Origin of the sequence: Brasilonema octagenarum UFV-OR1 (assembly GCF_963888615.1) — a bacterium.
GTDB lineage: Bacteria > Cyanobacteriota > Cyanobacteriia > Cyanobacteriales > Nostocaceae > Brasilonema > Brasilonema sennae.
In genome coordinates this window covers 1-57,671 of the sequence record NZ_CAWPKW010000032.1, presented here as the reverse complement: position 1 = coordinate 57,671, position 57,671 = coordinate 1, and the positions used below count along the sequence as shown (strand labels likewise).

Below are 57,671 nucleotides of genomic sequence, written 5' to 3'. Positions count from 1 at the left end.
GCTGTAGCAACAAACTCAGGAACAACCCAACATCTGTCACCACACCAACTGATTCTATAGAACCTCTGTCACTCAACTTTGTCACCACCGCTGGATTAATATCCACACAAACCATCTTCACACCAGCCGGAGTCATATTCCCCACACCTATTGAGTGCAGCATACTCGACAGCATCAAAATCATATCTGCACCTTTGAGCAGTCGGGCGTATTCGGTTTGGGCTTTGATCAAATTCATCTCGGTATCGGGCAAAGGACCATCATCGCGAATCGAGCCAGCCAGACTGAATGGAACTCCATTACTAACGCATTCATACATGACACCACTCTGAATGATCCCAGCTTCAACAGCTTTGGCAATGCTACCATAGCGGCGAATGGTATTAATGACTTTTAAGTGATGGCGGTGTCCACCGCGTACAGCCACACCCCGTTTCATATCCACACCGAGAGAAGTTCCCATCATCGCTTGCTCAATGTCGTGGATGGCGATCGCATTTCCACCCAGTAGCGCCTGCACGTATCCTTCTCTAATCAGTTGTGCCAGATGTTCACCGCCTCCAGTGTGAATCACCACAGGTCCAGCCGTCACAACTACTTTACCACCACCATCCCTGATTTTACGTAATTCCCAAGCCACTTGCTCAACGACGAGTTCCACGCGTCTCTCGCTGGAAACCCCCGACGACATGAAGCTGAATTCTTCTGCATTGCGTCTTTCCCGTGATTCTGTTTTGCGGACGGTGCGAATACCTAGCACATCCACAACGACTTCTTCGCCGACTTCAACGTCGCGTAGTAGTTTACACTGTGCTACTATGCCTTTGGGTGTTCGAGTGATGGCGATCGCCCCATCCATCCGCTGATTCTCTACCTTCACCCATTCACCGTTAATCCGCACTTCGGTGGGATAAATCGTGCTTACGTAAAAATCATCAGGAGCTACCCCTGCTTGGGTAACCGGCTCTAATTTGGCATCGCGCTCATCTTGAGGCAAGTCCACCGCACCCAAATCAATCAGATGCGATATGATGCTTTCCATCACCTCATGGGAAGGCGCTGATACTTTTACCTTAGCTGCCGATGTACTTTGCCGCTGTTCTCCCAGTGAGAAATTTAGCACTTGGAAACTACCGCCGTTATCGACAATCAAATCCAAAGCGCGGTTAATCAAGCCAGAGTCAAGCAAGTGTCCTTCTAGGTTAAAGACGCGACTCTCCACCGACACATTGGCGTGAAGTTCTTCCCGTACCGGTTCGGTTACTCGTAGCGTCAAGCATTTAGCCGCACCACCAGCTTTGCGAAATTCCGTCAGTGGTGTTTCAATCACTCGAAAACCAACTTCTGCAAGGCGTGCTTTCAGTGGTTCGCTCGCCTTATTCATCACAACAATGCTCTCGATATTCACCGCATTGCAGGCAAAGTTTACCGCATCAGCTTCTGTAATAGCTATCCGCTTTTCTTGCGATACCCGCATTTCAATTAAGCGATTGGAGTAGGAATCAAACGCAGGTGGATAGTATAGCAGATAACCATTAGCCAGCGGACAGAAGCAAGTATCTAGGTGGTAGAAACGCTCATCAATCAGTCGCAACGACAACACCTCAATATCCAGCCATTTTGCAAGGTAAGGGTGAGAATCTAATTCTGTACGGAAACCGTATCCAGCCCAAAGCCAGCGTCCTTCCCGATCCAGTAGTGCGTCTCCTGCACCTTCAAAAGGTAAGTCTTTTGGCAATTCGTGGACAGTGTAACCGTTTTCTTCAAACCACTGGTTAAAATAAGGCTCTTCACCCTGACGCTCTTTATGTAAAAAGCGACTCAGTACCACTGTTTTTCCTAGTACCAAACCGGCATTTGCCGTAAATACCATATCAGGCCAGCCTTTTTGGGGTGGTACTATGTCAACAATTGCGTGTTCTTTGAGGATGTGATGCAGTTTGTCCCACTGTTCTACGGCACGCTCTTGCGATGACTTGTGAATGTTCCCTTCCATCCAGGGGTTAATCACATAGTCTACATCGTAGTAGTGAGGAGGACAGATTAAAAAGCGAATCTGGGAAGTCATATGGCTAGATGCTGTTAACTTTTATTTGATACAAGTTTTTACTCTTTTATAATGTATACATTAATACATACTTGTTTTTTTTAGATTAAGTTTTTGTATTTTTATGAATAAGAGGTGACACCAAGACTATGCTCTATTCTATCTTGCACAGGTAAACAAGCGTGAAAAAAGTGGGATTCTCTCACAATTGTAAAATTTATGCATTGACATAATTGCAGTTATATAGTTTAAATTCACGCATATTAGACAATTTTAGTATTCTTGCCCCACGACAGAATACAAATTCTCGGCTACTGGTACTTCTTGCTTATTTGTAAATTTCTTTAAAACTTGGAAGAGGTTGTGCATAAATAACTCTGAAAGATGTGTATTAGCAACCTAAATATAATATTCAACGGTACATCTTATTAGTACGCATGTTCTAATAGCTCTTGATAGGACAAGAGCGATTTTTTGTTTATTATTTCAGTACTCCATCTTCCATATGCGCTACTCGGTCAGCTAAATCTAAAATCCGGGGGTCATGAGTCACAATGAGTACTGTGCAACCTTGTTCTTTTGCTAGTCCACGCAATAACTCCATAACCAGATGTCCGCTGTGAGAGTCTAAAGCAGCCGTTGGTTCATCCGCCATAATAATCTGTGGAGAACCAGTTAAGGCACGGGCGATCGCAACTCTTTGTTTTTGTCCTCCCGACAAATCACGCGGAAGCAGCTTTGCTTTATCAGCCAGTCCAACTTGTTCCAACAAAGCTTGTGCTTCCTTGCGTGCGGATCTTCCACGAATCCCTTTAACGTTCAAGGCTGTTTCTATATTCTCAATAGCCGTTAGTGCTGGAAACAAGTTAAAATCTTGAAAAATAAAGCCAATATTTTGTCTTCGGAACTTAGCTAGTTGAGTTCGAGACATTCTCGTAATTTCTTGCCCAAGTAAATAAACATTGCCAGCCGTCGGAGTCAAAAGTCCCGCTAAAATAGACAGCAAAGTTGTTTTCCCTGAACCAGAAGGTCCCATCAGAATTTCTATATCACCTTTTTGGATCTCCCAGTAAACTTTTTTCAAAATTTGAAGCTGCTGCTGCTTAGAATTGATAACCATTCCCACGTTTTTGGCAATTATTGCCCCTCTTGTGGTGAAATTCATTTGATATTTGCTCTGAGCAAACTTCTCAAATTTCTTTTTATAATCAGCCATCTCCTCAAATTCTTTTGTCATATATAGTTTTTAATTATTAGTTGATATTTGTTGAGTGATTTCGACTAGACTTTAAACTTATTTTTTTGATTTTGTCATAATTGACACTAATTTTTTGTAAACTTAATAAGTACCAATAAAACTATCCTTTAAAGACAATTGCTGGATCAACGCGTGTAACTTTTTGAATTGCAAAAACAGCAGAACCGACGCACATCAAGACTGTAATTCCGAAAACAACGAGTGCTGATACTGGTGTAATTAAAATGACAATTCCCTGTGTTGTTGATGTCCAAGCTGCTACTCCTACACAAAGAGCGATTCCTGGTAGATAGCCTAAAATTGCCATCCAGATTGCTTGCTCAATAATCACATTATAAATAAACCAGTCAGATGCCCCCATCGCTTTGAGGGTGCCAAATTCTTTTATATGATCTGTGACAGAAGCATAGAGAATTTGACTCACTACAACTGCCCCAACAACAACGCCTACTACCGCACCAAGACCGAGAATAAATCCAATTCCAGAGCGAACCTGCCAAAAATCTTGTGTGATTTTAGACATTTCTTGGCGAGTGTAAGCACGTGTATCTGGCAAAGCCTGTTCCAAATCCCGCTTCAGTTTCGCAATGCTTTGACCTCGTTTTGCCTTAACCAAAACGAAGCTAATTTGGTCTTTTGATACTGGTTTTTTCGCAGAGGAACCGACGTTATTTGGAGAAGCTGTTGTCTGAGTACCGTAATTTCTATAAGTATTGGCAGTCTCTAAAGACGTGAACATTAAAGTTCCGAAGACAATTGATTGAGTTCCTTGAGTGAAACCCACTAACTTTGCGGGAATGTTGTTAATTTCTCCGACTTCACCCAACCTTTTGAGATCAATAGAATTCAGGTTAGTTTTGTCAATCATAAAACGGAAAGATTGTTTCAAGTCATTGAAACGACCTTCAACAATATTTGACCTATCAAATAACATCCCTTGTGGATCTGCACCAACCAGCGTAATAGAATTAATCTTATCTGTTGCAAGTTCATGCCAAAGTCCACCATCAATAATCACAGCTTCAGCTTTGGCAACACCTTTAACTTTGCTCGCTTTGGTAACTCGTTCGTAAGGAATTGGTAGAGTTAGCCATAAATGCTGCATATTTTTTGAAGACACCCAAATATCAGCACGAGATTGATCAATTAATTGGGAAGAAGAACGAGCAAATCCATATTGCAAACCTGTTTGAATCGTAACTAAGCTAACAGCAAATAAAATTCCCGCCTGCGCCACCAAAAAGCGAGGAATGTCTTCCAGTAAATTCTTACGAGCAATTGAAGCCATAAAATGAATTTAGTCATTAGTCATTGGTCATTGGTCATTAGTTGTGCTACTAATTACTCACTGGGCTAACTAGTACCTTAAGTTTTAGAATATACTCTTCCTTTCCAAGTTCCTCCTCGCTTTTGCCAATGACGCACAGCCGAGTCTATAGTCATAAGCGTATATAGGAGCGCAATTCCTGGAAGACAGAGTGCAAACCAGGGTGAACACCTATAAAATCGGATGGTAGGCAAGTAAGCGCAACTCATAAGTAGCCAGCTTAATAAGCCAACACACGCGACAAGCCAAGTTCCGGTGAGCAAACCGAAGATTGCACTCACAGGTGGAACTATGTAAACAAGTATCATCCCGATGACTGCTAAAATTAACAGCCCTAAAGAATAATGTAACTGCGTAAAGGCAGTTCGGGCTACCATGTCCCAAACTGTTGACAGCGAGGGATAAGATCGCAAGCTGTGGGTTAAGTCGTCTAATCCTAGCCAAATTTTGTGAGACGAGGAGAGGGAGGGAAGGAGTGAAGGAGTGAGGGAGGGAATATTTTCTTCTGCTTCTGGTGCTTTCTCAATCGCCTCATGGGGAAGTTTGGTAAAACGGCTAGACTTTACTGCTTGCCCTAAGGCACAATCATCAATGAGTGCATTACGGACGACTTGAATACCACCAATCCGGGTTAAAGCTTGACTCGCAATTAAAATACAACCACCGGCGGCGGCGGCTGTTGGCTTTGTAGAATCATTCACCCAGGGAAAGGGGTAAAGCTTTTGAAAGAAAAAGACAAATGCTGGAATGAGAACTTTTTCCCAAAAACTTTCACACCTCAACAGCACCATGAGAGAAACAAGTTCTAAATTTTCTTGTTGCGCCTTTGTTACCAAGGAACGGAGATTTTGAGCATCATGTTCAATATCGGCATCTGTCAGAAGAATATAGTCAGGTGGCAGTGTCAGGGTTTCTACATATTCGATACCTTGGTGTAACGCCCATAATTTGCCCGTCCATTCAGCAGGCAAAGGTTGTCCAGAAAGGACGTGTAATTGCTGAGTCCTGTTTAATTCTTGGGCAACACTAGAGGCAATATTTGCTGTTCCATCAGTACTGTTATCGTCTACCAAAACGACAGTGAAAGAACCAGGATAGTTTTGGGTGAGAAGCGATCGCAAACTAACAGGTAGTAATTCAGCCTCATTTCTGGCAGGAACTACCGCACAAATGGCAGGGAACTTTTGTAAATTTGTTTCCTGTCTTGTTAATCGTTGGTCACAGCGCCAAAATTGACCCCAAAAACCTAGTAAAATCACCCAAATTACTAAAGATAGAACAGAAAGCCATAGTCCAATTTCACCGCTCATTGTGTTTTCTTTTTTTCACATAGAAAACACATTACAATGTCACGATTAGAGAAGCAAAGATTTTTCTTGTTACAGCTAACAAGAAGCAGATGTGGTTGAGGAGTAACGGAAACGGATGCAAATTCAAGATAAACAGACAGTTTCCCGTGTTAAGGATGCTATCGCCAAAAATCAGAACTATCTTCTTTCCATTCAATATCCTGATGGATACTGGTGGGCGGAGCTAGAATCTAATGTTACCATCACTGCTGAGGTTGTCCTCCTTCATAAAATTTGGGGAACAGACCGAGAAAGACCATTACACAAAGTTGAAGCATACCTACGTTCTCAACAACGGGATCACGGAGGATGGGAACTTTTCTACGGAGATGGAGGAGAACTGAGCACTTCGGTTGAAGCATACATGGCGTTGAAGTTGCTTGGTGTACCAGAAACAGATGCCGCAATGGTGAAGGCGCGGAAGTTTATTTTAGAACGTGGTGGTATCAGTAAAACTCGCATTTTCACCAAGTTACACCTAGCCCTGATTGGATGCTACAGCTGGCAAGGTATTCCTTCTTTGCCACCTTGGGTGATGTTGTTGCCCGATAATTTCGTGTTTAATATCTACGAAATGTCGAGCTGGGCAAGGTCAAGTACTGTTCCTCTGCTGATTGTTATTGACCGTAAACCTGTTTTTAAAATTAATCCAGCTATCACCCTGGACGAACTGTATGCTGAAGGTCTCGAGCAGGTCAAATACGAGTTGCCCAGCAATGGTGATTGGACAGATTTATTTATTACTCTTGATAAAACTTTTAAGTTAGCAGAAACTCTAAATCTGGTTCCTTTTCGTGAAGAAGGTATTCAAGCTGCAGAACGTTGGATTTTAGAACGGCAAGAAGCAACGGGCGATTGGGGTGGTATTATTCCTGCCATGCTGAATTCACTGCTAGCTTTGCGCGCTCTGGATTATAACCCAGCCGACCCCATTGTAGAGCGAGGACTACGAGCAGTTGACAATTTTGCCATTGAAACTGCGGATACCTACACAGTGCAGCCTTGTATTTCCCCAGTATGGGATACTGCGTGGGCAATGCGAGCTTTAATAGAGTCAGGTTTAACACCAGATCATCCAGCTGTCGTTCAGGCTGGAGAATGGTTGTTAAGCAAGCAGATTCTAGACTACGGTGATTGGGCGATTAAAAATAAAAAAGGAAAACCGGGGGCTTGGGCGTTTGAGTTTGACAACCGCTTTTATCCAGATGTAGACGACACAGCTGTTGTTGTCATGGCTTTGAATCAGGTGAAACTGCCGAATGAAAAATTGAAGCAAGCGGCGATCGCCCGTGCTGTCAACTGGACTGCATCTATGCAGTGTCAGCCCGGAGGTTGGGCAGCATTTGATTTGGACAATAATCAAGAGTGGCTCAACCTAGTTCCCTATGGTGATCTCAAAGCCATGATTGATCCAAACACCGCTGATGTCACCGCTAGAGTTTTAGAAATGTTAGGCAGTGGCAATTTGTCAATAGACACACGTAACCAAGAACGGGCAATTAGCTATCTCATACGCGAGCAAGAAACTGAGGGTTGCTGGTTTGGTCGCTGGGGAGTAAATTACATTTATGGAACCAGTGGAGTACTTTCGGCTTTATCGTTAATTGCGCCAGAAAAGACGCAAGTCAGTATCGAACGAGGTGCTGCTTGGTTAGTTGGGTGTCAAAACTCAGATGGTGGCTGGGGCGAAACTTGCCGCAGTTACAATGATCCAGCCCTCAAAGGACAAGGTCCCAGTACTGCTTCTCAAACAGCTTGGGCAATAATAGGCTTAATAGCAGCAGGTCAAGCAACTAGCAAGTTTGCAAAGCTTGCTATGGAGAAGGGAATTAACTACCTGTTGGAAACTCAGCAGTCTGATGGGACTTGGTACGAGGCAGATTTTACAGGGACAGGGTTTCCTTGTCATTTTTATCTGAAGTATCACCTCTATCAACAATATTTTCCTTTATTAGCTCTGGGTCGCTATCAAGCGATATCAGAATTGTGGTGAGAAGCTGGGTTACAGTTTAGGCGTCTGGTGAAAATAATGTAGAGACGTTACGTGTAACGTCTCTACAAAAGTTGTAGACAACGCACAACAAATTTCTGGAGATGTCTGGGGATATTCTGACTACTGTGTTCTGAGTTCTTCATGAACCTCCTTTGCACAAGCGTTCTGATTTTATCGGCACCGGATCTGTTTTGTGTGTGGCAAAATAAAAAAACCCCCTCGCTCGCGGGCAGGGGGAAAGGGCTGTAGTGAATCTAGGCACTAAACTGCCTAATGATTATATAAATACCAGTGAAATTAACTTATGCAGTTGGAAGTGTTCCCAAAACCTGAGACTAGACGTAATTAGTGCTCCGGACTTTAGACTAATTTTGAGCAGAAAACGTCAAATTCTTTACATATAACGAATTTTGGAGAATTACCTCATTTGATAGTTAAGTAAAGGTCGCGAAGCTCAAAAGCCTTACAGAGACTAGAATTCTGAGAAATTTTGCATTTTTTTCAACTTTAGTATGACTTGATCTACAAAGTTTGTTCATCAAAACTCGATTGCGAGTCCTCAGCAACGAAACGCCGCATTTCTTCTACACCCCTATACCCCTACACCCCTATAGCCTTACCCCCTTACACCCCTTTTTCCTGACTTTTCGTTTGTTTGCATCAGTCGTGTATTATTGACCAGTTGCATTAATTCTCAAATTTATGAGTATTCCATTTCATCAAAAACTCGGACTCACAGTCACTTTTGCTACCTCATTATTTATCGGTTTAGCCAATAGTAATCTGTCTGCTCAGTCAAAAACCAAACAGTGGGAAAATTCTGTCCCACCTCAACAGCAAAATCCCTTAGACTCAAGTCAAAAAAAGACTCTTTTGGTTCAACAAACCTCATCTCAGAATTTAGACAAACAAAACACTCGTCCCTCTGAGCAAAAGTCAGGAGCAACATCAACATATTATCAAGTTATAGACGAGTTAAAAAAATATAAATTTAGTGTTCACGGAAATCAGGTGTTCACTTCTGGAAAGTTACCAACGACGAAAGTTAATTTCAATCAATCAGACTTACTAACAGTTCTGGTTAACACTAGAAAGTATTATCAAAATTACGCTTCCGAAGACCAAAATGTTCTACGCACGGGAGTACTTGCGACTCAAGGAGTGACTGTAGAAGACATTCTTAAAACCTTAGACTTCATGATTAGTGTTTTGCAAGAAGATATTGCTAATAATCGAGCAACTCGTTTACAAGATTCTAATTTTATTAACACTAACTTTCGTGTTATTAAATGGTCTGCTTATCACTCTCCAAACTCTAGTAAAAAGCAATTAAGAATTACAAAATATGCTGTTTTTACTCATTCAGCTTCTCACAAAAAAACTTCTAAATATAACATACCACTTTATAGCTTAAAAGATAACTCAATATCTGAAAAGTTCTATACAAAATATACAAAGCAGGATGTGTTATCAGGTATTTATGAACAAGGTGGGAAAGAATATGGAAAAGTGGAACCTCTTGCTTACTTAACCCGAGAAGGTTTTGAAGAAGCGCTGATGGAGGGAACAATACTTCTTAATTTTACGGATGGTTCTAAAGCGCTTTTTAATGTAGATAGAAGTAATGAAATGCCTTATCTTCGAGGAGTCGCAGCTACATCACAAAAGCGCTATTGGTATTTTAGACAAGTGGATGATATCAAAGGTTATGGATATAAGATAGATGCAAAAATTTCTATCAAACCAGGAGTGACTTTTGCAGGAGATGTCTTAAATATTGGTTTAGGTAGAGTGATTGTTCTTGAGTATCCTAAAGGTGGACGCAAACAACTACAACTAGGAGTCCTTGCAGATACAGGTGGGGCATTTTTACCTAATCTCCATCAACTCGATTTTTTGGCAGGTATTTTTCAAGGTAGACAAGATTTTGGGCAGTATACTAGGCAACTACCTGAATATGCTACGGCATATATTTTAGTGAAAAAGTGAACAAAGAGTTTCAGGACTTACGCAAAAATAACGTAGTTACGTCATTGCGACGTAAGTCGTAACTACAGTCTTGTTCTTTCGTAACTCGTGCGTAAGTCCTGGGTTTTTTCAACCACAATCTAATACTCCTGTATTAGTGGATGAAGCATCAGTTCATCAATGACTACATGTGACGGTGCACTGAGCGTATAAATAATGGCATCAGCAACGTCGTATGCGCTCAGCCATCCTTGATGTGCGGAATCTCCCTGAGGTTGTGCATGGAATGATGTGTCAACCAAACCTGGAAAGATAGTGCTTACCTTAATGCCAAATCGTCGAACCTCTTTGCGTAAAGCCATCGAGAAGGCATCTTGAGCGAATTTTGTCGCACAGTAGGCAGTTCCTCCGTCAAACACCCGTTTTGATACATCGGATGCAACCATCACAATGTGTCCGTTTCCTTGCCGCTTCATATGCGGCACAACCTCACGCGAAAACAAAAAGGTACCTGTGACATTAGTATCAAAAAGCTGCTGCCATTCCCCAAGAGAATACTGTTCAACTTCGCCAAATTTTCCTATGCCTGCATTGTTCACAAGAATATCAATGGAACCGAAACGTTCAAGGCAGTGTTGAACGGTAGAGACAACAAAAGGTTCTGCGGCAACGTCCCCGGCAAAGACTTCACATTCATGTCCCTGCTTTTGTAGGTGTGCTTTGAGTTCACCTAAGAGTTCACTTGAGCGAGCAACTAACGCAAAGCGAACCGTATTATGTGTTTCAAGCCTCGACACCAGCGCTTTGCCGATGCCTTTTGTGGCTCCTGTGATGAGGATTGTTTTATCTTCTAGCATGAATACATTACTCTGCTATGGCAAACAAGTGCAAACCATTTTTTGGTCTGGCATTGTTATCCTTCTTTTCTACAACAAACATCTTAATATGCAATATTTCTACATTTAACGACACAATTTAACTATGAAGAGACAGTCATATGAAACGATTAATTATTATTATGCTGAAGCGAAACCTCCTCGTTGTCACGTTCATGTCTTTTTTGATACTTATAAGCATGACGATTGTGCAAACTCCTGCATCGTCGAGTAATTCCTTTCCTCAGAACTGGCAAGGCACATGGAGCGGCACAATGTTCAATAGCCCTGTACAAGGGCGGTCTCAAACTGTACCAATGACACTCCGAATTCAGCCAATCTCTAACAATCCCATGCGCTACAGTTGGCAAATCACTTACGGAACGGGGGCGAAAAAGCTGGTACGTAATTATGAGTTAGTTGCTAAGGATCAGGGTGCTAGTCATTTTGTGATTGACGAGAAAGATGGAACTCTCATTGATGCGTGGTGGGTTGGGGACAGACTCTACAGTCAATTCAGAGTCAAAAATAGATTACTCAATACACAATATGAGCGACAAAGTAATCGGCTTCACTATGAACTGGTGACCTATCAGTCGGTGAGTTCTGCCCAAGGGGAGAATGAGCAGCAAAAAGTTCCTTTCGAGAGTTACCAATTACAGGTTGTTCAGTCTGCTGAACTATCGCTCGCGAAGTAGTGATTGTCTCTGGTGTTGATGAAAGGATTTATTTTATTTTGCAGTACGAGTTGCACAGCCCGCTTCGGTAATCAAGTAAGGAGTTTTCCGGCTCCCAAAACCCGTCTTGCAAAATTGCGATGGTTCCAAATCAAGCTTTTTTGGCCCACATTTTATAATCTCCACACACTACATGATGACTCTTTTGTCAACCCTCTTAAGTGTCTTAACTGTCTTAAGTGTCTTAACTGTCTTATTTTCAATTTCTTATACCAATCCCATTTGATTTGTAAAAATTTCCAATACCACCAAACCCTGTTTCTCAAAGGAACTCGGTTCCTCTGTGCTCAGGAATTATTTAAGATTGCTATATCATTATTTCTTAACTGTCTTAACTGTCCTTGCATTTATAACCGGATACCTGCTATACGTTAATTGGGTAACAAAAAAGTCCCAAGGAGAAAATATCATGTCTAAAAATACAGTCGTCAAACCATCGGATGTGAAAGCGGTACCTTTCTTCGCCCGCTTTTTGGAGGAACAAGCATCTCAAGAGTCAAATACTGCTCCAGTCCAGACTTTAAAGTATCCTTCTGATTGGGAAGATTACTAAATAAGTGTGAGCTTAATCTAAAATTAAGGCAGTTGCAGTTGTTAAATAACTAAAAACTCCTGATTGCTATCAACCAAGTTCGAGAGAAAATCCCATGTCTGAAAATACGATCATAAAACCATCGGATGTAAAAGCGGCACCTTTCTTCGCCCGCTTTTTGGAAGAACAAGGAGTTCAACAGTCAGATGAGGATAAGCCACAGACTCCTCCTCCCTTCACTTTTAAGTATCCTTCCGATTGGGAAGATCGTTAAATAAGCGTGTTGTTCAACTAAAATGAAGGCAGTTGGAGTTATTAAATAACTGAAAACTCTTTATTAAGGCGTGCTCATTACCATATTAACGGTACCATTAAATGGTAATGAGCATGCTTTACCAATCAAAGAAAAGTAATAAGTTTTTCCCAAATACAAGTAGAATATTGTGGTGCGTTAGCGAGAAGGCATAACGCATCCTATTGGTGTAGCAAGACTAAATTAAGATTGGATCATTCATTTTTTGGTAGTCTTTAATATATTCGTCGTAAAACTCTTAAAGCAAATGTTTTATGCACTCGTCGCGTGACGTTATTTTATTAATCACTCACAGTGGTGATTTCTTCACAATAGATAGAGTGGCAGAAGCTTTGTCAAAAAAAGGGGCGCAACCATTCCGCCTTGACACTGATAAGTTTCCGCTAGAAGTTCAATTGACAGCACACTTTGAAAAATCCAAAAGCTATCACACGTTGAAGTATGGTACACGCTCTATCAGTACACAGCAGGTGCAAGCTGTTTGGATGCGACGCATTTGGGAACCAGAACTGAGTAAAGAATTGGCTCCACAGTTCCGAGATGCCTGTATTAGAGAATCACAAGCAACTTTGGATGGTTTTTGGGACAGCCTTAAAGAAGCCCGTTGGGTAGATGATTTGGAATGCATAAATGCTGGACAAAATAAACTGCGTCAACTGCGGGTTGCGTCTGAAGTAGGTTTTACTATCCCCCAGACTCTTGTCACCAACAAAGCTGAAGCCGCACGGGAGTTTTTCCAACAAGTCAACGGAAAAATGGTGAGTAAGCTATTAACTCCTCTTTCCTACGGTATGCAAGTTACCAACTCTTTCTTCCTTTACACCAGCACTGTAAAAGAGGAAGACTTGCTTGATGCTGAGTCACTGCGCTATTGCCCAATGGTTTTTCAAGAGCAAATTCCTAAGCAGTCGGAATTGCGGGTGGTGTATGTGAATGGCAATGTCTTTGTGGGGGCACTAGATGCAGATGTTTATTCAGCAGCTAAAGTTGATTGGCGTAAACCTGGTGTTGATGTTGGCGCATGGCAACACCATGAACTTCCTGATGAAGTCGTCAGCCGTCTCAAAACTTTTATGGGTAAATTTGGGCTTTTGTTTGGGGCGTTAGATTTCATTGTCACGCCATCAGGTGAATATGTGTTTTTGGAAGTTAACCCCGTAGGAGAGTGGGGAATGCTGGAACGAGATTTGGACTTGCCGATTTCGAGTGTGATCGCAGATGCCCTACTTCAAAAAAACGATGAAGGCTAAACAGTTACTGTAGGGTATGTTAGGCGCATCATTTGAAATGATTTGTCACGCAAAACATGAGCATAGCGCCCAACGTACCGCGATACAATATGGTGCGTTAGGCTGAAGCCACCCGACTAGTGGTATCAAGATAAAATCTAAAATAAAATGACAGTTTTAATCATTACTTTTAGCAAAGACAACGAGAGTATTCCTCTGGTGATCAAAGCGATTGAGGCTAAAGGAGAAAAAGCATTTCGTTTTGACACAGACAGATTTCCCACTGAAGTGCAGCTAGATATTTATCAGGGTGATTCTGAGCGAATCATTATTACTGATGGCGAACAGAAGCTTGATTTGAGTGAAGTGTCTTCAGTTTGGTACCGACGGATGCGCTACGGGCAAAAAATTCCTGACACGATGGACAAGCAATTTAGAGACGCTTCAATTGAGGAAACTCGCCGCACTGTTAGGGGTATGATTGCCAGCATCAAGGGATTCCACTTCGACAAAATGTCAAATGTTGATGTTACCAATAATAAGCAATTACAACTGCAAGTTGCACGAGAAGTTGGTCTTTTGACTCCGCGTACCCTGACTACAAACAATCCAGAAGCTGTGAAGCTATTTGCCCAAGAGTGTAAAGAGCAGGGTATCATCACAAAAATGCTTTCTTCTTTTGCCATCTATGGTGAGAAGGGAGAAGAAATGGTTGTTTTCACCAATCCAGTTACAGATGATGATCTGGAGAATCTGGAAGGACTGCGTTTCTGTCCGATGACATTTCAAGAAAATGTGCCAAAGGCGCTGGAGTTGCGAACAACTATTGTGGGACACCGTGTATTTACAGCTGCAGTAGACTCGCAAAGTTTGGAGGGATCTGCTTTTGATTGGCGCAAAGAGGGAAGGGCGTTGAGTAACGCTTGGAAACCCTACGATTTGCCGGAAGACGTTGAGAAAAAACTTCTCAAACTCATGGCTTCTTTTGGCTTAAACTATGGGGCAATAGATATTATTGTTACACCGGATGGTCGGCACGTATTCCTTGAGGTTAACCCAGTTGGGGAGTTTTTTTGGATGGAGGTGTTTTCACCACACTTCCCGATTTCCCAAGCAATTGCGGAAATTCTACTAACTACCAAAAAATAAATTATCGAATCTGAATTTGTATAGCCGTTGCCAGGTAGCTTAGGACATGAACTAATACCAGTTATCAGTTACCAGTTACCAGTTATCACTTTCCCTATTCCCTATTCCCTCTTAAGAGCGTCCTAATAGAGTTGGCTATAGCTATATCAGAATTTGTAGTGGTTGTCTTGAATGTTAAGCGATCGCAAGAGAGTAAGAGACGCGTTTCGGAGTGTAGCAAACAAAAAAACCCAACAACAGAGTGCAGAGTTGATTGAAAACTGGTATAAATAAAGCGAGAAATTTATTTCTTCAAGTGGCTCGTGGTTTTAAACCATAGAGTCAGCTTTCTGTAAATGCGTATTAATTCTCTCAAATGACTATATTTTGAAATATGCAAACTCAAGTTGTTCGTGATAAAACCATAACGAATCCTTTTTCGATTTTGACTCAGTTTTGGCAGGATGTCAAAATAGTTGCTCAACCTTACTGGTATCCAACAGAGGCAGGTTCAAGAGCATTTTCAGATGTTATTCGCTCATGGGGAATGCTAATTCTCCTAATATTATTAATAGCCGCGCTTGTAGGCGTAAATGCTTTAAGTAGTTACTGGAATCGCTACGTAATAGATATAGTTATTGAAGAGAGAGACCTTTCTAGGTATACAAGTACATTATGGGTTTCCACCCTTTTTATTGTGGTGCTAACGCTCTTGGTAGCGTTGTCTAGATATCTCAGAAAAAAAATTGCTATTGATTGGTATAAATGGCTAAATAATCACACTTTAGAAAAATATTTCAATCATCAAGCATATTATAAAATCAATTTTAAATCCGATATTGGTAATCCAGATCAACGCATATCTCAAGAAATTGAACCGATTACCAGCAGTGTTTTGAGATTTTCAGCTACTTTCCTAGAAAAAACGCTGGAAATGATAAGTTTTTTAATAATCCTCTGGACAATTTCTTCAGAGATTGCAATTTATCTGGTTATTTATACTATTATAGGTAATTTGATTGCTGTTTACTTAAATCAAAAACTGAACGAAATTAATCAAGAAGAACTTGAGTTTAAAGCTGACTTCGCTTATTGCCTGACTCATGTTCGCAATCACGCTGAATCGATAGCTTTTTTTCAGGGAGAAAACGAAGAATTAAACATCATTCAAAAGAGATTTAATAATGTTCTGAAAAGCGCTGAACGCAGGCTGAATTGGGAGAGAGGTCAGGATGTTTTTAACAGAGGATATCAGTCTGCCGTCACTGTATTTTCGATGTTCATACTTACACCTTTATTTCTTCAAGATCAAATTGATTACGGAGAAATTAATCAAGTTAGTTTAGCTTGCTTTCTATTTTCTAATGCTTTGGGAGAATTAATAGGTGAATTTGGGACTTCCGGGCGCTTTTCTAGTTATGTTGAGCGTTTAGCTGAGTTTTCAGATGCGTTAGAAGCTGTTATCAAACAACCAGAGAATGTTAGTACTATTAAAGCAATAGAAGATAAGCGTTTGGCTTTTGAGAATGTCACCTTGCAAACCCCTAACTATGAGCAGGTGATCGTCGAAGACTTGTCATTGTCTGTTCAACCAGGAGAAGGGTTATTAATAGTTGGTCCGAGTGGTAGGGGTAAAAGTTCTTTGTTGAGGGCGATCGCTGGTTTATGGAACGCAGGAAGTGGTCGTCTGGTTCGACCTCCCTTAGAAGAAATGTTGTTTTTGCCCCAACGCCCTTATATAATTTTAGGAACTTTGCGCGAACAGTTACTCTATCCTCATACGACTCGGCAAATGAGCGACAAAGAACTCGAAGGTGTGTTGCAACAAGTTAACCTCCAACACTTACTGAACCGGGTAGATGGCTTTGATACAGAAGTCCCTTGGGAAAATATATTGTCGTTAGGAGAACAACAACGTCTTGCTTTTGCGCGACTATTAATTACTCGTCCTAGCTTCACCATATTAGATGAAGCAACAAGTGCTTTAGATTTGAAAAACGAAGGTAATTTATATCAACAGTTACAACAAACAAAAACAACGTTTATCAGTGTTGGACATCGGGAGAGTCTGTTTAATTATCATCAATGGGTTCTGGAACTTTTACAAGATTCCACTTGGCAATTTATTTCTAGAGACGATTATTGGCAGCAAAAAGCAATTGTCATTAGTTCTCCCGAAGAAACTCAAATCACAATCGATGTTTCACAAAAAAATAATTTTAAAAAAGAAGGATAAATCTTGGCTGAAATAAAGACAATTGAAGGACTGTCTCATAAACAAATGCAGACATTAACAGACTCTTTTATTAACACCATCGGATGTTGAATTTGTATAATAGTTCACTTTTTGCTGTGCAACTCAGGGAAAGACAACCCTATTGTGTATTTCAAGCCTTGACACCAGTGTTCCAGTTACCAATTGTCAGAAGATAAAAAGCCGACTGTCAAGCTTAAATCTTTTGTTACGAAAAACTAACTTCTGTCACTCCAGATTATAATATCCACAACTGACCCTATGCCTGCCTCTCATGGCACTGCTAATCTCGCCCAACGGGTATGCAAGGGAGGATATGCTTGAAAAACGAACACCAGTTAAGGGGTGTGGGAAACCTCGGTATATAACTGGATTCACTGATCGCTTGGGCGTGGCAAACGCGCCTACACAGCACTGGATTCACTTTTTCGGGGAACGCCCGTCGCTGATCGGGGAAACCACGCCACATGCCTCTGCCGACGCCAGAGGCATGTGCTGTCTGCGCTACCTGACTAAAAACGGCTTACCTCATCTCGGCACTGTCCTCGATAACGTAATGACTTATGTACTTTTTTGCACTCTTTTTATTTTTTATCAAGAAATAGCGTGGTATCCATCTCCAAAATAACCAGTCTTCATATTTTGGTACTTTTTTGAATTTTTATCAGAAAATTTATCAATACAATATGATGTTATATGTAGATGAGTTGCACGCCTAGTTACAATAAAGTTAATGTTGATAGATAACTCAAATTATGCTAATCAATAAATATGCTGCTTATAGCTGAGCACGTGCCTATGTTGAAATCAAGAGTTAAAAGTATAAAATAAAAACATTTTTTGAGATTTGTACTTTTGAACATTAGGATAAGTTGAGTATATCTAACATTATTGACATTAGACTATTTTTTGTCAAGGTGATAATCTACTATAAGTTATCTTTTGTCAATTGACTCAAAAAGACTTGCCAAATTTGAAATTCAGAGGTATTAATGAATCTTGCTGGTTTTAACAAAGAAAAAAATCAATATAAATTAGTCAAAGAGCAATCACATTGGCAAGAAGAATGCCACACAGAGACTATTGACCAAGATAAAGACAGAAAAATGTCAGTGACTAAAATTGAGCAATCTATTTTCGGTAATTTGAATCGTGGTCGAGTAGCCATTTTCATAGATGGAGCTAATTTATTTCATGCCGGTTTACAACTCGGTCTTGAAATTGACTACGCCAAACTTCTTTGTTGTTTAACCGAGAAAGCAAAGCTTTTACGTGCTTTCTTTTACACTGGAGTAGATCGTACAAATGAAAAGCAACAGGGTTTTTTGCTGTGGATGCGTCGGAATGGCTATCGTGTTGTGAGCAAAGATTTAGTACAGTTTCCAGATGGCTCTAAAAAAGCCAATTTAGATGTAGAAATTGCTGTAGATATGATCAATTTAGCTCCTTACTACGATACTGCAGTGTTAGTAAGTGGTGATGGAGATTTAGCGTATGCAGTTAACGCTCTTTCCTATCAAGGAGTTCGAGTTGAAGTTGTCAGCATACGCTCAATGACGAGCGACAGTTTGATTGATGTTACTGATTATTTCGTTGATATAGAGACAATCAAACAATACATTCAAAAAGATTCGCATTCCTGCTACAACTACCGACCTTTGTCGAATTCTAGTTTATAGAAGACAAAGTTTTTAGGGACGGCTTATATTATTTCACCAACATCTTGATAAAATTCGTTTCCCCTATCCTTCTATCTCGTTAGAGGAAGAACTACTTACCGATATCTATCAACCTTAAAATCAAATGACCTTACTATAAACTTAGCTACCAATAAAAGAAACATAATAAATTGTAAAAAATTTGACTATGATTTCTCTGCCAACCCTGATATTGATCAGAAAATATCGGTTACAATAGCAACCATTCGAAATGACCTTGTGCATTTTGCTTGCCGATAATTTAGTATGGACATTCTCATCGTTGAAGATGAACCCGAAATTGCTCAGTTAATCCAAATGTCTCTAGAAAAAGAAGGTTTTTCCTGTCGCATTAGCAGCGACGGTTTGAACGCCTTACGAATGTTTCAGGAGCAATCACCAGATTTAATTATTTTAGATTTAATGATTCCTGGTTTAGATGGTTTGGAAGTCTGTGCAAGAATTCGGCACAAACCTGGTGCAAAAGACCCGTATATTTTGATGCTTACGGCTAAAGGTGAGGAAATTGATCGCGTTATTGGCTTATCTACAGGCGCTGACGATTACATGGTCAAACCCTTTAGCCCCAGAGAGTTGATTGCTAGAGTAAGAGCGCTATTGCGGCGTAGTCTCCGCCACGGTTCACAAAATCAGGTGTACCGTACTAAACACTTTATTGTGGATATAGAGCAGCGGACGATAAGTCGTCAAATGAATTCTCAGGAACCAGAAGTGCTAGATTTAACTACCCTAGAATTCAATTTGTTAAGCACCTTTATTAGCAATCCTGGTCGAGTTTGGGATCGCACCCAACTTATTGACAAACTTTGGGGAGATAACTTTTTTGGTGATGAGCGCGTGGTGGATACTCACATTGCTCGGTTGCGAAAAAAAATTGAGCCAGATCCTACTAATCCAACTTTTGTGAAAACTGTTGTTGGAGTTGGCTACAAGTTTGAAGATTCTTCTGTTATTTTATGACAAAAACGGGGTGGCGTTGGGCAAAGTCATTACCTTTGGCATCACGCCTATTTATTTCCCACTTACTGGTGATGATAGTAGGAGTCGTTAGTCTCGTCATTATCAGCAAAGTCTCTTCCCCTCGCTTTTTCGTTCTGCATTTAGAACGATTGGAACAAAGAGGATATGACTTATTTGATGTTCGTACTGAGTTGGTTAACAGCTTTGAATTTGCTTGGAGACGAAGCACTGTATGGTCGGTGTTCGCTGGTGCTACGGCGGCTGGAGGATTGAGTTACTGGGTGTCTAGACTAATCATGCAGCGGTTGATGGAGATGGAACAAATCACCCAAAAGTTCGCGACTGGTCAATTCGATGCAAGACTACCTTTATCAGATATTCCAGAATTGAATCGATTTGGTGCTAGTTTCAACCGTATGGCAATAAGTATAGAAGGGATAGAAGCGCGACGGCGGGAACTAATTGGAGACATGACCCATGAGCTACGAACGCCATTGACAGTCGTACGCGGTTACTTAGAAGAACTTGCTGATGGAAGTATTGAACCAACTCCCGAAATTTATTTACGACTCGCAAAAGAAACAAGGCGTTTAGAGCGGTTGGTTAACGATTTGCAAGAACTCTCTAAGGCAGAAGCGGGTTATCTTCCGATAAAGACACAGTCAGTCAATCTACGTCCTTTATTAGAGTCTTTAGTTGAGAAATTTGCTGACCAACTGCTAGATGATGGACCAGTTTTGCGCTTAGAATGTCCATCGAAACTCCCCTTGGTATTGGCTGATATTGACCGTACAGAACAGGTGCTAGTCAATCTGCTTGGTAATGCAGTGCGTCACACCACAAAAGGTTCAATTACTCTTCGTGCTTGGGCTGAAGCCTCTGAATTATGGATTGCAGTTACGGATACAGGGACGGGAATTGCCAAAGAAGATTTACCGTATGTTTTTGAGCGGTTCTGGCGCGCTGACAAATCTCGCGATCGCCATTCTGGAGGAACAGGTATTGGTTTAACCATCTCCCGTCGTTTAGTGGAACTACAAGGGGGTGAGATTTTAGTAGAAAGTCAGCTAGGATCGGGCAGCACGTTTCGTTTTTTCCTACCTTTGGCTTAAGTATTCTTCTAGTATCAGTTCGATTCTAAGTAAAGCGGGCATTGTGATTATTTCAATCATACGCCTTCTATATTTTGCGTTTTTCCAGTTGGGCTACTAGTAGTGTAGTGGTTATTTATTGGAGTTTAGACTAATTTTGGCTCTAAAACCGTCAAACTCTTATCCAAACTGCCTTTCTCAATTTCTAACCGGTTTATGATTCCTATCTCTAAAATGCTTGCTATACAAGAGTTGTAGCCTAAGAAATAGAATTTCGTCTAATACCAAGTAGCAATCAATAATTAAGTAGCTTGTTAAAATAACGTTTTCGGCGTTTTTATACTTCTTAAGTAGCTGGTGTTTATTTCTACTTGCCTACTTAAAAATACAATATTAATACAAAAAAGATTTACCTTCTAAATAATAGATGATTCGTAATTGTATTCATAATTACGAATCACTAATAATAAATTGTTAACTTGCATTAAACAGTTCTGCGAGCAAACGAATACCAAATGAAAATAGCAATTAGTGCGCCAATAACAGCTAAACCTAAACCAGGGATGCTAAAGGTAGGAGTCGCTAGGGCTAATTTTCCAGTAGTGAGTAGAACTCCTAAAGTTCCACCTATAAAAGCACCTACTATTCCCAACACGATAGTAGCAAGGATTCCACCACCTTGATAACCAGGATAGATAGCTTTAGCAATTGCACCTGCTAGAAGACCTAAGACCACCCACGCGATGATGTTCATTTGTTAAGTTTCTTCCATTTTTGTTGGAGCTAATATTAAGTCTAACACTGCAATATTTTTAGTCATCTTTCATAAGAAATAAGTTTAAAAACCTTAAGGAATAAGTCAGCCAGTACAAATAAAGTTAACTCGTTTTAGTTGTCATTAGTGTTCCGTAACAACTCATTATCTCTTCGTAGTTCTCTTGATTCCTACCTAGCTTGAAAATACTCCGCATAAATCTGTAAAAAAAGATGTTGTAATTATGGCTGAGATTATAAGTTTGTCAGAAATTGTTGAGTCAAAATAGTTCTCACTTGAAACATGGAGTATCTAAAAATACTCATGCTTCAGTGAGTGGAGATTGAAAAATCTAAAATAGAGTCCTCACGCACCCTACAAAACTTGCTGTTGATTAAATCTACATTCCTTACTGACTAGCTTTCCCTCGCGGCGGACATTTTACGTTTGAAAAAAGTTGCTCTGTTTATCAAAAGCAATGTAGAAATTTCAACACACTAAGTAGCAAAGTGAGCTTTTCAGGATGTATTCTAAGTCAGGTGTTGGTAATTTGGAATATGAACTTGCCAACATCCCACTCAAAATGGACAATCTCTCTATAAATCACCCCATTATTGAACAACTCTGGCAATCTCCTCCAGAACCGATTAACCAAATTCTGGATGCTCCATCGCCACCTGCTATTTTGCTCTCTCCCAACAGAGAATGGATGGTAGAGTTGGAAAGACCATTGTTGGTTCCCATTTCCTTGCTTGCAGAAACGGCAGTTCCTCTGGCAGGTCTTTTGATCAATCCCAAAACGAATGCACCTGCTCATCCTAACCCTTTTCAAACCATGAGAATTCGGGGGTTCCCTTTCTTAGAGATGAGCAAAACCGTGGCCCTTCCTGACAACGCCCAGATTGGTTACCTAAAGTGGTCACCTGACAGCCGAAAACTTGCTTTTACTCTGACTCAAGCAACAGGACTGGAATTATGGTTTGTGGATGTTGCAGATTTTATTCCCAAGCAGTTAACACAGCCAGTTCTCAACGCTGCGTATGGAAAACCGTATCGTTGGCTGTCAGATGAGACGCTTATTTGCAAGTTCATTTTAGGCGAACGCCCCAAGCCTCCCTCTGAACCAGCCGTTCCACCAGGACCGCTTATTCAAGAAAATCTTAAGGGTAAAAGCCCAACTCGCACCTACACAAATCTACTGCAAAATCCTCACGATGAGGCGCTACTTGAATACTACTTAACCTCGACCTTGGAGAAAGTAACGCTACATGGTCAACGTACTTTGTTAGTGTCTAGCAGTCTCATTCATGAAGCCATACCTTCGCCTGATAGCAAATTTATTCTACTCACCACGCTGCATCGACCGTTTTCTTATCAAGTTCCAATCTCGTATTTTCCCAAGAAAATTGAAGTTATTGAAGATACAGGAAAATGGGTTTATGAGGTTGCTGATGTACCTCTTGTTGTCCGTCGTACAACTAAATTTGATGAAGTCCGCACAGGGCGCAGGGGAATCTCTTGGCGCAGCGATGCAAAAGCAACATTATCTTGGTTAGAAGCTTTAGACGAAGGTGATCCAACACGTGACGTTCCCAAACGGGATGCTTTATTTGAATTGGATGCTCCTTTTACAGATACACCAAAGCAACTCTGGGAATCTGAGTACCGCTTTGCGAACCTTGCTTGGGGTAAAGAAGATGTCGCTTTGGTTTCGGAACGATGGTACGATACCCGTAAAGAACGAATCTGGCGCATATATCCCCAAGCGCCTCAAACACCGCCGCAATTACTCTTTGACCGCAGTTATGAAGATAAATACACAGATCCTGGTTCAGCCTTGATGACTGTGGGACCTTACAGGTATAGAGTTCTGCGCTTTGCACCACAAGGCAATATCATTTACCTTAGTGGGCAAGGAGCTTCACCCAATGGAGCGTATCCGTTTTTAGATTGGTTCGATTTGGAAACAGGACACAAGCAACGCTTATGGCAATGTCAAGATCCATATCTTGAGGAAATCGCTTGTGTGTTGGATGATGAAGCACAAACTGTGATTATTCGTCGCCAATCTCAAACTGAACCACCCAACTATTTTCTGTTAAACCGTCACGAGAACCAAAGTCCTATCGCCCTAACTCATTATCAAGATCCTGCTCCTCAGTTGGCTGGAGTTTATGGCGAATTGGTAAAATATCAGCGGGCTGATGGTGTGCAACTCTCAGCAAAACTGTATCTGCCTCCTGGTTATGATGCTAAGCGTGATGGTCCTCTGCCGATGTTATTTTGGGTTTATCCAGAAGAATTTAAAGATAAGGAATTCGCAGGACAGATTACGAAATCTGAAAACACTTTCAGCCGTCCCAGCCGTGCTTCTGTTTTATTTCTTCTCACTCAACGTTATGCAGTTCTTTCTGGTCCGACTTTACCGATTATTGGCGAAGGTGATCTAGAGCCAAATGATACTTATGTAGAGCAGTTGATTGCGGGAGCACAAGCAGCAGTAGACTATGTGGTAGAGCGTGGTATTGCCGACCCCAAACGTATTGGTATTAGTGGACATTCTTATGGTGCGTTTACAACAGTAAATTTACTAATACATACTGATTTATTCCGCATAGGTATTGCTAGGAGTGGGGCTTATAACCGAACTCTCACTCCTTTTGGTTTTCAAGGAGAGCAACGCAATTTCTGGGAGGCACAACAGACTTACATTCATATGTCTCCTTTTACTCATGCAGCTAAAATCAAAGCACCACTTTTACTGATTCATGGGGAAAAAGATACCAATCCTGGCACTTATCCACTACAAACGGAACGACTGTATGAAGCGCTTAAGGGGCTGGGAGCAACTGTTCGCTTGGTAGTATTACCTTTAGAAGACCACGGCTATCGCTCTCGTGAAGGAGTTGCTCATGCACTTTGGGAGATGGTGAACTGGTGCGATAAGTATCTCAGTTGACATCTTCCCAGCTTGATTAGGAGTACCGGTGCGATTATTTGTAGCATGAATAACGGCAAAAAACCGTATATAATGCTACTTCCTTTACTCGTTGAGCAATTTCTGGATCTTTGTCTGCTGCTGCTAGGATGGCGATCGCCCTTTGGGCGCCTCTCTCTGGGAGCATCGCCGTAGCCACAGCTGTCAAAGTGACTGGTTCCATAAATCATTTTATAGTAGATTCTTTTGTATTATTTATACCGTAGCATCTAGCCGTTTTTCGGAATAACATCTTGCACCGAGAGTGATGAGTACGCCTTGAACTTAAGTACTCTACGGGAAGCCCTAGCAAGGACGCGCTTACTCACCCTTCGGGTATCTCCTCCGGAGACGCTCTTGCAACGGCAGTTGCGCTACTGTCGGGAAACCCGCCCAACGCACTCCACTGCACCCAGCGCTTTGAGGGTTCCTTTTTGCGCATCTGTTAAACCTGTCACGCCCGCGATGTTCATGCTTTCGTAGGGTCTTGCTGCTCTGAGGGTTTTTAGACACTCACCTGTGTTAAAATCCCACAACTTGATTGTCTCATCATAGCTACCACTGGCAATGGTCGTACCTTGAGGGTTTACCCTGAGCGGAGTCGAAGGGCTGACCGCAACAGACAGCACTCCTCTAGTATGTCCCTGTAAAGTTTTCAAACACTCACCTGTACTAACATCCCATATCTTCACCGTCTGGTCAAAACCACAACTTACCAAGGTTTTTCCGTCAGAACCAAAAGCAACTGACCTTACTGCAAAGGAGTGTCCTTGTAAAGTGTTGATGCATTCTTCTGTTCTGAGTGACCAAAGCTTTATTGTCTTGTCATGACTAGCACTGGCGATAATTTCACCATTAGGACTAAAAACAACTGAATACACCAAAGCAGTGTCTCCCTGCAAAATTTTGATGCATTCACCTGTCCTGAGATCCCATAACCTCATCGTAAAATCATAACTTCCAGTAACAATGATTTCACCATTAGGACTAAAGGCAACTGACGATACTGCTTGAGCGTGCCCTTGGAGCGTTTGTACACAGTTTCCGTCAGTAATATTCCATAGCTTTACCATTCGATCAGAACCGACACTGGCAAGGATTTTGCCATTGGGACTGAAGCAAATAGACCGAACTCTAGCAGTATGTCCGATAAGAGTTTTAAGGCATTCACCTGTGTTAACATCCCATAGTTTAATTGTTCTGTCCTGACTGCCCGTAGCAAGAATTTTCCCATCAGGACTGAAAGTGACCGACCATACCCAATTACTATGTCCTTGGAAAGTTCTTAGGCAAGAACCTGTACTGAGATGCCATAAACTAGCGAAAAAATGATTTCCACTGGCAAGAATTTGGCTATCAGGACTGAATGCAACAGATGTTACCCAACTAGTATATCCCTGAAAAATTTTCAGGGATTCACCTCTGCTAACATCCCATAATCTTACCGTTTGATCATGACTAACGCTGACAAGGATTTTGTTATCTGGACTGAAGACAACTGATTCAACTGGATGGCTATGCCCTTGCAAAGTTGTCAGACATTCACTTGCATCAACATCCCATAACCTAATGGTTTTATCATAACCAGCACTTGCAAGAAGTTGACCATTAGGACTGAAGGTAACTGACTGTATTTGATTATTATGTTCCTGCAAAACTTTCAGACATTTACCTGTCCTAACATCCCATATGCGTATGGTTCCATCATAACTACCACTGGCAAGCGTCACACCAGAAGGACAAAAAGCAACTGACCGTACCCGATTAGTATGTCCCTGCAAAATTTTCAAGCATTCACCCGTCCTGACATTCCATAAGCGTACAGTTTGGTCAGTACTACCACTAGCAAGGGTTTGTCCATCTGGACTGAAGATGACTGACCTTACTACATTGCTATGTTCCTGCAAGGTTTTCAAGCATTCACCTGTTCTAACATCCCACAGACGAATAGTTTGATCCGCACTACCACTAGCAAGGGTTTGTCCATCTGGACTGAAGACGACTGACGTTACTACACTGCTATGTTCCTGCAAGATTTTCAAGCATTCACCTGTCCTGACGTCCCACAGACGAATAGTTCGGTCTTTGCTACCACTAACAAAAGTGACTCCATCACAACTGAAAGCAATTGACACTATCCAACTAGTATGTGCTTGAAAGTTGAAAATTTCTTTTCCATTTGCAACTTGCCATACGCGAATCTGACCATTTGTGTCACCCACAGCTAAAAGCTTTCCATTAGGACTAAATGCCACCGCCTCGATACTACCGAAGGTTTCAGTAAAAACTGACTTGGTTATTTCAGAATCAGCGAAATTTACTCCCTGCAAAGTGACATCCTGAAGATATGCCTGCTTTATGACTTGATGGCAAAAGTCATAACCGTTCAAATCAATCTTAAGGTGAACTAGCAGATTAATAATGTTTCCTGCTGTATACTCTGATAAAATTTCTGGTTGCTTTCGCAATATAGATACTAGATTTTGAGTCTGTTCACGATTTAATCTATCAGCAAGTGGTTTGAGGATAAGACGAATTTGAGATTCCCTAACATAATCTTTTGCTGTTGCTTTAATGAGAGCATGACTGTTAAAAAGTTCAAATTGTCCCTTTTTAATCTCCTCGCTAACTTGTTTTATCAATAGGTCTGTCATGTACTCCATGACGACGTTTTGTAATGTGAAGCTTTTCGCCACTTTGTCAATTAAAAAACGCCTGACCAAAGATTCCAGCGCTTCTATCAACTTATGCGGCGATTCCAGTAATACAATGTCCTCTCGTAATTCAGACAAGGAAACAGGTTCGCGGTTAATAGCCAGCCAGTACATGACTTCTCGCTCCAAATCCGACAAGCGATTAAACTGTTGGTCTAAAACATCACGAATCCTCCCAAAAACGATAGATTCTTGTGCTAAAAATTCCAAAATACTACCGTCAAATAATTCTTTAATCGTCGTAGAAATTATTTTCAATGCCAGGGGATTACCTTGATAAAAGTCAATGAGTCTTTCTTGCTCATCTTCTGTGCCAGAAAGCCCCTTTAAAAGAAAAATTTCTTCTCCATCTCGTGTTTTTAAACCAGTTAGCTGCAAAGACCGAACTGGGAGCGTTTCTCCTTCTGATGAAGCAATTTCTTGAGGTTTTTCTCGACTTGTGATTATCAAACAGCTTTGATGAGATACTCCACCAACGCGCCTGAATAATTCACCATATTCTTCATAGCCCTCTCGATATTCTCCAGCTTTGTCCCCTCCTTGTAAAATGGACTCAGCATTATCCAGAACCAAGAGACAACGTGAGGCGCGGAGATATTCAATTAGCAGCGAAATTCTAGGGCCTACTTCCTCTGGTAAATCTGTTGCTTGTTGGTTGGAGAGGAACTTAATAAAATCTGCTAGGATTTCTTGTATTGGTGGAGTGTTGCGAAGACTGCGCCAGATAACGTACTCAAATTTATCCTGAATTTGTTGTGCGAGTTTGATAGATAAGGAAGTCTTACCAATTCCTCCCATTCCTAACAGCGCCACCAAGCGACAGCCATCTTGTGTTATCCACTGTTCTAACTTGGCAAGTTCTTCAGTACGTCCATAGAAAACTGATACATCGACAGCTTCTCCCCAATCTTGACGGAGTTTATTTACTGGTGCAACTTGCAGTTGCGAAGATGTAGATAAAGGTTGTTGATTTGGTGTTTCTTTTTGTACTAGTTCAATTGGTGTTGGCTGCTCGCGTCGCTTCTTTTCTACATAGTCCAGCACTTGCACTGTGCCAGCAACAATACCGATTAAGCCCCCGAAAATTGTTATTAGAGTAACTAAATCCATAGGTATACTGGTCTACGTAGAGGAGTGCTGCCTTGAATCTAACATCTTCCATAATGAGCGATCGCCCCCTGAGATAGCAAAACTTAATAAAATTGGCGATTCAGACGTTTCAAGGGATTATATTAGATGATAACGGCTGAGCGACGCCTAACTATGATCTACTGCCTCAATCCCAGTTGCGAGAAGCCCCAAAATCCAGATGGTGCACATTTCTGCCAAAGTTGCGGTATGGAGTTGATACCTCAGTTGCGAAACCGCTATCGCATTATCCAACCATTGGGAGGTGGGGGATTTGGCAGAACTTTTTTGGCAGAAGATGAAGATAAGCTGAATGAAGATTGTGTTGTCAAACAACTTGCACCGCAAGTCCAAGGAACCAGCGCCCTGCATAAAGCAACCGAACTTTTTCAAGAAGAAGCGCGGCGTCTGCAACAACTTGGAGAACATCGGCAAATTCCAACTTTGTATGCCTATTTTAGGGATGATAACTACTTGTATTTGGTGCAGCAGTTTATTCAAGGGCAAACTTTGCGAGAGGAGTTGAGACAACAGGGACTGTTCGGTGAGCAAAAGATTTGGGAACTGTTGCATGAACTATTACCTGTGCTCAAATTTGTTCACGAACATCAAGTGATTCATCGGGATATAAAACCAGAAAATCTTATTCGTCGTTTCTCCGAAGATGGTAGAAAAGATTTAGTGCTAATTGATTTTGGTGTTGCCAAGCAGTTAACAGTAACTTCTCTAGAGCATACGGGTACAGTTATAGGTTCCTATGGCTATGCACCAATGGAACAAATGAAACATGGCAGCGCATATCCAGCGAGCGATTTGTTTAGTTTAGGTGTAACTTGCTTTCATCTATTAACAGGAATTCACCCATCTGGGCTTTACATGGAACATGGCTATGGTTGGGTGATGAATTGGCGGCAATTTCTCAAGTCTCCCATATCTCCAAAACTGGATCAGGTATTAGACAAGTTATTACAAAAAGATATCGAGCCTCGTTACCAGTCCGCTGATGAAGTTTTGCAAGACTTACATCAAAAACGACAACTAGAAGTCATTCCACCAGATATGAGTGCAACGCGATCGCCTTCACAACTTCCCTCCCTATCATCAGTTTTTCCTAGATTTCCAACCACTGTTATTCAACCAAGCTCTCAGTGGAAGAAATCTTTGCTGATTGGAGGTTTGATTACACTTTTCGGTTTAGGCGGGCTGGTTTCTTACTGGCAACTTTTTGGGAAAACTTCAGTCCTAACTGGACATTCAGGTGAAGTGAATTCTCTAGCATTCAACCTTAAAGGTACTACTCTTGCTAGTGGTAGTGATGACAAAACTATCAAAATTTGGAACTTCAACAGAAGAAAAGAAATTCGCACTCTTAAGGGACATAAAGGTATTATTTATTGTGTCGCCATTAGCCGAAATGGTCAAACTCTTGTCAGTGGTAGTCAGGATAACACAATCAAAGTCTGGAATTTGAAGACAGGGCAGGAAATTCGCACTCTTAAAGGACATTCCGGTCTAATTAATTCTGTTGCTATCAGCCCAGATGGTGAAAAAATTGCCAGTGGTAGTTATGATAATACAATCAAAGTCTGGAACTTGAAGACGGGACAGGAAATCCGCACTTTTGAAGGGCATACAGGAGCAGTTCTTTCTGTCGCGATGAGTCCAGATAATCACAAGCTTGCTAGCGCCAGTGCAGACAGAACTATCAAAGTGTGGAATCTGAATACAGGAAAAGTTATACTCAACCTCAAAGGTCATGAAGGTGATGTGAATGCCCTTGCCATTAGCCCGAATGGTCAATTGTTAGTGAGTGGCAGCGATGATAAAACTGTTCAAGTATGGGATTTGAATACAGGAAGAGAAATACGTACTTTTGAAGGGTATGCAGCTGATGTGAGTGCGATCGCTTTCAACCCAGATGGCGAAACAATTGCAAGTGGTAGCGATGACGGTATAGTTAAAATCTTGAACCTGAGTACAGGGCAGGAAATAACCTCCTTTAACGCACATACAAGCGAAGTTTTTGCTGTCGCTTTCAGTCCAGATGGTAAAACTTTGGTGAGTGGAAGTAAGGACAAGACTATCAAGATTTGGCCAGTTCCTTAACCCATAATAGCTATTGACCATTGATAATGGCGAGCGTTTTTTGCAAGGATAAACCGACACTAGCTGCTAGTTCTTCCAATGCTACTCGCTCGTTTGTACTCGTACTCAGCATTTGAGTGACGGCTGTGACATAGTCCGCATTTGCAAGATCATCAACGCTCCCAGGAGAGGTTGTTTGGGAATTGAGACGATTCGCACTCAGCTTTTGCATTCGGTAAGCGGCAATTTTCGAGGCTTGACGGGCTTGAAGATATGCAACATAGTTTTTTACGATCGCCACTCGTTTCTGGAGCTTGGCTTCATTCCAACGAGCCTGTATAACAGGTAGTTTTTTAATCGTGCTCACAAGCTTAATTGGATCGAATGTGACGGTGAGGGAAAAACTGTCCTCGCTGACAGATGAAACCTCAGGTAAGGTTAAATTTGTTGTGGTTTGAGACGGCGATAATTCTACGCTCACAATATCCGAAAAAGCACTTAGTCCCATTTCAGCTTTTGTCTCCTGTACTTGAGCGGAGTTGCGCTGGGCAATGAGAACTAACTGCTCAATAATGTTGAGATCCTTTTGTGTGATCTCAGTTTGAAGGGGTTCAGGTTCATTGCTGCCATTTAAGTCCTCTTTCGATGCAATTACAGGAAAAGGAATACCGACAAGTGTGATGGTAACGAGAATGATCAAACTCTGGATCCAAGATGTTGAGAGCCATTGTGCAATCACTCTGCGGGTTGATTTTATTTGATGCACCACCTATAATTAATAACTCGCCTCCCTTTTGACTATATCAATAGATGATAAAAGTTATTACTAAGGGCAAATATTTTTTTGGGCTGTAGCTTTAGAGTAAACTGCCAACATAAGGAATAGGTTCAGGACTACAGTAAATAAGCCGAATTTCACACGTAAGAGTAACAAGCTAGTCTTGAGGAAGGAATTATTAACAATCCGTGTGTATTTTCTTGTATTAAATAAAGTTAGTTCCTGTTTTCATATCCTAAACCTCGTAAGTCGATAAGAACTAAATCTGTGGCAAGCTTCACAGATTCAAGCTAAGCCCAATATTTTTGGTTTTGTGTATCTACTTTTTAGTCAAGCAATAAAAAATTATAAAACTCACTATAAATACAAAAAAAGCACGCTGATTTTTCGGTAAAATTGCGTACTCTTTTTTGTATTTCATGTATTTGTACGACAATATACATAACAGTATAGTCAATTACTGGGCTTCGTGTAATGCTTCTTTAATTAACTTTTGTCCTTCCTCTGTTTTCAATAGTTTAACGTAAGAATTTCCTATCTGTTCATCTTGTCTACTATCCTGCTTTGTAATTACAAATAGACGCCTAATAATAGGATATTTTTCTATTTCTTTATGACCGGTACCATTGATACGTAAAGACTTAACAAGACTCTTACTAATCTCGGACGAAGTAAGATAGTAAATGCCACCTAAATTTGATTCTCCAATTATTTTTTGAATACGGGAGGTAGTAGGCTGGAATTGAACATTTTTTCCAAAATTCTGACCTTGTAAAACGTTTTCTTTAAAGAATTCAGTAGTACCACTTGCTTCAAGTGGACGAGAGTAGGGTGTGATTGGGACATCTGGTCCACCAACATCTTTCCAGTTAAGAAATGTACCAGTGTAAATTCCTTTAAGTTGTTCTACAGTTAGATTGGAAATGCCCAAATTACGATTAACTACAATTGCAATGATATCATCCGCCACAGGATTTTGTTGTAGCTTGTTTCCAAGAAGATCCTGCTGCTCATCTGGCTTGAGATGTCGTGAAGACAGAGCAAACTAAATCTCACCATTCTTCAGCATATTAATTCCTATTTGTGAACCTCGTTGCGAGGTAGGATGGGGACGGAGGCTTAACGTAATTTGCCGTAATTCCTGTTGAATCTTGGGGTGTACTTTTTTAATAATCTCTTCCCAACTTGTACTTCCATTAAATAACCACTTTCCTTGAGGAATACCACTAACATCTATGAAGTTTATTTGCGATGTCCTAACTACCATTTGTGCTTGTTTTTGGTTGGTTACCCACCAGATAACTACCCCACCACTGAGAAATAGAAGTAGTAAGCTAACAGCAATCCAATTCTGTTTTAATTTGGATGTTGTCTGAGGTTTTTTGGGTGATTTTTTTAAAACATCATTTGGTGAGCAACTTTTAATAAGATCTTGCCAGGTAAGCGGCTTTTTGACACTATGACTTACACAAATAACAGGCAACCAATGGACACCAGGATAACGAGATTTGAAAACATCTTCTAGACGTTTGCGAGATCTGTGTACAGCAGCAAAGAGAGATTTACCATGAGTAAATTCTTTAAAAAAGTATTTCAAAAACTTCACAGCCACTTGATCTGGTACGGGTTCCCGCATCACTATGCTTTGTGGCAAGTGTAAGTGGGCAAGTTGGTTAGCTAATCCCAAGCCATCGCAAGAATTAAAAATCGCTAACTGTAATCCTTTGTTAATCGCTTCTTTTAAGGCATTCTTAACATCCTCAATACTTAAATCTTCTTGCTCATTCACTTTTATCCAACCAATTTGTCCATCTTCTTTACTAATGCTGTGTCCAATATAGACAAATATGTGATATCCCTGTTGATCCCACAAAGCATCACACAAAACGTCATGCTTTGGTTGCTCTAAATACTTAACTTCTGCCCCAAGTTCTTCTAAACCCTGAATTTCTTTTAAGTCCTGATCAGTATTGATGTCATTGTTCCAACCTACAACCACTAGAATTCTGATTTTGGAACTGCTGAGGGGATGAATACTAGGTTTGCCGTCTTTGCTCTTGGGAAGCCTGAAGGCTATTTCCGCTTGCGGACAATGGTTTTCAATAAAGTTCCACTCTTGTAAAGGAAGGCGGCACAAGTTAATATCTTTTACATCAAGAAGTATGCCAACTTCGTCACTTGCACTATTCAATCGCGAGCAAATCGCGACTAACGCATCCCGGATTCGCAACCATTCATTATCTCCAGAGTTGAGCCATTGATTGAGGTAGGTTTTGACGTCTTCAGCGTATTTAGCGTATTCTTCGGGAGAACTATGTTTGATACCTATAGGTGTAATGCGTGTATATGATGAGCGCACATCTTCTTCTTCTCGATAGCCTAATTGCCATCGACAGAAAGCTGATGTTTCTTGTGTTGGATCTATTTCTTGTGGAAGCGGCAGTAGATGGCCTTCTATCTCATCATCGCGATTTGTTTCTTTCAGAGTAACTTGGAATCCTTTTTTTGAGCCTTCTCTAAGTTTTAGTTTGACGATCGCCATTGTTGTCTCCTACTGTTTGATATTCAAATAACAAACTTTTCAGTCAGGCTGGTCTTTTTTAATATCACATTGACACTAAACTTTTCTCCTAGTTGGCAACCAAATTCCAATTGTATGCAGTCATTAGTACTTCTGGTTTGTGCTTCCATGCAGGCAGTCCCAGCTTGGTCGAAAAGAATGATTTGTAAATCTTGAGGTAGATAACTAACATTATTACCTGGATAAAGACGCAGGCGAATATTAATTTCTTCTGTATTTTTAGGAGTTAGTTGTACTATCAGTACAAGAGGATGACCTGCTAAAGTCATCACCTTCGCTCGACTCGTAGAGTTGTTTATTTGAATGCTTTTAAAGTTCAGAGTTCTTTTCGAGTTACCAGCCAGGACTAATTCCGGGACTTGCCAATTTTGCTTAAAGATTCCCTCAAGCCATTGGCGTAAGTTAACCATGTGAATAGTCTCAATGAGTGTTACCAGAGATTGTAATTGTTCCAGATCAGGTTCTTCAGGAGGCTCATCAGAAGTCATAGTTGGTGCAAATCCTAACAACTGTACTGAATTTAAGGAGTCATGAAACTCAACAGCTACATAACCTAGCCGATCTTGTGTCACCTCTAGAGGAATTTTTAAAGTCCTCTCACCAGGTAGTACCGGACGACATTCCAATTTGCCTACATTTGGTAAAACCAAATCAGCAACATTCAAAAGTGCTCTTAAGCCTGGATGCCAACTGTCGCTAGCAGTGAGGTCTGTTTCTATCCCCAAGCATTTCAAATAACTATGAACAGCGTAAACAGCTAGAGTGTTGAGATAAACTTGTTTGCCTTTTTCGGGTGTAGCTTGTTCAGCAGCAAATTCTTCAGCATAGCAATGGGCATTTTTGTCAAGAGGAACGCTAATATATTGGGATGTACTGCTCATTGTTCGTATCCGCTATTTCTGGCAATGTTTTGTAGTAGTGGAAGGCACTTTCTCTTCCAGTGTGCGTAAAGGCCTTGGTTATTGATGTTGAACTCCCTAGCAATGTCAGCAATTCTATCGGGAGGTTCCTGTAAAACTAAGCGCTGAGCCAATAGCTGACAATGGCATTCTGGATATTTTCGCGGATGACAAGCTCTGAGCTTTCTCTGTTTATCTTCGACCATTTGTTGTCTTACTTTTTGACCAATACGTTGGAGCTTTTTTTCCTGAAGTTGGGCAATCTTGCGCTCCAGCAAGTCTAAGTCCTTACTTTCAGAGTCAGGCAATAACTCACTCAAAGTGACTTGCGGCCCATCATTGTTACTCCAAGGTTGGTCTAAGCTGATGACATAATGATTGTCTGGAGATAATATATCTTTAATTCGGAATCTGAGGTAGCCATTAATCCAGCTAATCAAGCTCTCTTGTAGTGAAGGCGAACGTGGCTCAAACGTACAGATATTACGGCAAACCCATTCCCAAGTTTTATTTAAAGCCAGAAGATAGTCTTGATGGTTAGACCTCAGAATACCAGGTAATTTTTGAACGGCTATGAGCAACTGATGTAAAGCTTTCTGCCGCTCTGGAGTTTGCTCTGGGTACTGACAAACCTCATTTATGAGGCTTTGCAGTTCTTCATCCACACCAGTTCTCCTTAGTTGTTGTGTCGGCTCTTTGCATAAGTGAAAGGAACAAACACTGGAATAGCCTAAGTTTATCTGATTTTCGATGGATGAAACTTGTTTTTTGTAGCATAAACTACAATTCATCTGCCTCACCTTTCCCCCAAATTATGTGGTGCTGGCTCATGGAACATCGTCATTACTTTCGTATAAAGATGTCGTTTAATAATGAAACAGCCCTAATCAAAATTTTTATACTTTGGGAGATGATAAGGAATTATTTTTTCTTTATATTTTGGCTGTTTTTTAACATAATCGTGTCATGAAAGGTAGTGTTAACCCTATTAGGTAACGAGGAGACGATAGAATAAACCTAATTTTCCAAGCTTCAAAAGACGAAATATGACAATGCATCCTACTATCCAACGTGCATTTGCCAACCGCAGCGCTCTCAAAGTTATCAGCGGCTTGAATAACTTCGATCGCGATACAGTGCAAGCAATCGTCAAAGCAGCCCATCACGGTGGTGCTACTTTTGTTGATATCGCAGCTGATCCTGCTTTGGTACAAATGGCAAAAGAGTTGACAAATGTACCAGTTTGTGTTTCAACCGTAGAACCAGAGAAATTTGTCCAAGCTGTTGCAGCAGGTGCAGATTTAATTGAAATTGGTAATTTTGATTCTTTTTATGCTCAAGGACGCAAATTCGAGGCTGAGGAAGTTTTAGCACTAACTCACCAAACCCGCGTTCTCCTTCCTGAAATCACGCTTTCTGTGACTGTTCCCCATATTTTGACACTAGATCAACAGGTACAGTTGGCAGAGGATCTGGTAAAAGCTGGCGCAGATATCATCCAAACCGAAGGTGGAACCAGTAGCAACCCAACTCACCCTGGAACTTTGGGACTCGTTGAAAAAGCTGCTCCTACTTTAGCAGCAGCTTATGAAATTTCTCGTGCGGTGTCAGTTCCTGTGTTGTGTGCTTCTGGTATTTCCAGCGTTACAGCACCTCTTGCTGTTGCTGCTGGTGCAGCGGGTGTTGGTGTCGGTTCTGCTATTAACCAACTCAATAGCGAAGTCGCCATGATTGCTGCTGTACGTGGTTTGGTGGAAGCGTTGGGAACTGTCAGTTTTGGTGCGATTGCGCTCCGCGCAGACGCCTAAAACAGAACAAGGCGACACTGTGAGGGGGAAACACGGAGAAAAATCTTCCCCTTTTCCCCTCGTTTCCTTGTCCTTTATCCCTCTACGCCAAACAATCCTTGAGGCTATAAATCACGTGATTTTGCTGTTCTTCTGATAATTCTGGGAACATAGGCAAGGATAAAACTTCCTGGCTAGCTTGCTGTGCTACTGGTAATTGTCCGTCTTTGTATCCCAGATTTTCATAAACTGGCTGTAAGTGTAAAGGGCGGGGATAGTAAATCATTGTGTTTACACCCCGCTGTTGTAATAAACTCTGAATCGAGTCCCTTTTGTTGTCTTGTACGCGAATGGTGTACTGATTCCAAACTCCCATACCTCCAGCCAATTCTTGGGGTACAATCAGACCAGGAATTTGATTCAGGTACTGGTGATAACGAACGGCAACTTGCCGCCGCTGATTATTCCAAAAATCTAAATATCGCAGCTTAATTTGAAGAATAGCGGCTTGCATCGCATCCAAACGGCTGTTGACACCAATTTCCTCACAAAGGTATCGATTTTTTTGACCGTGCTCTTTTAAGAATCGTAACCGGGCTGCGATTTCGGGATCGTTAGTTGTTATTGCTCCACCGTCACCGCATGCACCGAGATTTTTGGTAGGGTAAAAACTAAAGCAACCGATGTGTCCAATACTTCCTACCTTTTGCCCGACCCAGTTTGCCCCTGTAGACTGAGCACAATCTTCTATCACGACTAAATTGTGTGCTTTTGCTACATTCATCAATGCAGCCATATCCACAGGTTGACCAAACAAGTGAACTGGGATAACTGCTTTGGTTTGGCGCGTTATTGCAGCTGCGACTTGGTTTACATCTAGATTAAACGTAGTCTCATCGATATCAACAAACACTGGTTTCGCACCCACAGCACTGATAACCTCAGCAGTGGCGATAAAAGTAAATGGTGTCGTAATCACTTCATCGCCTGCACCAATGTTTAAAGCTTTAAGTGCTAAAAAAAGAGCATCAGTACCTGAGTTGCATGTTACACATTCAGTGACGCCAATATATGCAGCGAACTGTTGCTCAAAGCCTGCTACTATAGGACCGCCAATATAACGACCAGAAGCAAGAACCTCTAAGACAGCTGCGCTGACTTCTGCTTCTATAATGGTGTATTGTTGCTTAATATCAAAAGCTGGTACGGAATGATTTAGACTTTGAACCATGAGATTTTATCTTAAATTCAAGATAGATACTGACGTTAGATTTGGTGCCCCTGATCGTTTTGAATCAAAAAGCTCGTGAAAGTCTTCTTCCTCAAATTCACAAAATTCCAAGAGTTTTCACGGAGGTTTTTTTCAAAAAGGTTACTATCTTCTAGGGTGCAAGGAATTGTATATCCACCAAGAACCAATACCGAATATGAAAGTTCCCGGTGAGTACTTTTAGAGGAACAGGGAATAAAGGACAGAGCACGCATAGTGCAAGCTATTACCTGTTACCTGTAATCTATAGCTTATAACGTATATGTACAAGAGGTAGAAAACCAATGCAGGAGCTGATCAAGCTAGATTTCGTCGATTTGGCTTTTGCTGTTGGATTAATGGGCGCAGCCATAGCTTTATCCGCGTGGGAACGAATAGGATTAGAGTTCAATTTAGCCCTCGCAACAGGCAGAACTTTCCTACAATTAGCCGTATTGGGATATGTTTTGGAGTTCATCTTTGCTTTAGATAATCCTTGGGCAGTTTTGGCGATATTAGCAGTTATGCTGACAATTTCAGCAATTGTCGCACGAAATCGTATTACTCAAAAAATACCGCAGATGTTGCCCTTGGTGTGGGGATCAATTTTGATCAGTACAACCATAACACTGGTTTATACTAATATACTGATTCTTCAACCAGACCGATGGTTTGAGCCACAGTATGTGATTTCTCTAGGAGGAATAGTATTAGGTAATGCCATGAACGCCGCTGCGCTGGCTGGAGAACGTCTTGTTAGTATTATGAATGCAACTCACTTAGAAATAGAAACTCATTTAAGCTTGGGTGCAACTCCACAACAGGCGATCGCACAATACCGTAAAGATGCTGTTCGCGCTGGATTGATTCCTACTCTTAATCAGATGATGATTATTGCTATGGTGACGCTACCAGGAATTATCACTGGTCAGTTGCTCAGTGGCATTAATGCTCGCGAAGCTGCATCTTACCAAATTTTGATTATGTTTATGGTTGCTTTTGCCAATTTGCTGACAATATTGTTAGTCACACGGGGAATATGTCGTCAATATTTTACTTCCACCGCCCAGCTGGTGAGATAAAGGCGTAGGCTGTTTGATATCAATGCACCGTAACTTATACCAAATTGTATTCTCACTTGGATGTTTGGGCAGTACTTTCGAGCTTAGTTGACTTACTTGTGTGTACCTAGCGATATATATTCTAATCAGTCATAAGAAAGAGACCTTTATTTATTTTTTCTCGCTAGGATAAATTTAATCTTGTATTCACACACCTTGGGTCATCTACATATAATCGCTAAAAGCTATGCAACCTCAGATTGTTGAAAAAGAGATTGATTCTCAACCCGATCCCAAAAATCACCAGCATATCGCTAAAACTGCCGTAGCATTAACGGTGGTACTAGCATTAGTATTACAAGTAATAACGCAAGAAATTAGTTTGGGAATCACGCAATGGCTAGCCGAGGAACTTGCGGTATCCTCTTTACTCGTGCAACAGTACTCAATAGCTACTTTGCGCAAGATTTTGTTTTTCGGAATAGATTTATTTCTGGCTATTTAGTTGATCTCATGCATACTATTCAAAATAACAAAAAACCCCGTTTAGCACGTCCTAGATGGGGTCTATTTTTGTCTTCACCTATATGAGATAACCAAAGCTACAGCTTTGGAATTAAACCGAGTTGCTGAAGAACACCCAAAGCATCTTCTTGCCCTCGCTCTTCGGTGATTTTGCCTTCGACAATGCGGTAAATTATAATTCCTGTCCACGATACTGACTTTTTTGTTGGAGGGAGGTTTAGAAACTTTATATCTCCCTTATGAGTGCGTTGAGCAGTCCAGCTAATCGCAACTTTGTCCCCTTCAGCAATTGCATCTGTAATTGTAAACTGTAGATTGGGGAAACCTGTGTGAATGTCAGCGACCCATGATTTAAAACCCTCACAATCAAGTGTTCCAGGAAGTATAGGGTAGTAAACCTTGAAGTCATGGCTAGCAAGTTCCTCTACTACTGCCAAATTTCCCTTTCCCCATGTTTGTTCACAGAATTGTCGGGCGATTTCTTTGTTTTGTTGTGCTGACATGACTAGTTATGTGACTATTGTTAGTTTCCTTTCGGGATTTAACTAATTTTATAGCTAACATAACCGATTTTTCTGCTTGCACAGACTTTACCTTGTACATTTGTATCAAATTATTAACAAATATATTTGTTATCATACGTACTATAGCAATCCTAAATCATTGATCAACAACAAGATTACTGACTTATGAGAAATGCCAACAATTTAAATGTTTCTATTGTTACAGAAGATATTGAAAAAATATAGCAAAATTACAGAGGTAAGTAATGATATTATATTTTAGTAAAAAACTAATTTATGATAAAAATCAATAAATGTATCTTATCGATTTAAGAAACTAAATAAAATTGATAAAAAAACAGAAAGATTTCTAGTCAAAAAAAGCTTTATCCTGCAATAAGGGGGCAGCGTGAATGTTTTCGTGATTCACTCTAGCCACCCTTATAATGTGGCAAAAAGGTGTGTGTCAATGGATTTATTAGAATACCAAGTCAAAGAATGGTTTGCGAACATAGGCATTCCTGTATTGCCTTCGCAACGAATTGACCATCCCACGGATTTAAAACGTTTAAAAATTCGCTACCCAATTGTTCTGAAATCTCAAGTCAATGCGGTGGAACGAGCAAAAGTAGGTGGAGTCAGGTTTGTAGGAACGACAATTGATGCGATCGCCGCAGCACGAAGTATCTTTAATTTGCCAATTTTAGGACAATTGCCAGAAGTGTTACTGGCAGAAACTAAGTACGAAACTGATCAAGAATTTTATCTTGCTGTGGTATTGGATACAGCTGTCTGCCGTCCTATACTTTTAGGTTGTACTGAAGCAGAGGACATAGATTGGGAATCCGCAGACGAAAAAATGCACTACGTGGTTGTTGAACAAGAGTTTTCCCCATTTTATGCTCGACAACTGGCGTTGAAAATGGGCTTGCAAGGTGCATTGATACAGTCAGTGAGCACTGTTGTTGAGAAGATGTACCACTTATTTGTAGAAAAAGACTTGGACTTGGTGGAAATCAATCCTTTAGGTGTAAGTGCCTCTGGTCAAGTTATGGCGCTTAATGGTAACGTCAGCGTTAACGAACGAGCAATTGGTCGCCATCCAAATATCGCTGATATGGCACAAGCCATGGAAAATAATGATACCAGTAGCGATACAATCAGGAATTTGGGCAACTGGGATGTAGTAGAAATGAACGGTAAAATTGCCATTTTGGGCAATGGTGCTGGATTGGTAATGGCAACTTTAGACTTGGTGATTAATAGTGGTGGGAAACCTGGGGTATGTTTGAACCTCCGCCATGCGTCTGTTACTGATGCTTCACCAACTACCTTTAAGAGTCGCTTGGAAAAAGCTTTAAAAAATATAGCTACTGATAAAAGTATTCAGGTAATACTCATTAATTTCCTAGGTAGCATTTCTCAAGGTAGCGAAGTTTCTCAAGTCATTGGTGAGTTCGTAGAAAATAGTATGAATGAAACTCAATTATTTATGGCTAAGTCAAATGGCGGTAAACGTCGAGAGAACAGTTTTCCCCGCTTAGTCGTGCGTCTTGCTGGTTCTGAATTCGATACAGCAAGAGCTGATATAGCAGCACTGAAAACTCCAACTGACACGTCAATAACGGTAGTGGAAAATTTAGATAAGGGCGTAGCAGAAGCAATCCGTTTGGCTAAATCAACAGCATATAGAAGGTTTTAATTAATTCACCTATAAGACTACTATTTGATTTTTGCGAAGCTTGGTACAGTTATCAGTTATCAGTTACCAAGTTAAGGGGAGTCAACAAATCGCTGACTCTGTTCACTGTTCACTGTTCACTGTTCACTGTTCCCTGTTCCCTGTTCCCTGTGCCTACACAAATAATTTCACAAATTCTATAGTATGAATTTAACACCATATAGCAAAGTGTTAATCCAAGGCTTTTCTGAGTACATTACAGCAAATCATGTTGCTCAAATGAAAGCCAATGGTACAAATTTGGTCGCTGGGGTTAATCCTGGATGGGGTGGACAACAGATCTACAGTCTGCCAGTCTTCGACCTTGTAGAGGAAGTCGTGGATAAATTTGGAGTTATTGATACTACAATTATCTGCGTACATCCTTACCAAGTTCTAGATGCAGCACTAGAAGCGATCGCATCTAATATCCGCCAAATCATTATCATCTCTCCTGGTGTACCACCGTTGGATATGGTACAACTACTTCGTAAAGCCGAAGCAAAAGAAACCCTGATAGTAGGACCAAATAGTCCTGGGATCATCATACCAGGAAAAATCCTTTTAGGAACTCAACCTAGTGAATTTTATACTGAAGGAAAAGTAGGAATACTAAGTCGAAGCACGACTCTCACCTACGAAATAGCTAGGGAATTAACTGATGCTGGCTTGGGACAGTCGATGAGTGTCAGCATTGGAAGTGATGCGATCGTTGGTTCGTCTTTTCTGCAATGGTTGCAAATATTGGATGAAGATGAAGCCACAAAGGCAATAGTTTTAGTTGGACAACCCGGTGGCGATCGCGAAGAAGCCGCAGCACGATATATTGCCGAAGCAATTGATAAACCAGTTGTTGCTTATGTTGCAGGTAGAGAAGCACCACCTGCAAAACATTGGCGTCAAACTGGAACTTTGGCGGCTGTCATCGGACGCGATCCCGATTTTGGCACAGCAAAAAATAAGTTAGCTGCCTTTTCCTTTGCCAGAGTTCCAGTTGCAGAACGTCCTTCTGAGATACCAGAATTGGTAAAGAAGGCGATGAGGGTGTAGGGGTGTAGGAGTGTAGGGGAGCCACTGCCCTATGGCTTACGCCATAGGGCGAACCCGAAGGGCGTATGTAAGGGGAAAGAAAATTGTTTTTTTGTACACCCTACAAGATTAGGCGATCGCGTAAGCGCTGCAGGCAAAGGCGATAAGCCGGAGGGTTGACGCTACAGGTGTCGCTACTTATGGATATACGTAAAATTTACATTTTCCTGTTGGAATTTAAGTAATTTTTGTATACATTTTTTTATAAAGCTGTTAAAATCAAGCTACAAACAAATTAAGACTATAATCTCAATAGAATTACTAAGATAATTTGACAGCACAATCTAATACAAAATTGAAAAAAGAATGCGACGGATTGAACCTTAAAAAGGATTACCAATGATTCTTTCACAATCACTAAATCTAAAATCTAAAAATTAAGTTAGTATAACTTTAACACAGTAATATAACGTAGTGACAACCAATTGCCCTACTGTCTTATTTGTTGAATGTTAAGGCAGAGATTCAGTGATAGAGGAAATCAGTAAATCACAAAATATTGGACAATATATATGCGCGACATAAAGCCTTGGACTATTTGGCTGGTAACTCTAATATCAGTCATCGCTACTGTAATAGGGATTCATAATCTCGAATGGTTTTTAAATGTAAATTGCTTTGCAAATACAATGCCCCAAACCAGCAAATTTTGCAAACATTAACTAGCCAGAGAAATAAAAATCTACTAGCTATGCTCTGCCAGATGGTGCAGAATCTCTTTCGATGACTTATTCGCGTAACAAGATAGAAATTTTTGCAGATCTTTCCTGACTGAAGTAATTACCAAAAATCTGCAAAAACCTTCCCCTTAACGGGAATGGAAAAAAGGATTCAAAATGATCTAGTTTTTAGGCTGAAGCGGTTAACGCTCCTCTGACTAAAATGACTGTACTATCAACACCAGAAGCGATCGCCTCTGGAATATTACCTGTAATTGCGTGTTGCAACATCCCTTCGCGCGAAGCGCCTAAAATCACAACATCGTATTGTTCTTCTTTGACCAAATTAATCACACCTTGAGCAACTGAGTCGGATTTAATGGCTGAGGCGAATACAGTACTACTCAATTTGCGGCGACGAATCAGTTGGCGAATAGCTTCTTCCAAAATTCTCATATCTGGCTCTATTTCTGATGGCTTGAATATTCTAGTCAGGCGAACTTTTGGATCATTTCCCAATGTGACTAAAGCAGGTAACAATTTAATCGCTACCGACGCATTAGGACCACCAGCCATTGGAACAAGCCAACGGTTAAAGGAGTACTGAGGAGTTTGGGGCGTGGGGAGATTTTCTTGGTGATTAGGGTTGCTGAGTGCTGAGTTGGGAGTCAGTAGTTTGGAATTTTGAATCAGATCCTTTGGTTGGTTAAGTGTTTTTCGCGATTTAGAATTGTCTTGTCCCAACTTCACTAGTACCACATCGCAACTGGCACGACGAATGATAGTGTCTACAATATCCCCAAAAATACGACCAGGAGTAGAAGTGCTACCTTTCCACCCCATCAAAAGCAAATCGATGTGTCTTTCTTTTATTGTCTCTAAAATTGCCTGGGCTGGATCATGAGCAACCCGAATTTGCGTATGCACGGGGATTTTGCGCTTTTTGCCTAAAGCTTCTGCCAATCTTAACAAGCGACGACTTTTCGTTGTTCTGACTGGTGTTTCTGTTGGGGAACTGTGGCGGGAGATAGGCATAATTTGTATGCACTCTATTTCATAATGGCGATCGCGAGCAATCGCAGCAGCCATCTCCAATAGTGTCACTGCTGTTTCCGGATTCGCTATCGGTACTAATATTCTTCCTCTACCAGTACTCGGAGAACGCGTTTGATAAACAACATAAGAAGGTTCTGATCGCGACTTAGATTGCTTGTTTTCACAGTTGATATGGTTTGCTTCTGCGCGAATAATATCTGCACGGGTAATGATCCCAATCAGTCTACGCCCCTCGACTACTGGTAAGCGACTAATTTGATAGCGATCTAATAAATACAGTACATCGCTGAGGCTATGCACGGGAGTGACCGTTAAAGGATTGCTAGTCATTATTTCCGTGAGACTCGCATCTTTCGGGAGGTTGCGATCGCGTATTTTCCGCAAATCACTTTGTGTCACTATTCCTACTAATTTACCATCTAATACTATCGGAAAACCCCGATGGTCAGAACGTGAAAAAGCCTCTACTGTTTCATCCAGAGACGTTTCTACCTCTAGAGTATCTACCCGTCTTTGCATCACATCTGTTGCTGTTAACTTTGTCAGTAGTCCTTCAATAGGAGCTTGTTTTTGGATAGTGATGCCACTTAATTGTAGAAGTTTGTCATACAATGACCCAGGGACTATCTTTTCGGCAACTAAGTACGATGTGACAGAGCCAATCATCAAAGGTAGCACCAAATTGAAATCTGTGGTGATCTCAAACACAATCACAATTGCCGTAAATGGGACTTTAGAAACACCACTAAAAAAGGCACCCATTCCTGCCAGTGCATAAGTTGTGGGATTTCCCAGTCCCAAGGCATGTTCCTGGAAGACACCGATAATATATCCTAAACAAGAACCTAAGATTAGACTGGGAGCAAATAATCCTCCTGGCGCTCCTGAGCCAAATGCGACCAAGGTAAGGATAAACTGAGCGACAAAGGCAAGCGCTGCGATGGAAGGATCAACTTCACCAGTGATTACAAACTCCCGTAACTCACTATTATTGCGGAAAGAAGGTGGTAGCAAAGCAACCATAACACCAGAAATAAATCCAGCCAATGCCACTCGTAACGGCAAGCTAATGTGTAAATTACGGTAAATTCTTTGACTAGCGATCAATCCACGATTGAATAATGCCGCCAGTAACCCCGCGAGGACTCCTAAAATTAGGTAAAAGGGAATTTCTGTGATTGAAAAGCTGCTGGAATAATGAGTTGCTGCCAAGTCAAGTTGTAGACTACGACCACCTAACAGTCGTGAGACAACACCACCAATAAATGAAGCAATAATAGCAGTTCCTAAAGTTAATCCTGATAAATCTTGAAGTAATTCCTCGACAACAAAAATCATGCCCGCAATCGGGGCGTTGAAAGCTGCTGACAACCCAGCACCTGCACCAGCAGCGATCATCTGACGTCGATGATCTGGGGAGGTAGGAACCCAACGACTCATCCCCGCCGCCAAAGCCGCCCCAATATGAACAGTAGGACCTTGCCGCCCTAATGTCAAACCCGACCCCAAAGCGATAATAGAACTTAATAACTTTACAGCTGCCACACGCCACGACAGTCTGACTGGCACATTCCCAAGAGAGGCTTTGACTTGTGGAATTCCTCCACCAGACGCCTCAGGTGCCAACCTCTGCACAAGTAACCCAGCTAAAAATCCAAAGCAAACACCAATTACTGGTAAGACAAGCCACGCAGGAAATAAGTAGGAACAATGAACTCGCCATGATCCTAACCATCCAACACTAAATTTAAAGAATACAGCTGATAGAGCAGCGACGACCCCGATAACCGATGCTTCTGCGATCGCTAAACCTCTTCTAGGCTGCCACAAAGTGCGAAAGCTCTGAGTGATCACAAGAGGTAACATATTAATTCAAAATTCAAAGTTCAAAATTCAAAAATAAATATGAAACCGCAGATGCACAAGCTTTGGACGCAGATAAATTATCTATGTACATCTGTGTCCATCTGTGGTTCTAAATCTCCTAAAACCAGATTTTTGCAACAAACCTATCAAGGTTATCACTTGAACAAAGAAAAAGTCACTAAATTATTTTTTAACGAAGTTCGCCGGAATTCAAGAGTCCGGCGTGCGGTGGGGATGGATAGCCGGGGAATGACGATTGCAGCCACAATCAATGTTGTTCTTGATCAACGGGATTGTTGGCTGCGTGAGGAGTTCCCACACTCCTAGTGGGTAACGAGTCAATGAAGTCCTCAAGTACGCGAGTCATAGTCTTATCTTCAATTGCTGAGTACTCGCGTAATTTGCTCATTCGACGATCACTGAGTCTTATTTGTAAGAAATTGTTTTTCATAATCATGTCGTTGTCACTACATTCATGCTAACATAGATGACAAGGAGGGCAAAGCAAATGAGAACTTCATACCAGTTTCGACTACGACCAACCAAACAACAAGCTGCTGACATTGATAGATGGCTATCTATGTTGAGAGCGCAATACAAGTATCTGTTGGCTGATAGATTCAATTGGTATGAAGAGATACGTAACCTTATCGCTGGAAGATCCTACAGTCCCGACTACCAAACCAGATATCAATCCTGATTTGATTGTTGGTATTGATGTGGGATTGAAGCACTTTCTTACTACTTCAGAAGGATTCCAAGCACCCATCCCGCAATATTACCGGAAAGCGGAAAAGCGATTGAAGCGTCTACAAAAACGTATTTCGCGTCGCAAGAAAGGTAGTAACCGCAGGAATAAAGCAGTCAAGCAACTTGCCAGACAGCACAAAAAAGTAACTGACAAGCGTAAAGACTTTCACTTCAAGACTGCTAAACGCTTATTCAATCGGCATGATGTGGTAGCTCACGAGGACTTGAACGTAAAGGGATTGGGAAAGTCCAATCTAGCTAAATCAATTCACGATGCTGGCTGGTCAAGTTTTCTTTCAATACTGGCAAACAGAGCCGAAAAAGCTGGTTTGTTGGTAGTGCCAGTCAATCCGCACAACACATCTCAGATATGTTCAAGTTGTGGCGTCAAGGTTCCGAAGAAACTGCATGAGCGTTGGCACAAGTGTCAATGTGGTTGTCAAATGGATCGTGATTGGAATGCAGCAATCAACATAAAAAACAGAGCGGAGGGGCATCCCGTTCTGTCTAAACAAAGCTCAACGCCTCCGTTCGCGTAGCGTCTCCAAAGGAGATAGCAATAGCTGGATTGGTTGAGAAGCCCCATCCGCCATGCGGTGGGGAGTATGTCACTCATTTCAATTTTGCTTGCCAGTGCTAGATAACCCTTCTACTAATAAAGATGGAGTGTAACAAGAACCGTTCCAGTCAGCATCGTCACCCAGTTTAACTAATTGTTTAAGAACTGTATAGACGTTTCCAGCCACCATCGTATCTTTGACGCGCCCAATAATGTGACCATTTTGGACACGATATCCCAAATCAACGTTGATGGAAAAGTCACCAGAAATGCCGCCGTTACTTCCCAGGATTTGATCCACAATTAACCCATCATCCAGATATTGAATCAATTGTTGTAGCGATTCACCTCCAGGCTGGATGAGGAAATTAAATAAACCAGGAGTAGGATAACTGCCTAAACCGGGGCGAAAACCGTTACCTGTGGAAGCCATGTTTAACTGGCGTCCGGTGGTGCGATCGCAGTAAAAATGCTGCAATACACCATTTTGGATAAATACTAAAGATTGGGTTGGGATACCTTCATCATCAAACGGACAACTGTAAGGTCCTGCTTTGGGATCTTGGTAGAGGGTGAGAATTGGTGACATCACTGGTGTACCAATACGTTCTACCCAGGGAGAAGCTTTTTCTAAAACTCGCTTGGCATTTAAAGCTGCTTGTACAGTTCCCCAAAGCATATCAGCAGCTTTAGAAGTAAACAAAACTGGAACGCGACCGTTGGGAGGTGTAACGTTTTCTTTTGCCCAAGCCAACCGTTGTAAAATTTGGTGAGCAACTCTGTCTGGCTGAAGGTTACCTCTTTTGGTTTGACCATCAGAAACGCTCAAAAAGTCGTCACCTCGTACCCACTCTGCTTCTACATAGCAACTTAGGGTGGTGTCGCTGTAATGGCAATCTAAACCTTTGGTGTTAACAAGTCTTGTGGTTTCAACATCGCATTCCCACTCACTTGTACAAATAACATCTGGATATGCGTCGCGGATGATAGCGATCGCTTCTTTCCCCCACTCCACCAACTTTTCTATGGGTACATCTTCACCCAGGTTTGGGTAAGAAGGCTTAGAATCACCATTTAATTCCACTGCTTCAGGTTGATTGAGTTGACTTAGGGCTAAAGCACGTTCCACCAATGCTTGTGGTTCGACTGGACCGTAAGCCACGACTAATCCGGGACATCCATTGCGCCACAGCCGCAGTGCTGTGCCTTCTGATTGGCTACTTTCGAGCTGCTTGAGGCGATTTGCCTCAAAAAACACAGGTCGAGACAGTGATTTTGACTGATAGACTTCAGCTGCTTCCGCACCCGATTTTATCGAGAGTTCCAGCAGTTCTTCCACCAGAAAATTATTTGGTAATTCTTTATACACCATGTTGTTTTGGCTGTGGACTTAGAAATTGGCAATAGGAAATGGATGGTTGTTAGTTGTTAGTTATCAATTGTTGATGACTAACAATGAACCACTCCCCACCAACCTTTATCCATCTAATTAGTTTATGAGTTGATTCCCGCTACAGCTAAAGGCGTGGCAGTACCTCTATCAAATTTACGGCACATTGACCTCTTGCAACAGCCAAAACCCCGCAAAAGATTCTTCTTGAGGATTGGACTGTACTGCGATAAAATGCACCCCATTAGCTTTTTGCTTTGCTTCTTCAAAGCTTTTGGCTTCTGCTAAGGTTTGAGAGTTTTTGAGATTTGCCAAAATCCAGCTTTCAGTTGCACCGGTTTCTAAAACCAATCTCGGCTCTTCCTTATCATCTAATTTCAACCGAGCTAACTCTAAACCGGATATCCAGCCTGCGATCGGCAATGCTCTTGGTGAGAAAATCAGAATACCAGGAATAGGGGTTTCAGGGGAAATTTGTGCCAATTCAAAGGGGAAAGCTTCACCAAAACCTATTTCCCAGTCGTGCATTTGGGTGAATTCCGATTGTTGTAAAGTCACAAATATCCACTGCTTTCCTTCTAAAGCGTCTGGTAAGCGTAGGGGTGGAGGATTCTCTAGACGTACAGATGGATTTGTTCCTGCTTGATACCCAGGTTCTTGAGGATAAACTTCCTCCATCCGCTGTTCCAGCCATTGGTTAAGCAGCAAAGTGCGGCGACTTGGCTGGGCGGAAATACCCAAATCTCTGGAAGCTTTGGTAATCATGTTGCTCATTTGGCGGCGGAAAAAGCGTATTCTGATTGGTGCTTTTCCTGCTTCGCTGATTGCTTCTTCCAGCGCAGTCCGCAGCCACACTGAATTCACCTCAGTACTGGGGCAATATTTCGCAAAGCGAAAGACAGAATCAATTTTAGTTCGGGTTTCCAAAGGAGTTTCGCATACCAAAACTTCCCAAACCTTTTTCTGATTTTCGTCCAGAATCGGACGCGAGTAAAAATCAAGTTCCCAAATACTGCCCATGTGATGCCGTTATGATTTGGCTACTTTCTTATATTTTCATCATACGAGGGTACAGGTAACCTTGGAGCAAGTCAAAGGGGAGATGAGCAAGTTTTTGGACTGGGAGGTTTTCGATGGAAATACGCTTAACACTTAACAAAGTTCGTCCTAAGTCGTCAAGAAACTAAACAACTAGTAGTCCACCAAAGCAACTTTGCCAGGTAATGCCAATAATTTGATAAGCTACTCCAAGATTGCGAGTGGGTGGCATTATGACAAAGAAATACATTGTGGATTTGAGTGAGGTTGAGGAATCTCAACTGCGGTCGCTAATAAAAACAGGTAAGCGTAAGGCGCGAACAATCACCCGCGCCTATATTCTCCTGATGGCAAGTGAAGCTAAAACAGATGAGGCGATTCCTTCGCAGAGCTTCGCTTAACGCCTCAGCGCTTAAAGTCAACGTCTCAACTGTCGAACGCACTCGTCAGAAATTTGTAACTGGAAGCATAGACTTTGCCCTTGAGGATAGACCGCATCCACCCAAGCCTCGCAAACTCGATGGTAAGCAAGAAGCATTTCTGATAGCTACTGCTTGTTCATCTCCTCCAGAGGGGCGTACTCGTTGGACAATGCAGCTTTTGGCAGACGAGTTAGTAGGTATTGGCGTTGTGGATTCGATTTGTGATCAAACAGTTCGCTGCTACTTAAAAAAAACGTTCGCGTAGCGTGTCCCGAAGGGACTCAGTAAAACCGTGGTTGAAGGAACAATGGTGCATACCAGAGGTAAATGCTGAGTATGTTTTACGGATGGAAGATTTATTGGATTTATACAATGAACCTTATGATCCCAAGCGCCCAGTAGTCTGTTTTGATGAAACCCCGTATCAACTAGTAGAAGAGGTTAGACAACCATTGCCTCCTGAACCTGACCAACCAGAGCGTTATGACTACGAGTATAAACGCAACGGCACTGTTAATTTATTTGCGTATTTTCAACCTTTGGCAGGATGGCGACACATAGAAGTCACACAGCAGCGTACCAAAATAGATTTTGCAAAACAAATGAAAGATTTGGTAGACATTTATTGCCGAGAAGCGGAAGTTATTCGCCTAGTTGTCGATAACCTAAATATCCACAATCCCGCAGCTTTATATGAAGCCTTTAACCCACAAGAAGCCCGGAGAATCATACAAAAACTCGAGTTTCACTATACGCCCAAACACGCTAGTTGGTTGAACCAGGTGGAGATTGAATTGTCCGTTTTATCTCGTCAATGTTTAGAGACACGGATTGGCGATCGCTCAACTTTGGAGGTAGAAATTGCCGCTTGGGAGAAACAGCGTAATTCTCAACGAGCAAGTGTGAATTGGCGATTTCAAACCACGGATGCACGCAGAAAGATGGAGCGCTTATACCCGACTGTCTGACCCGGCAAAGTTGCTTTGGTGGACTACTAGTGCGATTCGTTGTTAGCCAAACCTTGGCAATCAGTCCAAGTATAAGCTAACCAGCCTTGAGAGCGATCAAAAGGTTGAACTTCGGAAGGAATGAAGGTGAAAACCCTTCCCCTCAAACTCAGAGGTGACTCCTTATCTGCCCACGGCAAGTAGGCTCGCAATCCTAGAGACCAAAGCTGGGCACAGGGCGTAATCAGACGGCTGTTATGGGCTGGCACTGGCGCAAAGTCTGCCGGGGGGATACTCCTCCCGGCGAGCTTTGCGCTAAAAGGGAGTGTACAAGGTGAAACAGAATCTAAAAAAGCAACTTATTAGCTAGCAGGGCATAACAAAAAAAACCCTGACCTTGGCTAGAGATAAAACCCCGCCGATGGTTAATTGACAAGCGGTAAGAGTAAGGGGTTCTAGGGCGTGGGTCAAGTCATAGTGATTGACAAAAAAGAGATAATATGTGTCTGGAAAAGCAGGAAGAATAAGGATGCGATTGCCCAAAGGGCAGACGCCAAGGGCGTATCATTAACTAGGGGATTTAAAAGACTTGTTGGTTTGAAGCGCCAGATAGCAACCGTGCAATTACATGGAGATTATGTACAACTGCTACACGCCGCAAGTCAAATAAGTTCTTGCGCAAGCCAGTATAACGGGCACGGTCGCCTTGCCATTGCCCGAGATGAGCCAAGGTATGCTCCACAATAGAACGTTCTGGGAGTTTAGCTGTTGCGGATTCAGTGTCTTGGCGCTCACGCAATTCCTGCATAAAAGCTTCATCCGGACGGCAGTTGCTACAACGCGGGGAACCCGCGCAACGCACTGCCTCATGAATTGAGACATTGCGACCTCTAATAGAAGTAGTACAATGTTCACGTAAAGGACAAACACTACACTCAGAGGCGGGAAAGTGAACAGTTTTTCCAGACTCAAAGGGGATGCTGACATGATTAGGACAACGAATTAGACCTTGGTTCCAGTCAAGTACAAAGTCCGTCTTGATCAAGCGTTAAGCTAGCTGCGCCTCCGGCAATCGCCATTACGTACAGGCCAAGCTTTACAGAAAATAGTTAAGTCTTGGGAACGTTGTTTAACCCAATGACTACTTAAGTAGGCTCGATCAATGTGCAGCTCTACCATCTTAACTTTGTGATGTTTCAAATCTGCATCCATTGCTTCAGTAACTTGAGCTTCTGGAACGTTAGCACTCGTCAAACCGACGGAACGCACCACCCCGATATCCAAATCCCGTAGCAGATGACGTTTATAACCATCAAAACGTTGTGAGCGGCTTTTACGTAAAGCTCGCCGCTTGGGTTGCTTCCCCCGGCAGACTTTACGTCCATGACGCATATCTGAATCTTCAATAGAAATTCGGCGGTCTTTGGCTACACCCTTAACCAGTGTTGGTTTCCCACTAGAATCAATAGTTACATCTTGGGATTGAATCTGTCGTGCCACGGACAGTGCTTGTTGGGCATCCTTTAGCTCCTGATATTCATTTTTTTTTGTAACTCAGACTCTACTTGATCTAGAGCGTTGAGAATGGTTTCTAGGGCTATTGAACGCTCAGTTGGGTTATCCCAGTTCATATCTAAGACGGCTTTGAGCGAAGTTCGTGTGAGTAGATCATCTAGTTGTGTTTGGTGTGCAAGCTCTGCAACTGACTGCCCCGACGTTTGCGCCATTAACCTTACAGCTTTACGCAGCGCGTGACCTAACAGATTATAAGTATCTTCTACTTTTGCCGCCCCCCATAACGGTGAGGAGTCCAATGCAGCTCTCAAGTTACTGGAACCAAATCCACCTTGCTCCTTTGATATTTCTACTGTACGCTCAATTAATCTCCGGTCAACTTCAAAGTCGATCATCGCTTGTCGAAAATTTACCAAAGTTCCTTTACTAAAAGGGGCGTTTTGGCAATCGTGACACTCGAGTACTAACTGCCAACGTCTATCCATTACCAATGCTTCAATCACTTGATCATCACTAACTCCAGTGTAGGCTTGTAGAATTAATGCTAACGCTAGTTGTGCAGGCGGCACAGGACAATGACCAACCGTGCTGTCTTTAAACATAGTAGTCAGTTCTGCTTGAAACTGTGCCTTAAACAGAAGATGACGGTTGTGGCGTAAAAAGATAAATAGTTTAGCTCTGTTAATCCCAGAGATGATGCTTCGCTCTGACGGGCGATAATTCGATGGGAGGATTCCACTAGGAAGGACGCATAAATTACACCACCCTCTAATCCGAACTGATTTTGGTCAATACCCACCCATATTACATCTATTTTGTCAACCATTATTACTTGACCGACGCCCTAGGTGGGGAAAGCCGTCATTCGCGCCCTTATTCACCGCACGGCGCTGGATTCACCGCAAAAATACACCCAGATTTTGGGTTTTACGAGTAGACATTGTATAGGGTTGTCCATCCAAGGCTCATGGAAAATGAAGCGGAACAAGCTAAAAATCAACTTTGGTTGGAGTAAGGGGACGTTAAGCTACGCTTAACGGTGAATCCAGCGCTGCAGGCTGTGCACTGAGCGCGGTCGTTGTGAGGGTTTCCGCTCTCACGGCGACTGGTGTTCGTGTAGCGTCTTTGCAGGAGATACCCGAAGGGGAGTGAGGTCAAACCAACGTGGAATAGAGGGTTGAACGTTAAGTTGACACCAATGAGGCTACCCGTGCCCCTACCCGTGTACCTCATGCTTTGCGCAAAACGCCTATAAATTATTCTATTACAAATAGTTACACATTATGTCATATTATTTTAACTGATAGCCCATGCTAACGGGCTGCATGCGTAGAGCATAGGCTTTGCTTTAAAAAAATGTTTAATCATACCATGAGTCAAATTGTTTGGATCGCAAGACACGCCAACCGTCTCGACTTTGTTAACCCTGATTGGTTTCTCACAGCAGAACGACGCTACGATCCACCACTTTCTGAAGATGGTATGGTGCAAGCGCAGCAATTAGCCAATCGGCTCAAGCGAGAACATATTACTCATATTTTTGCTTCCCCCTTCCTGCGGACAGTACAAACAGCAAACGCCGTGGCAGAAGTTCTTGATTTGCCGATAAAACTAGAAACAGGCTTAAGCGAATGGCTGAATCCCGTCTGGATGAAAGAAGAACCACTGCGACTCTTAACCCGAGCATTAGCAGAATTATTCCCCAGAATAGACATCAGCTACACTCCGCGCATTGCAGTAAATTACCCAGAAACTTACGAAAAAATGCAGGAACGTTCGGGACAAACTGCTAGATGCCTAACGACAGAATTCTCTCCAGAAAATATTCTTTTAGTGGGACATGGTGCGTCCGTATTGGGGGCGGCAATAGGTTTAGTAGGTGAAATTGCCAGAACGGAAGTGAAGGCTTCTCTATGTTCTTTAGTAAAAGTTGTGCGTCAACACCCAGAGTGGTTGCTAGAACTAAAGGGAGATACCTCGCATTTAACTCAGGTAGAAGAAGTCATTCGCTTTAACTAAGAACAACTCACATGACATTACTATTGGCAGGAGACATCGGCGGCACGAAAACCATCTTACGATTGGTTGAAGCATCACAAAAAGCTTCATTACACACTATCTGTGAGGAACGGTACCCCAGTGGAGACTTTCCCGATTTGGTGCCGATGGTACAAAAGTTCTTGCTTAAGGCTAACACACAAACTCCAGAAAAAGCGTGTTTTGCCATTGCAGGACCGGTGGTGCAAAATACCGCTAAGTTGACTAATTTAGTTTGGTTCCTTGATAGCGAACGTTTACAACAAGAACTCGGTATATCCCATGTTTCTCTCATCAACGACTTTGCAGCTGTTGGCTATGGTGTTTTAGGTTTAGACAACCAAGATCTGCTAACTTTACAGGCTGGCAAACCCAACCCCGAAGCCCCTATTGCTATTATTGGTGCTGGTACTGGTTTGGGACAAGGATTTTTGATTAAGCAGGGACAGAACTATCAAGTTTTTGCTTCTGAAGGTGGACACGTTGACTTTGCCCCCCGTACCGAATTAGAGTTTCAACTTTTGAAATACCTGCTCTCGAAGCATGATATCCAACGGGTTTCTGTAGAACGAGTCGTTTCTGGGATGGGAATTCTAGCAATTTACCAATTTCTACGAGATCGCAAAATTGCTACTGAATCACCAGAAATTGCCCAAATAATAAGAAAGTGCGAACAAGAAGTGGGAGGGCAAGAAAAAAGCGTTGATCCGGGTGCTGTCATTGGTAACGCTGCATTAGAGAAAAGCGATCGCCTTTGTGAACAAACCATGCAGTTATTTGTAGAAGCCTACGCTGCAGAAGCAGGTAATATTGCACTTAAACTTCTACCTTATGGTGGTTTGTACGTTGCTGGTGGAATTGCTCCGAAAATACTGCCTTTAATCCAACAAGACAGGTTCATCCGCAATTTCACTCAAAAAGGTAGGATGCGTCCTCTGCTTGAAGATATACCCGTTTATGTTGTCCTAAATCAACAAGTAGGACTCATTGGTGCTGCCATCTGTGCTACTAGGTTATAACTACTAGTAGCTACAGTTGAAAGTAAGGTAGTAACGGGCTATGTTTCTACCCTACTTTGAATTGATGAAAAAGCACCTGCAAATGCGTCAATCAATTTTGGATTTAGGATTTTAGATTTTGGATTAACTCCACCCTAAAAGTGCTCTGCTTGGAGCGAAACAGAACTCATCTCTAAATTTTTAGATTTACGATTTTGGATTAATTCCGTCCGTCAAGGACGGGGCTTGTACCGAAAGTCAACGCCAAGTACCTCTGTCGGGAAACCCTCCTATGGCACAAAGTGCCACGCTGCGCGAACAGTATTGGCTCCCCAATCTAAAATTGTTTCGGTTAGAGTCACTGCATCGCTAATCAACTATTAGAATTTGGTTAAGTCGTATGCACCTCCACGTTCAAGGGCGCGTTTATAAGCAGGTCGCGCATGGATGCGTTCGACAAATTCCTTGATCTTTGGTCGGTTCTCGACCTGTTCGGGAAGCTGGACGAGCATTTCCAGCGGAAAACTCATTTGGATATCGGCGGCAGTGAATTCTTCGCCTACAAACCATGTACTCTTACGAAGCTCGCCTTCTACGTAGTCATAATGAAGCTTGATCTGGGGGGCGATGAACGCATCTTGAGCGCCGCTGTCCCCTTTCCCAAAATGTTTGAAAACTACCTTCATCACCAGCGGTGGCATTGCAGAACCTTCGCCGTAATGCAGCCAATACGTGTAGCGCAGACGCTCCGGCGTACCCAATGCTGGGATTAACCGACCATTGCCGTAGCGATCCACTATGTATTCGATAATGGCACCCGACTCAGCGATCGTCAGATCTGCATCTGTGATCACGGGTGACTTGCCGAGGGGATGGATTTGGTACAGCGATGCTGGTGCCAGCATCGTCTGAGCATCGCGTTCATAGTACTTGATTTCGTATTCGATACCTAATTCTTCGAGCAGCCATAGTACGCGCAGCGATCGCGAGTTGTTGAGATGATGGACAACGATCATAAAACCCTCCTCCTAGTGGCTGATTGCTGTTCGATTTCGGCTAATCTGTCACTATTTATTAAAAACAGTTTTTTAGCCTGAATCCCCCAATTGGGTGCTTCGCCAGACAGTTTCCAGCCTAATTTTTTGATTGCATTATGTCACCCTCAGCTTAGCTTGAGACTCTTCTGAAAAATTCATTCTTTAGAGGTCATTTCTAGAAAAAAATTGAAGAAAAGTTCGTAACGGTTGACTTTGTGGACATTGAAATTTTCAGAAAAAGTGCTTTTTGTCAATCATTGCGTTAATAGTCATTGTCAGCCACACACATCCCTTTACATTTAATACCGTTCGTAGCAGTGCGCCGACAATGAGGACATAGAACTTTTTCGTTTTCTGTTTCTTTATTAGTCTTGATACTAGTGCTTGGCGTAAGAAAGTCTTTTTCGGTCTGGATTTTTATAGTCATAAAGTAGTTCTTTTAAGAGGATGTTTTCAAAGTATAGTTTTTGTCATGTTTTTAGCGTAGCGTGCGTTCTTGACGCTTAGGATTTCAGCCTCAACGAAAAATTGAGATTTTGAGTCCAGAAGACACGCTACCTTTGTGGATTCCTCGCAAATCCAACGAATAGTACGAGCAGACTGTGAACGCAAAAGGCAGAGAAGATTCTTCCCGCCTTATTGCTGTCCTAGGATCGCAGCTACCTGTGCTACAGCCTTCCTAAATAGGATATGAACATCATCCTCTTCTTCTGTTTCTTTTCTTTGCGTCCAAAGACAGCGGGAAGCCACTGAGTCCCAAGGGGACAC

43 protein-coding genes and 3 pseudogenes (1 of these 46 running past the window's edge) are annotated in these 57,671 nt (G+C 41.9%); 24 read left to right on the top strand and 22 right to left on the bottom strand.

The features are described from left to right. The 4 genes from argZ to AC5590_RS01890 all read right to left on the bottom strand — a co-directional run. Positions 1-2,068, bottom strand: partial view of a bifunctional arginine dihydrolase/ornithine cyclodeaminase gene (argZ, locus tag AC5590_RS01905; protein WP_169262886.1) — the 5' portion only. 44 nt of this gene lie to the left of the window's left edge; the window shows 2,068 of its 2,112 coding nt (coding positions 1-2,068); its start codon is at positions 2,066-2,068; its stop codon lies off the left edge, out of view. A 460-nt stretch (positions 2,069-2,528) separates the two neighbouring features. Then, positions 2,529-3,284, bottom strand: coding sequence for an ABC transporter ATP-binding protein (locus AC5590_RS01900; protein WP_169262885.1), 756 nt, complete (start codon positions 3,282-3,284; stop codon positions 2,529-2,531). 121 nt (positions 3,285-3,405) lie between these two features. Next, positions 3,406-4,593: an FtsX-like permease family protein gene (locus AC5590_RS01895; protein ID WP_169262884.1), complete on the bottom strand. Its 1,188-nt coding sequence runs from the start codon at positions 4,591-4,593 to the stop codon at positions 3,406-3,408. A gap of 77 nt (positions 4,594-4,670) precedes the next feature. Further along, positions 4,671-5,942: a glycosyltransferase gene (locus AC5590_RS01890; protein ID WP_169262883.1), complete on the bottom strand. Its 1,272-nt coding sequence runs from the start codon at positions 5,940-5,942 to the stop codon at positions 4,671-4,673. 115 nt (positions 5,943-6,057) lie between these two features. On the opposite strand from AC5590_RS01890, the gene shc reads away from it, so the two are divergent. Further along, positions 6,058-7,974 (top strand): squalene--hopene cyclase, encoded by a 1,917-nt coding sequence (gene shc / locus AC5590_RS01885; protein WP_169262882.1) that lies wholly within the window; start codon positions 6,058-6,060, stop codon positions 7,972-7,974. A gap of 702 nt (positions 7,975-8,676) precedes the next feature. Continuing rightward, positions 8,677-9,963 (top strand): hypothetical protein, encoded by a 1,287-nt coding sequence (locus AC5590_RS01880; protein ID WP_169262881.1) that lies wholly within the window; start codon positions 8,677-8,679, stop codon positions 9,961-9,963. 119 nt (positions 9,964-10,082) lie between these two features. Here the strand turns inward: AC5590_RS01880 and AC5590_RS01875 are convergent, their stop codons facing one another. Further along, positions 10,083-10,799, bottom strand: a complete 717-nt coding sequence (locus tag AC5590_RS01875) for an SDR family oxidoreductase (protein ID WP_169262880.1) — start codon at positions 10,797-10,799, stop codon at positions 10,083-10,085. A gap of 140 nt (positions 10,800-10,939) precedes the next feature. Here AC5590_RS01875 and AC5590_RS01870 point away from each other — a divergent pair, with 140 nt between their 5' ends. The 9 genes and pseudogenes from AC5590_RS01870 (at position 10,940) to AC5590_RS01830 (ending at position 20,800) form a co-directional block, all read left to right on the top strand. Beyond that, positions 10,940-11,515, top strand: a complete 576-nt coding sequence (locus AC5590_RS01870) for a hypothetical protein (protein ID WP_169262879.1) — start codon at positions 10,940-10,942, stop codon at positions 11,513-11,515. Positions 11,516-11,963: 448 nt separating this feature from the next. Further along, positions 11,964-12,107 carry a microviridin/marinostatin family tricyclic proteinase inhibitor gene (locus AC5590_RS01865; RefSeq protein WP_169262878.1) on the top strand — a complete coding sequence of 48 codons (144 nt, stop codon included), beginning with the start codon at positions 11,964-11,966 and terminating at the stop codon, positions 12,105-12,107. A 94-nt stretch (positions 12,108-12,201) separates the two neighbouring features. After that, on the top strand, positions 12,202-12,360 hold the full coding sequence (locus AC5590_RS01860; protein WP_169262877.1) for a microviridin/marinostatin family tricyclic proteinase inhibitor: 159 nt from the start codon (positions 12,202-12,204) through the stop codon (positions 12,358-12,360). A 293-nt stretch (positions 12,361-12,653) separates the two neighbouring features. Beyond that, positions 12,654-13,649: an MvdC family ATP-grasp ribosomal peptide maturase gene (locus tag AC5590_RS01855; RefSeq protein ID WP_169262876.1), complete on the top strand. Its 996-nt coding sequence runs from the start codon at positions 12,654-12,656 to the stop codon at positions 13,647-13,649. Between the two features lie 147 nt (positions 13,650-13,796). After that, on the top strand, positions 13,797-14,777 hold the full coding sequence (locus AC5590_RS01850) for an MvdD family ATP-grasp ribosomal peptide maturase (protein ID WP_169262875.1): 981 nt from the start codon (positions 13,797-13,799) through the stop codon (positions 14,775-14,777). A gap of 373 nt (positions 14,778-15,150) precedes the next feature. Continuing rightward, a pseudogene (locus AC5590_RS01845) lies at positions 15,151-17,082 on the top strand (ABC transporter ATP-binding protein/permease). Positions 17,083-18,002: 920 nt separating this feature from the next. Further along, positions 18,003-18,689, top strand: a complete 687-nt coding sequence (locus AC5590_RS01840) for a LabA-like NYN domain-containing protein (RefSeq protein ID WP_169262873.1) — start codon at positions 18,003-18,005, stop codon at positions 18,687-18,689. Between the two features lie 285 nt (positions 18,690-18,974). Next, positions 18,975-19,688, top strand: coding sequence for a response regulator transcription factor (locus AC5590_RS01835; RefSeq protein WP_169262872.1), 714 nt, complete (start codon positions 18,975-18,977; stop codon positions 19,686-19,688). Next, complete coding sequence (locus tag AC5590_RS01830; protein ID WP_169262871.1) at positions 19,685-20,800, top strand: sensor histidine kinase; 1,116 nt, start codon at positions 19,685-19,687, stop codon at positions 20,798-20,800. Before AC5590_RS01835 ends, AC5590_RS01830 begins: the two co-directional genes overlap by 4 nt. A 463-nt stretch (positions 20,801-21,263) precedes the next feature. Here AC5590_RS01830 and AC5590_RS01825 read toward each other — a convergent pair whose 3' ends face one another. Continuing rightward, complete coding sequence (locus AC5590_RS01825; protein WP_169262870.1) at positions 21,264-21,533, bottom strand: GlsB/YeaQ/YmgE family stress response membrane protein; 270 nt, start codon at positions 21,531-21,533, stop codon at positions 21,264-21,266. A gap of 523 nt (positions 21,534-22,056) precedes the next feature. Between AC5590_RS01825 and AC5590_RS01820 the strand changes: the two genes are divergently transcribed. Then, positions 22,057-24,492 carry an alpha/beta hydrolase family protein gene (locus AC5590_RS01820; RefSeq protein WP_169262869.1) on the top strand — a complete coding sequence of 812 codons (2,436 nt, stop codon included), beginning with the start codon at positions 22,057-22,059 and terminating at the stop codon, positions 24,490-24,492. 34 nt (positions 24,493-24,526) lie between these two features. Here the strand turns inward: AC5590_RS01820 and AC5590_RS01815 are convergent, their stop codons facing one another. Continuing rightward, positions 24,527-24,694, bottom strand: coding sequence for a hypothetical protein (locus tag AC5590_RS01815; protein WP_169262868.1), 168 nt, complete (start codon positions 24,692-24,694; stop codon positions 24,527-24,529). Positions 24,695-24,884: 190 nt separating this feature from the next. Continuing rightward, the gene (locus AC5590_RS01810; RefSeq protein ID WP_169262867.1) at positions 24,885-28,334 is read right to left on the bottom strand and encodes a WD40 domain-containing protein; all 3,450 of its coding nucleotides are present in this window, start codon (positions 28,332-28,334) and stop codon (positions 24,885-24,887) included. A gap of 126 nt (positions 28,335-28,460) precedes the next feature. Here AC5590_RS01810 and AC5590_RS01805 point away from each other — a divergent pair, with 126 nt between their 5' ends. Further along, the gene (locus AC5590_RS01805) at positions 28,461-30,458 is read left to right on the top strand and encodes a protein kinase domain-containing protein (RefSeq protein WP_441293677.1); all 1,998 of its coding nucleotides are present in this window, start codon (positions 28,461-28,463) and stop codon (positions 30,456-30,458) included. Positions 30,459-30,468: 10 nt separating this feature from the next. Here the strand turns inward: AC5590_RS01805 and AC5590_RS01800 are convergent, their stop codons facing one another. The 5 genes from AC5590_RS01800 to AC5590_RS01780 form a co-directional block, all read right to left on the bottom strand. Then, positions 30,469-31,137, bottom strand: coding sequence for a hypothetical protein (locus AC5590_RS01800; RefSeq protein WP_211178227.1), 669 nt, complete (start codon positions 31,135-31,137; stop codon positions 30,469-30,471). Between the two features lie 535 nt (positions 31,138-31,672). Then, positions 31,673-32,254 carry a substrate-binding domain-containing protein gene (locus tag AC5590_RS01795; RefSeq protein ID WP_248277109.1) on the bottom strand — a complete coding sequence of 194 codons (582 nt, stop codon included), beginning with the start codon at positions 32,252-32,254 and terminating at the stop codon, positions 31,673-31,675. Positions 32,255-32,260: 6 nt separating this feature from the next. Further along, positions 32,261-33,757, bottom strand: coding sequence for a CHAT domain-containing protein (locus AC5590_RS01790; protein ID WP_248277108.1), 1,497 nt, complete (start codon positions 33,755-33,757; stop codon positions 32,261-32,263). 23 nt (positions 33,758-33,780) lie between these two features. Beyond that, a complete protein-coding gene (locus AC5590_RS01785) occupies positions 33,781-34,677 on the bottom strand; it encodes a DUF1822 family protein (RefSeq protein WP_169262866.1) in 897 nt (298 codons plus the stop codon). Next, positions 34,674-35,360 carry a hypothetical protein gene (locus tag AC5590_RS01780; RefSeq protein WP_169262865.1) on the bottom strand — a complete coding sequence of 229 codons (687 nt, stop codon included), beginning with the start codon at positions 35,358-35,360 and terminating at the stop codon, positions 34,674-34,676. Before AC5590_RS01780 ends, AC5590_RS01785 begins: the two co-directional genes overlap by 4 nt. A gap of 381 nt (positions 35,361-35,741) precedes the next feature. Here AC5590_RS01780 and AC5590_RS01775 point away from each other — a divergent pair, with 381 nt between their 5' ends. Then, entirely contained in the window at positions 35,742-36,503 is a 762-nt protein-coding gene (locus AC5590_RS01775) for a DUF561 domain-containing protein (RefSeq protein WP_169262864.1), read from the top strand. An 82-nt stretch (positions 36,504-36,585) separates the two neighbouring features. On the opposite strand, the gene AC5590_RS01770 is transcribed toward AC5590_RS01775, so the two are convergent. Further along, positions 36,586-37,713, bottom strand: coding sequence for a DegT/DnrJ/EryC1/StrS family aminotransferase (locus tag AC5590_RS01770; protein WP_169262863.1), 1,128 nt, complete (start codon positions 37,711-37,713; stop codon positions 36,586-36,588). A 323-nt stretch (positions 37,714-38,036) separates the two neighbouring features. Between AC5590_RS01770 and AC5590_RS01765 the strand changes: the two genes are divergently transcribed. Together AC5590_RS01765 and AC5590_RS01760 are read left to right on the top strand one after the other, a co-directional pair. Beyond that, positions 38,037-38,813, top strand: a complete 777-nt coding sequence (locus AC5590_RS01765; protein WP_169262862.1) for an ABC transporter permease — start codon at positions 38,037-38,039, stop codon at positions 38,811-38,813. A 226-nt stretch (positions 38,814-39,039) separates the two neighbouring features. Continuing rightward, positions 39,040-39,297, top strand: coding sequence for a hypothetical protein (locus tag AC5590_RS01760; protein ID WP_169262861.1), 258 nt, complete (start codon positions 39,040-39,042; stop codon positions 39,295-39,297). A 97-nt stretch (positions 39,298-39,394) separates the two neighbouring features. On the opposite strand, the gene AC5590_RS01755 is transcribed toward AC5590_RS01760, so the two are convergent. Next, entirely contained in the window at positions 39,395-39,820 is a 426-nt protein-coding gene (locus tag AC5590_RS01755; RefSeq protein ID WP_169262860.1) for an ester cyclase, read from the bottom strand. Positions 39,821-40,289: 469 nt separating this feature from the next. Between AC5590_RS01755 and AC5590_RS01750 the strand changes: the two genes are divergently transcribed. Both AC5590_RS01750 and AC5590_RS01745 read left to right on the top strand, forming a co-directional pair. Next, positions 40,290-41,522, top strand: coding sequence for a succinate--CoA ligase subunit beta (locus AC5590_RS01750; RefSeq protein ID WP_169262859.1), 1,233 nt, complete (start codon positions 40,290-40,292; stop codon positions 41,520-41,522). Between the two features lie 183 nt (positions 41,523-41,705). Further along, entirely contained in the window at positions 41,706-42,590 is an 885-nt protein-coding gene (locus AC5590_RS01745; protein ID WP_169262858.1) for a succinate--CoA ligase subunit alpha, read from the top strand. A gap of 887 nt (positions 42,591-43,477) precedes the next feature. Here the strand turns inward: AC5590_RS01745 and AC5590_RS01740 are convergent. Next, positions 43,478-46,210, bottom strand: a complete 2,733-nt coding sequence (locus tag AC5590_RS01740) for a chloride channel protein (RefSeq protein WP_169262857.1) — start codon at positions 46,208-46,210, stop codon at positions 43,478-43,480. Positions 46,211-46,249: 39 nt separating this feature from the next. Here AC5590_RS01740 and AC5590_RS01735 point away from each other — a divergent pair, with 39 nt between their 5' ends. From AC5590_RS01735 to AC5590_RS01725, 3 genes are all read left to right on the top strand, one after another. After that, positions 46,250-46,537, top strand: coding sequence for a hypothetical protein (locus tag AC5590_RS01735; RefSeq protein ID WP_169262856.1), 288 nt, complete (start codon positions 46,250-46,252; stop codon positions 46,535-46,537). A 160-nt stretch (positions 46,538-46,697) separates the two neighbouring features. Next, positions 46,698-46,910 (top strand): helix-turn-helix domain-containing protein, encoded by a 213-nt coding sequence (locus tag AC5590_RS01730; protein WP_370460494.1) that lies wholly within the window; start codon positions 46,698-46,700, stop codon positions 46,908-46,910. Beyond that, positions 46,840-47,499 carry an RNA-guided endonuclease InsQ/TnpB family protein gene (locus AC5590_RS01725; RefSeq protein WP_370460493.1) on the top strand — a complete coding sequence of 220 codons (660 nt, stop codon included), beginning with the start codon at positions 46,840-46,842 and terminating at the stop codon, positions 47,497-47,499. The genes AC5590_RS01730 and AC5590_RS01725 overlap by 71 nt, the downstream gene beginning before the upstream one ends. A 78-nt stretch (positions 47,500-47,577) precedes the next feature. Here AC5590_RS01725 and AC5590_RS01720 read toward each other — a convergent pair whose 3' ends face one another. Further along, positions 47,578-48,891, bottom strand: coding sequence for a TldD/PmbA family protein (locus AC5590_RS01720; RefSeq protein ID WP_169262855.1), 1,314 nt, complete (start codon positions 48,889-48,891; stop codon positions 47,578-47,580). Between the two features lie 174 nt (positions 48,892-49,065). After that, on the bottom strand, positions 49,066-49,929 hold the full coding sequence (locus tag AC5590_RS01715; protein WP_169262854.1) for a Tab2/Atab2 family RNA-binding protein: 864 nt from the start codon (positions 49,927-49,929) through the stop codon (positions 49,066-49,068). A gap of 251 nt (positions 49,930-50,180) precedes the next feature. Between AC5590_RS01715 and AC5590_RS01710 the strand changes: the two are divergent. Next, a pseudogene (locus AC5590_RS01710) lies at positions 50,181-51,337 on the top strand (IS630 family transposase). A 26-nt stretch (positions 51,338-51,363) separates the two neighbouring features. Here the strand turns inward: AC5590_RS01710 and AC5590_RS01705 are convergent. Both AC5590_RS01705 and AC5590_RS01700 read right to left on the bottom strand, forming a co-directional pair. Next, positions 51,364-51,585 carry a hypothetical protein gene (locus AC5590_RS01705; RefSeq protein ID WP_169262853.1) on the bottom strand — a complete coding sequence of 74 codons (222 nt, stop codon included), beginning with the start codon at positions 51,583-51,585 and terminating at the stop codon, positions 51,364-51,366. A 311-nt stretch (positions 51,586-51,896) separates the two neighbouring features. After that, positions 51,897-53,557, bottom strand: a pseudogene (locus AC5590_RS01700) (transposase). 645 nt (positions 53,558-54,202) lie between these two features. On the opposite strand from AC5590_RS01700, the gene AC5590_RS01695 reads away from it, so the two are divergent. Together AC5590_RS01695 and AC5590_RS01690 are read left to right on the top strand one after the other, a co-directional pair. Then, complete coding sequence (locus AC5590_RS01695; protein WP_169262926.1) at positions 54,203-54,850, top strand: histidine phosphatase family protein; 648 nt, start codon at positions 54,203-54,205, stop codon at positions 54,848-54,850. A gap of 11 nt (positions 54,851-54,861) precedes the next feature. Beyond that, positions 54,862-55,887 (top strand): glucokinase, encoded by a 1,026-nt coding sequence (locus AC5590_RS01690; RefSeq protein WP_169262852.1) that lies wholly within the window; start codon positions 54,862-54,864, stop codon positions 55,885-55,887. A 359-nt stretch (positions 55,888-56,246) separates the two neighbouring features. Here AC5590_RS01690 and AC5590_RS01685 read toward each other — a convergent pair whose 3' ends face one another. Then, on the bottom strand, positions 56,247-56,882 hold the full coding sequence (locus AC5590_RS01685; RefSeq protein WP_169262851.1) for a glutathione S-transferase family protein: 636 nt from the start codon (positions 56,880-56,882) through the stop codon (positions 56,247-56,249). Between the two features lie 283 nt (positions 56,883-57,165). After that, on the bottom strand, positions 57,166-57,330 hold the full coding sequence (locus tag AC5590_RS01680; RefSeq protein WP_498822697.1) for a DUF8639 family protein: 165 nt from the start codon (positions 57,328-57,330) through the stop codon (positions 57,166-57,168). Positions 57,331-57,671: the final 341 nt, after the last annotated feature.

Bases quoted from the DNA above. Each gene is read 5' to 3' on its own strand.
- AC5590_RS01755 (WP_169262860.1), bottom strand. From the start codon at position 39,820: ATGTCAGCACAACAAAACAAAGAAATCGCCCGACAATTCTGTGAACAA.
- AC5590_RS01865 (WP_169262878.1), top strand. From the start codon at position 11,964: ATGTCTAAAAATACAGTCGTCAAACCATCGGATGTGAAAGCGGTACCT.
- AC5590_RS01810 (WP_169262867.1), bottom strand. From the start codon at position 28,334: ATGGATTTAGTTACTCTAATAACAATTTTCGGGGGCTTAATCGGTATT.
- AC5590_RS01760 (WP_169262861.1), top strand. From the start codon at position 39,040: ATGCAACCTCAGATTGTTGAAAAAGAGATTGATTCTCAACCCGATCCC.
- AC5590_RS01690 (WP_169262852.1), top strand. From the start codon at position 54,862: ATGACATTACTATTGGCAGGAGACATCGGCGGCACGAAAACCATCTTA.
- AC5590_RS01875 (WP_169262880.1), bottom strand. From the start codon at position 10,799: ATGCTAGAAGATAAAACAATCCTCATCACAGGAGCCACAAAAGGCATC.
- AC5590_RS01730 (WP_370460494.1), top strand. From the start codon at position 46,698: ATGACAAGGAGGGCAAAGCAAATGAGAACTTCATACCAGTTTCGACTA.
- AC5590_RS01735 (WP_169262856.1), top strand. From the start codon at position 46,250: ATGAAACCGCAGATGCACAAGCTTTGGACGCAGATAAATTATCTATGT.
- AC5590_RS01750 (WP_169262859.1), top strand. From the start codon at position 40,290: ATGGATTTATTAGAATACCAAGTCAAAGAATGGTTTGCGAACATAGGC.
- shc (WP_169262882.1), top strand. From the start codon at position 6,058: ATGCAAATTCAAGATAAACAGACAGTTTCCCGTGTTAAGGATGCTATC.
- AC5590_RS01715 (WP_169262854.1), bottom strand. From the start codon at position 49,929: ATGGGCAGTATTTGGGAACTTGATTTTTACTCGCGTCCGATTCTGGAC.
- AC5590_RS01900 (WP_169262885.1), bottom strand. From the start codon at position 3,284: ATGACAAAAGAATTTGAGGAGATGGCTGATTATAAAAAGAAATTTGAG.
- AC5590_RS01680 (WP_498822697.1), bottom strand. From the start codon at position 57,330: ATGACTATAAAAATCCAGACCGAAAAAGACTTTCTTACGCCAAGCACT.
- AC5590_RS01860 (WP_169262877.1), top strand. From the start codon at position 12,202: ATGTCTGAAAATACGATCATAAAACCATCGGATGTAAAAGCGGCACCT.
- AC5590_RS01880 (WP_169262881.1), top strand. From the start codon at position 8,677: ATGAGTATTCCATTTCATCAAAAACTCGGACTCACAGTCACTTTTGCT.
- AC5590_RS01695 (WP_169262926.1), top strand. From the start codon at position 54,203: ATGAGTCAAATTGTTTGGATCGCAAGACACGCCAACCGTCTCGACTTT.
- AC5590_RS01745 (WP_169262858.1), top strand. From the start codon at position 41,706: ATGAATTTAACACCATATAGCAAAGTGTTAATCCAAGGCTTTTCTGAG.
- AC5590_RS01815 (WP_169262868.1), bottom strand. From the start codon at position 24,694: ATGGAACCAGTCACTTTGACAGCTGTGGCTACGGCGATGCTCCCAGAG.
- AC5590_RS01720 (WP_169262855.1), bottom strand. From the start codon at position 48,891: ATGGTGTATAAAGAATTACCAAATAATTTTCTGGTGGAAGAACTGCTG.
- AC5590_RS01850 (WP_169262875.1), top strand. From the start codon at position 13,797: ATGACAGTTTTAATCATTACTTTTAGCAAAGACAACGAGAGTATTCCT.
- AC5590_RS01895 (WP_169262884.1), bottom strand. From the start codon at position 4,593: ATGGCTTCAATTGCTCGTAAGAATTTACTGGAAGACATTCCTCGCTTT.
- AC5590_RS01740 (WP_169262857.1), bottom strand. From the start codon at position 46,210: ATGTTACCTCTTGTGATCACTCAGAGCTTTCGCACTTTGTGGCAGCCT.
- AC5590_RS01775 (WP_169262864.1), top strand. From the start codon at position 35,742: ATGACAATGCATCCTACTATCCAACGTGCATTTGCCAACCGCAGCGCT.
- AC5590_RS01785 (WP_169262866.1), bottom strand. From the start codon at position 34,677: ATGAGCAGTACATCCCAATATATTAGCGTTCCTCTTGACAAAAATGCC.
- AC5590_RS01805 (WP_441293677.1), top strand. From the start codon at position 28,461: ATGATAACGGCTGAGCGACGCCTAACTATGATCTACTGCCTCAATCCC.
- AC5590_RS01685 (WP_169262851.1), bottom strand. From the start codon at position 56,882: ATGATCGTTGTCCATCATCTCAACAACTCGCGATCGCTGCGCGTACTA.
- AC5590_RS01870 (WP_169262879.1), top strand. From the start codon at position 10,940: ATGAAACGATTAATTATTATTATGCTGAAGCGAAACCTCCTCGTTGTC.
- AC5590_RS01770 (WP_169262863.1), bottom strand. From the start codon at position 37,713: ATGGTTCAAAGTCTAAATCATTCCGTACCAGCTTTTGATATTAAGCAA.
- AC5590_RS01790 (WP_248277108.1), bottom strand. From the start codon at position 33,757: ATGGCGATCGTCAAACTAAAACTTAGAGAAGGCTCAAAAAAAGGATTC.
- AC5590_RS01890 (WP_169262883.1), bottom strand. From the start codon at position 5,942: ATGAGCGGTGAAATTGGACTATGGCTTTCTGTTCTATCTTTAGTAATT.
- AC5590_RS01820 (WP_169262869.1), top strand. From the start codon at position 22,057: ATGTATTCTAAGTCAGGTGTTGGTAATTTGGAATATGAACTTGCCAAC.
- AC5590_RS01840 (WP_169262873.1), top strand. From the start codon at position 18,003: ATGAATCTTGCTGGTTTTAACAAAGAAAAAAATCAATATAAATTAGTC.
- AC5590_RS01835 (WP_169262872.1), top strand. From the start codon at position 18,975: ATGGACATTCTCATCGTTGAAGATGAACCCGAAATTGCTCAGTTAATC.
- AC5590_RS01825 (WP_169262870.1), bottom strand. From the start codon at position 21,533: ATGAACATCATCGCGTGGGTGGTCTTAGGTCTTCTAGCAGGTGCAATT.
- AC5590_RS01855 (WP_169262876.1), top strand. From the start codon at position 12,654: ATGCACTCGTCGCGTGACGTTATTTTATTAATCACTCACAGTGGTGAT.
- AC5590_RS01765 (WP_169262862.1), top strand. From the start codon at position 38,037: ATGCAGGAGCTGATCAAGCTAGATTTCGTCGATTTGGCTTTTGCTGTT.
- AC5590_RS01830 (WP_169262871.1), top strand. From the start codon at position 19,685: ATGACAAAAACGGGGTGGCGTTGGGCAAAGTCATTACCTTTGGCATCA.
- AC5590_RS01725 (WP_370460493.1), top strand. From the start codon at position 46,840: ATGAAGAGATACGTAACCTTATCGCTGGAAGATCCTACAGTCCCGACT.